Origin of the sequence: Rhodococcus sp. NPDC060086 (assembly GCF_042730275.1) — a bacterium.
Classification (GTDB): domain Bacteria; phylum Actinomycetota; class Actinomycetes; order Mycobacteriales; family Mycobacteriaceae; genus Rhodococcus.
Genome location: NZ_JBHWWZ010000023.1, coordinates 1 through 57,671, shown reverse-complemented (window position 1 = coordinate 57,671; position 57,671 = coordinate 1). Strand labels below are relative to the sequence as shown.

Here is a 57,671-nt window from a genome sequence, read left to right as displayed (position 1 = left end):
AGTGGCCGGGATGTCGAGGCTGTCGAGGCGAGCAGCCAGCCGGTGCGTACAGTCGTTCACTGCAGCCTCGATGATGCCGCCCATCACGATCTGATTCACAAGAAGCCCCGGATCGCCCCCGACCGACTGCGCACCCAGATGCTCGTGCGGCCCGGGCAGCCCTGTAGCCGACGAGACGTACAGATCGATGCCCCGCAACTTCTCCGCATTGACGTACGGGTCGTTGGTGGCCCAACCCGGCCCGTCGAGCGGACCCCACATGTTCTCGACGTCCGCGTCGCCACGACTCTCGACAACCGTGCGAACGTAGAGCTGTCCGAGCTCCGTACTCGTCTCGGCACACCCACTGTATGCGCCGACCGCCTCATACAGCTCCGGTTCTGCAATCGCGAGACTCAACACCGATGTACCCGACATCGACAGACCCGCTATCGCATTCACACCCGAGGTACCGAAGGCCGCGTCGACGATCGGCGGCAACTCCTCGGTGAGGAACGTCGTCCACTTGTTGCGGCCGAGCACCGGATCGTCGCGTATCCAGTCGGTGTAATAGGTGAAGGATCCGTCCAAGGGCGTGACGACGTTGACGTTCTTGTCGGCGAAGAACTCATCGATATCCGTCCGGGCATCCCACGTTGCCTGCCCCTCACCACCGCCCGCCCCGTTCAACAGATACAGCGTAGGTCTCGGAACGCTCACATCCGCCGGCGTGCGCACCCTCAGCGGGACGACGCGATCCATGGCCGCCGAATAGACATGTGCGACGACGGTGCGATCACCCTCGAACTCGATGTGAGACAGGATCGAAACAGGCTGCGCTGCAACTTCATTTGCCAAAAGAGCCGGGGGTATACACGTGAGCGCAACCACGGACAACGCAGCACAAGCCCGCCGAAACGAGACCACCCGACCGCCTCCCAAATCCTTGGAACCGGTCGGGCGAGCCTGGATTACGGAGTCTCGCCCGACCGGGGTGAAACCATTTCTACACCACGAAGACCCCCAATGATCACGAAACGGTCAAAGTTGCGGAACTCGAGTTGCAGACACCGACAGCACACGGGCCGGCCCCCCTGACGGAGCCGGCCCGAAGATCATGCCGTCCTACAAACCCGATGGCTACCACCACCGTCACAACCCGATGGCTACCACCACCGTCACAACCCGATGGCTGCCGCCACCGTCACAACCCGATGGCTGCCGCCACCGTCACAACCCGATGGCTGCCGCCACCGTCACAACCCGATGGCTGCCGCCATCATGGGCCACGACTTGTGCAGATCGTCCTCCCAGTAATCCCAGGAATGCGTACCGTTCCGCCATTCGAAGTGTGCGGGAATCTCCAACTCCTCGAGCCGCTCCGCGAGGCGGGCCGTGCAGTGATGCACGGCCGCTTCGATGGTCCCGCCGACAACGATCTGCCCCACGAGGCCGATCGGGTCGTAGTTGATCGACCTCGAACTCAACTGATCGTGCTCACCTGGAAGACCCGTCGCCGCCGACACATACAACTCGACCCCGCGGAGCTTCTCAGCGTTGAGGTACGGGTCGTTCTCGATCCACCCCGGCCCACCGACCGGACCCCACATGTTCTCGGGGTCGCCGCCCTTGACCCGCACCACAGCCTGGACGTATGCCTGCCCCACGGGAGTGCTCGTCTCGGCGCATCCGCTGTATGCACCGACAGCGCGGTACAACTCGGGTGCGGCAGTTGCCAGGCCGAGCACCGACGTGCCCGACATCGACAGGCCCGCGATGGCGTTGGCCCCCGTGGTCCCGAACTGCTCGTCGATGATGGACGGCACTTCCTCGGTGAGGAATGTCGTCCACTTGTTGCGGCCGAGCTCCGGGTCGTCCTGTTCCCAGTCGGTGTAGTAGCTGTAGCGTCCGCCCAGTGGAGTCACCACGTTGACGTTCTTGTCGGCGAAGAATTCGTCGACGTCGGTCTGCTCGTCCCACGTGGCAATACCCTGTCCGCCGCCGGATCCGTTGAGCAGATACAGGGTGGGCCGCGGCTCACTGGTGTCGGCAGGTGTCCGTACCCGGAGCGGCACGATGGCATCCATCGATGCCGAATACACGTGCGCGATCACCGTACGGTCGTTCTCGACCTCGATGTGCGACAGCTCCGAAGCCCGCTCTCCCACGGCCGGTGATCCGGGAACCGGGTCGGCCGATCCTCCGGCCGGTACACACACTGCTGCCACCAACCCGACCGTCACGACGCCACATGCACGCCGGAACCACATCGATCCCAAAACCCCACACCCTTCGAAAACCGTCTCGTCCCACGACGAGTCGCAACGACTCGTCCGGCGCTCCCCGACCAGCCCGGAATTACACCGTTGTTTTTACACGATCCCCACCGAAAGATCACGAAAGAGTCAAGATCTTGGTACACGGCACAACCTGTCGATGTGCAACGCAGCGAGACCCGACCCCACCGGAGTGGAATCGGGCCTCGCGTGCAGCTCTGGGTCGAGCAGTCAGGACCGGATCAGAAGTCCATGCCGCCCATGCCACCGGTCGGGTCGCCCATGGGAGCGGCGGCCTTCTCCGGCTTGTCGGCCACAACAGCCTCGGTGGTCAGGAACAGAGCCGCGATCGACGCAGCGTTCTGCAGTGCCGAGCGGGTGACCTTGACCGGGTCGTTGATGCCTGCAGCGAGGAGGTCCTCGTAGACACCGGTCGCGGCGTTGAGGCCGTGACCCGCATCGAGGTTGCGGACCTTCTCCGCGACGACGCCGGGCTCGAGGCCTGCGTTGAACGCGATCTGCTTGAGCGGCGCCTCGAGGGCAACCTTGACGATGTTGGCACCGGTGGCCTCGTCGCCCTCGAGCTTGAGGTCGTCGAGCACGGGTGCGGCCTGCAGCAGAGCCACGCCGCCACCGGCGACGATGCCCTCTTCGACGGCAGCCTTGGCGTTGCGCACGGCATCTTCGATGCGGTGCTTGCGCTCCTTGAGCTCGACCTCGGTCGCAGCGCCGGCCTTGATGACTGCAACGCCACCGGCCAGCTTGGCCAGGCGCTCCTGCAGCTTCTCGCGGTCGTAGTCGGAATCCGATGCCTCGATCTCGGCGCGAATCTGGTTGACGCGACCGGCGATGGCGTCGGGATCGCCCGCGCCCTCGACGATGGTGGTCTCATCCTTGGTGACGACGACCTTGCGAGCCTGGCCGAGAAGCTCGAGACCGGCGGTCTCGAGGGAGAGGCCGACCTCTTCGCTGACGACCTCGCCACCGGTGAGGATGGCGATGTCGGCGAGCTGGGCCTTGCGGCGGTCGCCGAAGCCCGGAGCCTTGACGGCGACGGACTTGAAGGTGCCGCGGATCTTGTTCAGGACGAGGGTGGACAGAGCCTCACCCTCGACGTCCTCGGCGATGATGACGAGCGGCTTGCCCGACTGGATGACCTTCTCCAGGAGCGGCAGCAAGTCCTTGACCGTCGAGATCTTGGAGCTGACGAGCAGGATGTACGCGTCTTCGAGGACGGCTTCCTGACGCTCGGCGTCCGTGGCGAAGTAGAGGGAGATGTAGCCCTTGTCGAAGCGCATGCCCTCGGTCAGCTCGAGCTGGAGGCCGAAGGTGTTGGACTCCTCGACGGTGATGACGCCTTCCTTGCCCACCTTGTCGATGGCCTCGGCGATCAGCTCACCGATCGCGGGATCGCCGGCGGAGATGCCTGCGGTCGCTGCGATCTGCTCCTTGGTCTCGACTTCCTTGGCGGTGTCGAGCAGCTTGGCGGTGACGGCCTCGACGGCCTTCTCGATGCCACGCTTGAGGCCGAGCGGGTTCGCGCCGGCAGCAACGTTGCGCAGACCCTCGCGCACGAGCGCCTGGGCGAGCACAGTAGCGGTCGTGGTGCCGTCGCCCGCGACGTCATCCGTCTTCTTGGCGACTTCCTTGACCAGCTCTGCGCCGATCTTCTCGTACGGGTCCTCGAGCTCGATCTCCTTGGCGATGGACACACCATCGTTGGTGATCGTGGGGGCGCCCCACTTCTTCTCGAGCACGACGTTGCGACCCTTGGGGCCCAACGTCACCTTGACAGCGTCGGCGAGGCTGTTCAGGCCCCGCTCGAGACCGCGACGGGCCTCTTCGTCGAACGCGATGATCTTGGCCATTGCGAAGTGATCCTCCGGATATCGGGGTGACACGCAGGACGACCAATGGTCGGTCGCCCCAAGTAACGCCTTCGGCCGGAATCAGTGCCCGCGACGGACGACCAGGGGTGTCGATAATTCCCGGTCTCACCGTCCCGACCTGGCACTCGTTTGTCGTGAGTGCCAACTGCATTTTTAGCACTCGAGGGTGGCGAGTGCAAGGTTACCTGCACTCACCACCCTCATCGCGGTGCAGATGGTTCCTGCACCACATCGATCAACGAGGCGTGGAGCCCACGCCCACGGCGCACCACTGCCCCGTGGCAGTGTTGAGAGCGAACGACTGAGCACCGACGCACGTCACACCGGTGGTGTCGGCCGTCGCTCCCGAACCCCAGCCGGCCACCGACAACGTGGTCGCCGGACCCTGCGCCCACGAATGGCTCAGACCGCCGCCGAGTGCGTACGCGTAGGAGCGTCCACCGTCACGGGCCGCACTGAGCGCGGTACCGAACCCGGTTGCCTGGGATTCGGCGGCACCCGCGGACTCGGCGACCGACACTGCAGTGCCACTGTCGGCTGCCGATGCCCGCGCAAAGCCCTCACCACTGGCCGTCGCACCACAGCTCGCCGTATCCGACACCAGGATCTGATTCTCGGACGGCGGCGACACACACGTCACGGGCGCGGCCGACGCCGTACCGGCACCCACCAAGGCAATCGATGCCGCGCTGACGGCAGCCGCCGCGAAGATCTGCGCAACACGACGACCGGAGAGGCCGGACCGGAGAGAACGAATGGACAAGAAGAGCTCCTCTGCGCTGGAAGAAGGAGGGAGAGAACCCTCGGGCGCAGGGTACCGGTCACACGTGTCGCAGGCGAGACCCACTTCACATCGTTCGGAGCAACTCCGGAAGATCGGCGACGGAGTCGATCACGTGGTCCGGCTTGTCGACGGCGAGCTCGAGCACGGACCGGCGAAACTTTCCGGTACGCACCAGAACTCCCGCCATCCCCAGCCGCTGTCCGGGCAGCACCTCGCCGTACAGATCGTCGCCGACCATCACCATGCGATCCGGCTCGACGCCCATGAGGTCCGCGGCCGCGAGGAAGCCCTGCATCGAGGGCTTACCCACCGCCACCACCATCTGACCGCTGAGCTCCTCGAGCCCCGGCAGATAGGCGCCCGTGTCGAGGCGCAGACCGTCGGGCCCCTGCCAGCTGGCCGCGCGGTGCATCGCGACGACCGGCACACCGTCGAGCATCAGCTCGGCAACGCGACTCAACGTCCGATGCGTGAACCCCTCCCCCGCACCGCCGAGTACCACCACGTCGGGGTCGGCGTCGTCGCGATCGATCCCGTCGAGATCGGCATCGACGTTGCCGTCGTTGAGCACCCAGCATCGGCGACCCGGATAGGTCTGCTTCAGATACTCCGCCGTGAGCGACGCGGCCGTGACGATCTCGTTCGCGTCGACGGGCATGCCGAGATCGCTGAGCGTTGCAGCGATCTCGGCACACGTCCGCGACGTCGTGTTCGTCAGGAAGGCCCGCGGCACTCCGCTCGCGCGGAGCTCCGCGAGGACGTCTGCGGCGCCGGGCACCGGCTCCCACGACGTCACGATCACGCCCTCGATGTCGAACAACACTCCAGCCACATCGCTCATACCCCCGAGCCTATCGCCCGGGGGGAAGCCGAATCGGACCGTGCCGATTCAGACGGTGCGAGCGAGCCGGTCTGCGAGCAGGTGCGTGAAGCGCGCGGGATCGTCGACCTCCCCGCCCTCGGCGATCAGGGCCATCCCGTACAGCAGCTCCGCGGTCTCGGCGAGCGCCGGATCATCCGTGCGGTCACCGTGTGCCGCGCGCAGCCCCGACACCAGCGGATGCCCGGGGTTCAGTTCGAGGATCCGCTTGGTCTGCGGCACCGGCTGACCCGACGCCTTGTACATGCGCTCGAGTGCAGGGGACATGCTGAACGTGTCGCCCACGACGCACGCCGGCGACGTCGTCAGACGCGACGACAGACGCACCTCCTTGACGTGCTCGTCGAGCGCATCCTTCATCCACGTCAGGAGATCACCGAACTCCTTCTCCTGCTCCTCTCGTCCGGCCTCGGCCGCCTTCTTCTCGTCCTCGGTGTCGAGGTCCACCTCGCCCTTCGCCACCGACCGGAAGGCCTTGCCTTCGAATTCGGGAACCGACGTCACCCACATCTCGTCGACCGCGTCGGTCAGCAGCAGGACCTCGATGCCCTTCGCCGTGAACGCCTCCATGTGCGGGGAACTTTCGAGCAGCTGCCGGGACTCGCCGGTGATGTAGTAGATCTCGTCCTGGCCGTCCTTCATGCGCTCGACATATCCGGCGAGGGTGGTCTGTTCGTCGGTGCTCGCCGTGGAATCGAACGACGAGACCGCGAGCAGAGTGTCGCGGTTGTCGGTGTCGGAGATCAGCCCTTCCTTGAGCACTCGGCCGAACTCGTTCCAGAAGGTCCGGTACTTGTCGGCGTCCTGGGATGCCATGTCCTTGACAGTGGACAGGACCTTCTTCGTGAGACGACGTCGGATGGCCCGGATCTGGCGGTCCTGCTGCAGGATCTCGCGGGAGACGTTCAGCGACAGGTCCTGCGCGTCGACGACGCCCTTGACGAAGCGCAGGTACTCGGGAATGAGGTCTTCGCAGTCGTCCATGATGAACACGCGTTTGACGTAGAGCTGGATACCCGTCTTGCGTTCGCGGGCGAACAGGTCGAACGGGGCGTGCGTCGGAATGAACAGCAGCGCCTGATATTCGAAGGTGCCCTCGGCCCGCATCGGGATGATCTCGAGCGGGTCGTCCCACGCGTGGGCGACGTGCTTGTAGAACTCGTGGTACTCGTCGTCCGACACCTCGTCGCGCGAGCGGGCCCACAGCGCCTTCTGCGAGTTGAGGGTCTTGGTCTCGAAGGTGACCTCGTCGGTGCCGTCTTCACCCTTGGTGGTCCGGGAGACCTCCATGCGGACGGGCCAGGCGATGAAGTCCGAGTACTTCTTGACGATCTCCTCGAGCTTCCACTGCGACGTGTAGTCGTAGAGGTGGTCGTCGGCGTCCTCGGGCTTGAGGTGAAGCGTCACCGAGGTTCCCTGCGGCGCGTCCTCGACGTCTTCGATCGTGTAGGTGGATTCACCGCTCGACTCCCACCGGGTTCCGGCATCCTGCCCCGGCTTGTGGGTGATGAGCGTGACCTTGTCTGCCACCATGAACGCCGAGTAGAAACCGATGCCGAACTGGCCGATCAGTTCCTCGGATGCCGCGGCGTCCTTTGCCTCGCGCAGCTTCTTGCGCATCTCAGCGGTGCCCGATCGGGCGAGGGTGCCGATCAGGTCGACGACCTCGTCGCGCGACATGCCGATGCCGTTGTCCCGGATGGTGAGGGTGCGGGCATCCTTGTCGACAACGAGCTCGATGTGCAGATCGGACGTGTCGACGTTCAGGTCCTTGTTCCGGAAAGACTCCAGGCGGAGTTTGTCCAGCGCGTCGGACGCATTGGAGATCAACTCCCGCAGGAAGGTGTCCTTGTTGGAGTAGATCGAGTGGATCATCAGATCCAGCAACTGGCGCGCCTCGGCCTGGAACTCGCGCTGTTCGACGTGTGTACTCAACTCACTGTCCCCTTCGACAAGCAGATTTCCTCCTCGAATATTAGGACGGCACGAGCCCGGGCGTGCAGAACACCCCGTGTGGGCCATCATGGATGTAAGAGGTACCTCTGCATCGACAGGAGTGCATCATGGCGATTCGTCGAGTGGTTGTGGCCGGAGCCGGGATCGTGGGGCTGTCCACCGCGTGGTTTCTGCAGGAACGGGGCCTTGCCGTCACCGTTGTCGACCGGACGGGCCCCGGAGTCGATACCGCTCATGACCGCGCGTCGTGGGGCAACGCCGGTTGGCTCGCGCCCGCCCTGACCCTGCCGCTACCGGAGCCGTCGGTATTGAGGTACGGGCTGCGATCGATGTTCACGCCCTCGTCACCGGTGTATGTGCCGCCCACACTCGACCCGAAGCTGATCCGCTTCCTCGTGGACTTCGCCCGGCACTGCACCCGACGACATCAGATGGCGTCGCTGGAAATATTTGCCCAGGCCAACAAGGTTGCGTTGCGAGCGTACGACGACCTGGCCGACGGCGGCGTCGCCGAACAGACCCGAGACGCCGATCCTTTCCTCGCGGCATTCACCGCGGAGACCGACCGCGACCACCTACTCGAGGAGTTCGATCACGTGCGGGCAACGGGAGGTGACGTCGACTTCGATGTCCTCGATGCCGACGCGGTGCACTCGCTCGAACCCCTGCTCGGTGACAAGGTGCGCGCGGGACTGCGGATCCGGGGCCAGCGATTCATCGATCCACCGCGATTCGTCGCCTCGCTCGCGGATGCGGTACGAGCACGTGGCGGTGAGATCCTCACCGGGTTCGACGTGACCGAAGTGCGCGACCCCGGTAACGGCGTGGTCGACGTGATCTCCGCGAACGGGTACGACGTGTCCGTCGATGCGGTGGTGCTCGCGACGGGTGCCCGGCTGAACACCCTGGCCCACGAGTTCGGTGTACGTACCCTGGTGCAGGCCGGTCGCGGGTACAGCTTCAGTGTGGTGCCCGACGAACTGCCGAAGAACCCCGTGTATTTCCCGGTGCAGCGAGTGGCGTGTACTCCCCTGCACGATCGGTTCCGCATCGCCGGAATGATGGAGTTCCGGAAACCCGACGCACCGCTCGATCCGCGACGGATACAGGCGATCGTCGACACGACCCGTCCGCTCCTGCGCGATATCGACTGGAACGATCGGGCCGAGGAATGGGTCGGTTCGAGGCCGTGCACGGCCGATGGACTGCCTCTGGTCGGGGCCACCCGGTCGCCGCGGGTGTTCGTCGCAGGCGGTCACGGTATGTGGGGTGTCGCGCTCGGCCCGCTGACCGGCCGGTTGCTCGCGAATTCGATGACGGGCGATGCCGATCCGCTGCTGCGGCACTTCGACCCACTTCGGTGACCGTGGTCATCCCTCGTTCGCGAGTCGCTTGTCCATGCTTTCGATCCAGGTGAGGACGGCACGTTCGTAGGCGATTCCGAACTCGACAGTGGCGGCCGAGTAGTTCGGCAGGTCGTGGTGGGCCAGGAGATCTTCGTAGCCCGCGAGTTGACGTTCGTGGGCTGCGCGATAGTGGGCGAGCATCTCCGCGAGGCGTTCCGGCGGCAGGTGCTCAGCAAACGCAACGGTGAGCAGTAACGGGTGCCGGATGTTTTCCGGTCCCGGTTCCCGGCCGATCCACTCGGTGAACGCCTCCCGGCCTGCGTCGGTGAGCGCGTAGGGCTTGCGGTCACGCGGCCCCTTCTCGCCGGGTTCGATCAGGCCGTCGCGCTCCATCGCGGCGAGTTCGCGGTACACCTGACTGGTCGTGAGCGACCAGAACTTGCCGATCCGCTCCTGCGCCGTGGTCACCAGATCCCAGCCCGTTTTCGGACCCTCGTGCAGAAAACCCAGCAGCGACGCTGCGGTCGCATTCAGTGGCCGTCCGGCCATTGCGCGCTCCCTCCCTCAACGGTCACCACGAAAAGTGTTGACATTCCACTGTGGCATATCCATCATGGACAGTACGACATTCCACAATGGAGCATCCCGCCTGGAGGACCCATGGCCACCGAGAGCCCCTATGCTTCCGACTCCGACAGACTCTCCGATTCGGAACGCGATCAGTACGTCAGTGAACTCTCGCAGCATGTCGGTACCGGTCGTCTCACGATCGAAGAGTTCGACCGGAGGGCGGCTGCCGTCTACGCCTCGCAGATCGTCGCCGAGGCGCGTGCGCAGTTTTCCGATCTTCCCCAGAGCACCCCGCCCGCACCGCCGGTCACCGCGCGCCCTTCTCGTCGTCTGCCGCTCCACCAACGGGTCGAATGGTCCGCCTGGCTCGGCGTGAGTGCGATCAACGTGCTGGTCTGGGCGCTCGTATCGCTCGGGACGACATCGATGGTCTACCCGTGGCCACTGTGGGTCATCGGACCGTGGGGGCTGGTACTCCTCGGCCGGACCGTGCTCGGAATCGAGGGCGGCGGATGCACCTCGCGCGCACACGACGCACGACGGGAGGCCATGCGCGCCCGATCGATCGCCTATCGGGAACAGCTCCGCTACTCGTCACTCGCGGCGGCTTCGCACCACCGCTGACAGGTGAGTCTGCGCAGGAGACACATCCGCGCAGTCACCGCCGCCTGTCACCCGCGTCTGCCATAGTCGGGCAACGACACCACGCGGGAGGCTGCGCCGATGTTTCTGCTCGACGATGTGCTGGTCTACAGCTCACGAGATCTGGCCGATGCCGCCCAGTGCGAGTTCTCACTGCTCAGCGGAGTCGACGCGGTGCTCGGCCGAGGGCAGCGTCCCGCGAGGGTCGCCGATCGGATGCTCGACCGCACCGCCCGTCTCGGGAACGCCCACGAGCAGCGCGTCCTCGACCGCTACCGCGACCGATTCGGCGACGGTGTCGTGCACATCCCCCGCCCCGACCACACGCGCGACGGCTACGAAGCGGCTGCGCGTGCCACGGTCGACGCCGCCCGTGCGGGTGCCGACGTGATCTACCAGGGCACCTTCTTCGACGGCCGGTTCGTGGGTTTCTGCGACTTCCTCGTCCGCACCGGGGATACGTATGCCGTCTACGACACGAAACTCGCCCGGCACGCGAGAGTCGAAGCGCTGCTGCAACTCGCCGCCTACGCCGATGCCCTCGCAGATACCGGAATCCCGGTCGCACCGCACGCCCACCTGATCCTGGGCGACAGCACGCTCGCGTCGTATCCCCTCGCCGACATCGCGCCTGTCTACACGCAACGGCGCAGGCATCTGCAGCGCTTGATCGACGGGCATCACCATGCGGAAGATCCCGTGACCTGGACCAGCGGCGGACACACCGCGTGCGGCCGCTGCGACACGTGCGAGCCTCAGGTGGCGGCGCACCGCGACCTGCTGATGGTCGCGGGAATGCGGTCGACGCAACGCGCCCGATTGATCGCAGGCGACGTCACAACGATCGACGGACTCTGTGCTCGCAAGGAGCCCGTGCCGGACATGTCGCACCGCACGTACGCGGCACTGCGGGCACAAGCGCAGGTTCAGGTGCGGCAGGAACAGACCGGCCAACCCGTCGTCGACGTCTACGAACCGGGTTCTCTTGCGGCACTGCCCGACCCGGACGACGGCGACCTCTTCTTCGACTTCGAGGGCGATCCGCTGTGGTGCGAGGACGGCGGCCCCGACTGGGGCCTCGAGTATCTGTTCGGTGTCGTCGAACAAGACACCGACGCTCCGACGTTCCGTCCTTTCTGGGCGCACACGCGCGCCGAGGAACGCCGCGCGCTGCTCGATTTCCTCGAGTACGTGGCGCAACGCCGCCGAGTGCACCCGAAGATGCATATCTACCACTACGCGCCGTACGAGAAGTCGGCGCTGTTGCGCCTGGCGGGCCGGCACGGCGTGGGCGAGGAGGAAGTCGACGGCCTACTGCGCGACGGTGTCCTGGTGGACCTGTATCCCATTGTGCGCGCATCACTTCGGTCCGGAGAGTCGTCGTACAGCATCAAGAAACTCGAGCCGCTCTACATGCCGGCGCGGCAAGGTGAGGTGGTCGATGCCGGTGCGTCGATCGTCGCGTACGCGGACTACTGCGATCTCCGCGACGCCGGGCGAAGCGAAGAGGCCTCGAAGCTGCTCGACTCGATCGCGTCGTACAACGAGGACGACTGCGTGTCGACGTTGCGGCTGCGCAACTGGCTGCTCGACCGGGCGGCGGAACACGGTGTCGCCACCACCGGCGTCACACACGAGGAAGCCGCACTCCCACTCGAACCGCACCCCGCAGAGGTCACACTGTGGGAGTTCGCGGGCCAGACTGCGCACCTGCCGGACCGCCCCCGACCACCGGGTGAGCGCACCGACGACCAGCAGGCGGCGGCGCTGATGGCGGCCTCGCTCGGCTACCACCGGCGGGAGCGGAAACCGTTCTGGTGGGCACACTTCGACCGGCTGTCGACTCCGGTGGACGAATGGGCCGACACCCGCGACACGCTCGTCGCGACCTCCGTCGCGGTCGAGGAGGACTGGCATCTGCCGCCGCGCAAGCGCAAGGCCCGGCGCCATCTGGCGGTCACGGGCGATTTCGACACCGGCAGCACAGCGCGGGCTGGCGATTCGGTGTTCCTTCTGTACGAGGCGCAGGCACCGGACGGGCTGCCCGACGGCGGTCCGCGGACGCGGGCGTGGTCGAGCGGGAAGATCCTCGAACGCCGGTCCGGCAGCGATTTCCACGACGTGCTCGTGATCGAGGAGTTGCTGCAGACCGACGAGGAGTATTCGGCTCTGCCGATGGCCGTCACGCCCGGCTCCCCGATCGGTGCGGCCGGCATCGAGAAGGCGATCGAATCTGCGGCCGACGCCATGTGCGCGTCGCTGCCTGATCTACCGGCCACGGCAGGTGTCGACATCCTGCGACGGATCCCGCCGCGCACGCGTTCCGGCGGGCTCCCCCCGGTCGGCGACGGCGGATTCCCGGACGCGATCACCGCGGCAGTCCTCGAGCTCGACGATTCGTATGTGGCCGTGCAGGGTCCGCCCGGTACCGGGAAGACGTACACGGGGTCCCGCGTCGTGGCCGCGCTCGTCCGCGAACACGGCTGGCGGGTCGGGGTGGTCGCGCAGTCGCATTCGGTGGTGGAGAACATGCTCGACGGTATCGTCGCCGCGGGGGTTCCCGGCGAAGTCGTGGTGAAGGCGAAGGCGAAGACCGTCGAGCCGGAATGGACACCCGCGAAAGACGCCAAGACCCTGACGCGGTATCTGGACGGGCTTCACGACGGATATGTCGTCGGTGGCACCGCTTGGGATTTCACGAATACGAACTGCATCACACCGGGCAGCCTGGATCTACTGGTCATCGACGAGGCGGGGCAGTTCTGCCTGTCCAATACCGTCGCGGTCGCGACGAGTGCGCGGAATCTGTTGCTCCTGGGCGATCCTCAGCAGTTGCCCCAGGTCAGTCAGGGCACGCACCCCGAACCCGCCGACGAGTCGGCGCTCGGCTGGCTCGCCGAGGGGCACGGCGCACTGCCCGCAGACCGGGGCTTCTTCCTGTCGCGCACGTGGCGGATGCATCCCGACCTGTGCGCGCGGGTGTCGGACCTGTCGTACGAGGGACGGCTGTCGTCCCAGTCCGACCGGACTACCGCGCGCGCCCTCGACGGACTCTCACCGGGTGTGCACACGGTGACGGTCGAGCATGTCGGCAACGCGACGTGCTCGGTCGAGGAGAGCGACGAGGTGGTGCGCCGAGTGCAGACGCTGCTCGGCACCGAGTGGCGCGACGGCCCCGAAGGCGCGTCGCGCCCAATCGGAGAGAAGGACGTGCTCGTCGTCGCGCCGTACAACGCGCAGGTGGCGATGATCCGGTCCCGCCTGGCAGATGTCGGACTGACCCGGGTCGATGTGGGCACGGTCGACAAGTTCCAGGGTCGTGAGGCTCCGGTGGTGTTGATCTCGATGACGGCGTCGGCGGTCGAGGACGTGCCGCGCGGGATGTCGTTCCTGTTGTCGCGCAACCGTCTCAACGTCGCACTCTCACGGGGGCAGTGGTGTGCGATCGTCGTCCGGTCGCGTGCGTTGACCGATCATCTACCGTCGACCCCCGACGAACTGGTCGACCTCGGGGCGTTCCTGCGTCTGACCCGGTGACGGCCACCACAGCATCGGATACGATCGACGCCAGTATTTTTGTGACCCCGAGTACCACGCACCGAGTAGGAGCATTCATGTCGAAGACCCTCGAAGCCACCATCGACGTCGCAGCAGACCCCGACCGGGTTTGGAGTGTCGTCTCGGATCTGCAGCGCATGGGCGAGTGGAGCCCGCAGTGCCGCAAGATGATCGTCCGCGGCGGCAGTGTCGGCCCCGGAACCTCGACGATCAACATCAACCGCAAGGGCGTCCTGGTGTGGCCCACCACGTCGAAGGTTCTCACGTTCGAGCCCGGGCGCGAGCTGCGCTTTCGCATCAACGAGAACCGCTCGATCTGGTCGTTCGCCCTCGAACCCACCGAGACGGGCACCCGGATCGTGCAACGCCGCGAGGCTCCCACCGGCACCAGCAAGGTCTCGCAGACCCTCATCAAGTACATCCTCGGAGGTCAGGAGAACTTCGACGACGACATGATCGTCGGCATGAATTCCACCCTCGCCCGGATCAAGAACGAAGCGGAGGCACGCGCAGCCGTCTGACCGCACGTCTCTATACTCACGTACTCTCGGGTGTCCTGGGGACAGCCCGTCCGGGCAACCCGACGAACGTGAGTGAAGAGGAGCCGTGGCACGTAAGCCCACACCCGCTGGAACACCACCGACCAGCGGTGCAGCACATGTCGTCGATCTGATCAAGAAGGCCGTTCCGCCGCTTCACCCCGGCGGAGTGCCGTTCGTCGTCGCACCCCTGGCAGTGGCTGTACTCGGCCGCAAGCGCAAGTGGGTCCGCCGTGCGGGCCTCGCTTCCGCCGCCGCCACCGCGACGTTCTTCCGGCACCCCCACCGGGTGCCGCCCAACCGGGTCGGTATCGCCGTCGCACCCGCCGACGGTGAGGTCGCGCTCGTCGACACGGCCGTGCCGCCCGCCGAACTCGGCCTCGGCACCGAACCGCTCCCCCGCGTGAGCATCTTCCTGTCGGTGCTCGACGTACATGTGCAGCGCAGTCCCGTCGGCGGCATCGTCCGCAAGGTCGTGCACCAGCCCGGGAAGTTCCTCTCCGCCGACCTCGCCGACGCGAGTGAGGTCAACGAACGCACGAGCATGCTGCTCGAGATACGCGACGGCACCCAGGTCGGGGTCGTGCAGATCGCCGGCCTACTGGCTCGACGCATCGTGTGCGACGCACAGGTGGGCGACACGGTTCCCATCGGCGACACGTACGGACTCATCCGCTTCGGCTCTCGCGTCGACACATATCTGCCTGCGGGGAGCACACTGCTCGTCGAACGCGGTCAGCGCACGATCGGTGCGGAGACCGTCATCGCTCAGTTGCCCTCCACGCCGGTGCTGTGACCCCCCTCAAACCGAGTGCACCCGCCGGGGACGACAGCGGAGTGTCTCGCAGTCGTCCCGTGGCGGTGCGCCTGCTGCCGAGCGTGATCACGATCCTTGCGCTGTCGGCAGGCCTGTCTGCCGTGAAGTTCGCACTCGACGGAGAACTCGGCATCGCCCTCGGCATGATCGGGGCCGCCGCGGTTCTCGACGCACTCGACGGTCGTATCGCACGCTTGCTCGACGCGACCAGCAAGATCGGTGCCGAACTCGACTCGTTGTCCGATGCCATCGCGTTCGGCGTCGCACCCGCACTCGTGCTGTACGTGACGTTGCTCGACGGCAGCGCACTGGGCTGGATCATCGCGTTGCTGTACGCAGTGAGTATCGTTCTGCGCCTGGCACGCTTCAACACCCTGCTCGAGGACGACTCCGTCCCCGCGTACGCCCGTGAATACTTCGTGGGCGTGCCGTCACCGGCGGGCGCCATCATCGCGTTGAGTCCGATTGCGGCGTACATCCAGTGGGGCGACGGCTGGTGGTCGTCGTTCCCGCTCGTCCTGGTGTGGACGCTCATCTCCGCAGGCCTGATCGTCAGCCGGATCCCCACCCTCGCCATGAAGTCCGTGTCGGTGCCACCACGTCTCGCGATCGGCCTGCTGGCGCTCGTCGCAGCCGGTGCAGCAGCGCTCGTCACCTATCCGTTCATCCTGATGCTGGTGTTGGTGGGCGCGTACCTGCTGCACATCCCATTCGCAATCCGCTCCCGGCGGTGGGTGGCGGCGCGCCCTGCGACGTGGGACATCAAGCCCTCGGAACGACGGGCGATCCGCGCCGAGTCGCGTGCGCTGCGACCCCGGCGCGCCGTCGGCCGACGCATGCTCACCGCGACGGGACGTTCCTCGGCGCGCCTCGGCCTGCGTCGCCCGCGCGGACGCTGACCACGATCTAGGCTCGTGCGGGTGACCACCCCACAACTCGCGCTGACCGTCCGGCTCAACACTTCCGCAGCAGATGCCCGCCGCGGAATCGTTCGCTTGCATCCCGAGGTGCTCACCGCCCTCGGGCTGCGCGAATGGGATGCGATCGCACTCACCGGGGCGCGGCGCACCGCGGCCGTCGCAGGACACGCACCGGCAGGCACTCCCACCGGGACGATCCTCCTCGACGACGTCACCCTCTCCAATACCGGACTGCGGGAGAACGCCACCGTGGTCGTCGCACCTGTGACCGTGTACGGCGCGCGGGGGGTGACGGTCACCGGCTCGTCCCTCGCCAGCGCGTCGATCCCCGCCGTCACCTTGCGTCAGGCGCTGCTCGGCAAGGTCGTCACCGTCGGCGACGCGGTGTCGCTGCTGCCGCGCGACCTCGGCCCCGGCACCAGCAGTGCCGACACCACGCGCGCACTGTCACGGACCTTCGGTATCGCGTGGACGACGGAGCTGCTCACCGTCTCGGCCGTCGATCCGTCCGGTCCGGTCAGTATCCAGCCGAATACCGCGGTCTCCTGGGCCACGGGGAACGCCACCGATGCTCGACCGGCTGTTGCGCCGTCGGTCACCGCACCGTTGACGGAGTACCCGCCCGAGGCCGGGACTCAGCGGCCGTCGGCGCCCCCCGTCGAAGACCTCGTCGGACTGCAGGCGCAGGTCGGCAAGCTCGCCGAATGGCTGAAGCTCGCCCTCGACGAACCGGAACTGTTGCGCACCCTCGGCGCGTCTCCCCACCTCGGCGTGATGATCACCGGGCCCGCCGGAGTCGGCAAGACCACGTTCGCGCGGGCGGTGCTCGCGAACCGCCGTGTCGTCGAGGTCGACGGCCCGAGTATCGGTGCGCTCGCCGCCGCCGATCGACTGGCGCGGATCACCGCAGCCGTCGACGCGGTCCGAGGCGGAGGCGTCCTGCTCGTCACCGATGTGGACACCGTCCTGCCCTCCGACGCGGAGCCGGTGGCAACGCTGATCCTCGAGCAACTCCGCCACGCGGTCGAGACCGACGATGTTGCCCTGGTCGCGACCTCCGCCGCACCCGACAGCGTCGATCCGCGGGTACGGACACCCGAGATCTGCGACCGTGAACTGTCGCTGCCGTTGCCCGACGGCGCCACCCGTCGCGCCCAGCTCGAGGTACTGCTGCGATCGGTGCCGTCCACCGGCCTCGACCTCGATGCGATCGCGGAGCGCACCCCCGGCTTCGTCGTCGCCGACCTCGCTGCACTGTGCCGCGAGGCCGCGCTGCGCGCCGCCTCTCGCGCGAGCCGCGCCACCGACGAACCGAAACTGACACAGGACGACCTCGTCGGCGCGCTCGAGGTGATCCGGCCGCTGTCCCGCTCCGGATCCGAGGAACTGGCGATCGGGAGCGTGAGCCTCGACGACGTGGGCGACATGGTCGAGACGAAGCAGGCACTCACCGAGGCCGTGCTGTGGCCCCTGCAGCATCCCGATTCGTTCGCACGACTGGGAGTGGACCCGCCTCGCGGGGTGCTGCTGTACGGTCCGCCCGGCTGCGGCAAGACATTTCTCGTGCGCGCGCTGGCGAGTACCGGCCGGCTGAGCGTGCACGCCGTCAAGGGCGCCGAACTGATGGACAAATGGGTCGGCGCATCGGAGAAGGCGGTGCGTGAACTGTTCCAGCGCGCGCGGGACTCCGCACCCTCGCTCGTGTTCCTCGACGAGATCGACGCCCTCGCACCACGCCGCGGCCAGAGTTCGGACTCCGGGGTGTCGGACCGTGTCGTGGCATCGTTGCTGACCGAACTCGACGGTGTCGAGCCGCTCCGCGACGTCGTGGTGGTCGGGGCGACCAACCGCCCCGACCTGATCGATCCGGCGCTGCTGCGCCCCGGGCGACTCGAGCGGCTGGTGTTCGTGCCGCCGCCGGACGCCGACGCGCGCGCCGCGATCCTGAAGACCGCCGGCCGGTCGGTGCCCTTGGACGACGACGTCGACCTCGATGCGCTCGCCGAGGATCTCGACGGGTACTCGGCGGCCGACTGTGCGGCGGTCCTGCGCGAGGCGGCGCTGGCCGCGATGCGTCGGCGGGTCGACGCGGCTGCAGTGACCTCCGAGGACGTCGCCGCTGCCCGCGAGACCGTCCGGCCGTCGCTCGATCCCGTGCAGGTCGAGCAACTGCGGGCGTACGCGGACGGACGCTGACATGTCGCCGACCTCGACGTCCGTCCGCGCCGGCGCACCGGCTGCGCTCGCCGCGGCGGCATGCGCATCCGCGGTCGCGGGATTCGTCCTGCTCGTCGGCGAATCGGCGCTCCCGAGCGGCACCCGCAGCGACTTCTCGCCGATGATCACCGCGGTCCTCGCCGTGGTGTCGGTGGTGGGCCTGCAACGGTCCGGTTCGCCGCGGACGGCGTGGTCGCTGGGAGCCGGCGCGGTACTCGTGCTCGGCTCGGTCCGATATCTCGTGCCGGAGGGGGCCTCGACCGACACCCTCACCACCGTCGGTGTGGTCACCTCCGGGACGACGGGGGTGCTGCTGGGCGCCGCGGTCGCCGGGGCATGGGCGGTATCGAACGGACCGTGGGCGCTGCTCACGGGTGCCTGGTCCGCGTTCCTCACCGCCGCCGCGGTCGGCGTGCAGGTGCCGGTCGATCCGGTGCGGTGGACGATCACCCAGTGGCTGCTGGCGATCGCATTGGTGGCCCTCGTCGCGGCGGCGCTGACCGCCACGCCCGGGGGTGGTGCACAGCGATTCGACCCGCGACTACTCGCAGTGACCGCGCTCGCTGCGGGCGTGCTGACGCTCGGTTATCGGTTGCTCGGGGAACTGGTGACCTCCGAGGCCGGGTCCGGTGGAACGCGGATGTGGTTCGTCGCGGTGGGCGCTCTCGTGGTGGTGGTGATCGGCGCCGAGGTCGTCGCCCGTGTCGTCCCCTCTGGTGACGACCGCTTCGTGCTGGCGGTCACCGGCGCGGTCGCCGCGGTATATCCGGCGATGCTCGAGTTGTTCGGCAGCGAGCAGTGGTGGCTGCCGCTGCTCGTGGTCGCTGCTGTTGCCCTCGGCGTGTGGTGTTCCCCCTACGTTCCGTACGCGGCTGCCGGCCTCGTGGTGGCGCTGGCCGTCTCGACAGCTGCGGTGCTGTGGCCGCAGTTCGCCGAGAACGTTCCCCTGCCGGTGCGCCTGGTGCTCATCGCCGCGGGAGCGGGGCTGGCGCTCGCCTCCTCGTTGCCCGGATCGGCGTCCGTCGCTGCGTTGGGGTTGTCTCTGCCGGTGCCGATGACGGCGGTGATCGGAGCAGTGTGGCTGCTTCCTGCCGACCCTCGGTGGCCGGCTCTCGCTCTCGCGGCGGTGGGTGCCGTGTGCGCCTGGCAGGTGAGATGAGTCCTGTCGTTCCCCGTGTCGCCCCCGATTCGCAACGGTGCAAAGCCTCTCGTTAGTATGGGCTCATTCCGATTTGCCCATTAACGGCGAACGGCGCGCATGTCGGGGCGTCCCGCGTTTCGGCTTCGGTGTCGGTCGCATTGTCAATTCTGCACCGGTCACCTCCGATTGCAGGCTGAATACAGGACCGTTTCACCCCGCCGCCTGGCCCGATCCCGACGGAGTGCCTTTTGCTCGCCATACTCATCGCTCACGCGGTTGCCGCGATCCTGGCACCGCCGCTGGTCAGAGTCATGGGGAGAAACGCGTTTCTGCCGTTGGCGCTCGTGCCGCTGGCGAGCCTGGGCTGGGTCATCGCAAACTGGGGTACCGAGCAGGAACTGAACATCCGGTGGGCTTCGGCAGTGTCGATGGATATCGACATGCGGTTCGATTCCCTCTCCGCCGTCATGTGCCTGCTGGTGCTCGGTATCGGTTCACTGATCCTGCTCTATTGCGCGCGCTATTTCGAAGACGACGAGCCGCGTCTGGGAATCTTCGCAGCCGAGATGGTGGCGTTCGCCGGCACCATGTTCGGGTTGGTCACCAGTGACAACATGCTGGTGCTCTACACCTTCTGGGAGTTGACGACGGTTCTGTCGTTCCTGTTGGTGGGCCACTATGCCGAACGTGCGTCGAGTCGCCGTGCCGCGACGCAGGCGCTGCTCGTGACCACGGCCGGCGGCCTCGCGATGCTCGTCGGCATCATCATCCTCGGCCAGCTCGTGGGCAGCTACAACCTGTCCGCGGTGATCGAGGCAGCACCCGCCGGCTGGCTACCGGGCGTCGCCATCGTGCTGGTACTCATCGGTGCATTGTCGAAGTCCGCGGTGGTGCCGCTGCACTTCTGGCTTCCCGGCGCGATGGCCGCCCCCACACCGGTGTCCGGCTACCTGCACGCCGCCGCGATGGTGAAGGCCGGTATCTACCTGATCGCGCGTCTGGCTCCCGCGTTCGCCGACGCAGCGCCGTGGCGACCGATCGTCATCACCCTCGGCCTCGTGTCGATGATCCTCGCCGGCTGGCGCGCGCTCCGTGCGTTCGATCTGAAACTGATTCTCGCGTTCGGCACGGTCAGCCAGCTCGGATTCCTCACCGCACTCGTCGGCATCGGCAGCCGTGAAGCAGCACTCGCCGGCCTGACAATGGTCATCGCGCACGCCATGTTCAAGGCCTGCCTGTTCATGGTGGTCGGGGTCATCGACCACTCGACGGGCACTCGCGACATCCGCAAACTCGCGCACCTCGGGTTGAAGACTCCGATCCTCGCGGTGGTGGCGGCCCTTGCCGCGGCGAGCATGGCCGGACTACCACCGTTCATCGGTTTCGTCGGCAAGGAGGCCGCGCTCGAGGCAGCACTGGTCGCCGAGGTGCTTCCGGAGTGGGCGCGCATCGCCGTCGTCGCGGGCATGGTGCTCGGCTCGATCCTCACCCTCGCCTACAGCATCCGCTTCATCTGGGGAGCTTTCGGCCGCAAGCAGCTCAAGCGCCCCAGCCCTGCGGTGCAGAGCCTTCACGCTCCAGGTCCGCTGCTGCTGTCGGCACCGTCGCTGCTCGCGGTCGGTGGTCTCGCGGCAGGATTCGCAGCACCCTGGGTCGATACACTCGTCTCGCCCTACGCCGACACGCTGCCTGCCTCCCTCGCCAAGCCCTACCACCTGGCGCTCTACCACGGATTGACGCTGCCGCTCGCCCTGACCGCAGTCGTCATCGTGGGTGGTATCAGCCTGTATCTCGCGCACCGCACGGTCGCACGACTGCGGTTCGAACATCCCCCGCTCGGCAACGCCGACCGTATCTACGACGCGACCCTGCGCGGCATGGACACCCTGTCGACGAGACTGACGAGTTTCATCCAGCGAGGTTCGCTGCCGCTGACCCAGGCCACGATTCTCGTCACCCTCGTGCTGCTTCCCACCGTGTTGATGTTCGTCTTCGGGGCGGGCAACACGCCTGCGTTCCGCGTGTGGGACACCCCGTGGCAGTTCACCGTCGCCGTGATCATGATCGGCGGCGGCATTGCCGCAACCGTGATGCGGAACCGGCTCGCCGCTGTCCTGATGGTCGGTGTCACCGGCTACGGTCTCGGCGTCCTGTTCGCACTGCAGGGCGCCCCCGACCTGGCACTGACACAGTTCCTCGTCGAGACCGTCACCCTCGTGATGTTCGTGCTGGTACTGCGAAAACTCCCGCCCGAAAGCGATCCGCAGGCCGAGATCGGCAAACGCGGACCCCGCGCGCTGCTCGGTATCGCGGTCGGTGCGGTGGTGACCGTCGTCGGAGCGTTCGCTGTCGCTGCGCGCACTGCCGAACCGATCTCGCTGCAACTCCCCGAGTTGGCATACGAACTCGGCCACGGCAAGAACGTCGTGAACGTGCTGCTCGTCGACATTCGCGCATGGGACACACTCGGCGAGATCTCGGTCCTGCTGGTCGCGGCGACCGGCGTCGCAAGCCTGGTGTTCCGCACCCGCCGGTTCGGTACCGCACCGCGAGTCTCCGACGCACCCGCCTCTCAGCTCGATGCGGCGGGGTCGAACTCCGAGATCACCTGGCTACGCGGCGGCGATCTGATCGATCCGCGCTACCGGTCGCTCGTCCTCGAGGTCACCACCCGGCTGGTGTTCCCCACGATGATGGTGCTGTCGGTCTACTTCTTCTTCGCCGGACACAACGCCCCGGGCGGCGGCTTCTCCGGTGGTCTCGTCGCCGGGCTGGCTCTCGTCCTGCGTTATCTGGCAGGTGGACGCTACGAACTCGGAGAGGCGGTTCCCATCGACGCCGGCAAGATCCTCGGACTCGGCCTGACCTTCGCCGCAGGCACCGCACTGTTCTCGCTCTTCCTCGGCGCGCCGGTGCTCTCGTCTGCGGTCCTCGAGGTGACATTGCCGTTGATCGGCGACATCAAGCTGGTCACCGCACTGTTCTTCGACCTCGGCGTGTACCTGATCGTCGTCGGACTGATCCTCGATGTGCTGCGAAGCCTCGGAGCCCGGCTCGACGCCGAGGTCGTGGGTGAGCGCCGATGACCACGAATCTCACGCTGGTCGTCATCGTCGGAGTGCTCGTCGCCTGCGGTGTGTATCTGCTGCTCGAACGCAGCATCATCAAGATGCTGCTCGGCCTACTGCTCATCGGCAACGGCGTCAACCTGCTGATCATTGCTGTCAGCGGCCCGGCCGGAGACGCCCCCGTCGTCGGGTCCGACAATGTGATCCGGGAAGAGATGGCCGATCCTCTCGCGCAGGCCATGGTGCTGACATCGATCGTGATCACGATGGGTATCGCGGCGTTCGTGCTGGCGCTGACGTACCGCTCGTACTCGATCCGTGCACGCGACGAAGTCGAGAACGACCCCGAAGACACGATGGTGTCGCGGCGGCGGACTCTCGCCGACGCGCCCGGTCGCGACCGCTCCGACGACCCGGTCACCGGTGTACCGAGCAAGAGCGGCGACGCGTTCGATGCCGAAGGCAATCCGATCCCACTCGACCAGCTCACCAACATCGAGGACCTCGAGGTCTACGAGGATCTGCACGACGGCGATTTCGACGACCCCACCGACTCCGTCTACGACGATCCACGCAACCCCGGCAGCGGAAATCCTCACCCTCGCCCCCGGCCCCTCCCGTCTCCCGTTACCGACGACGACGCTGCGGCAGACGGGGCCACCGGAAACGCAGGAAAGGCCGAGAACGACGGTAAGGAGGACGACCGATGACACTGGACACCGCCGTTCTCATCCCGCTGCCCATCCTCATCCCGCTGCTCGCTGCCGCCGTCACCCTTATTCTTGGCCGCCGCCCGCGGGCACAGCGGTTCGTCACCGTCGGTGCTCTCGTCGCGTCGCTCGTGGTCGCGGTCGCATTGCTGTATTTCGCCGATCAGGACGGCATCGAGGTCGTACAGGTCGGCGGGTGGGAAGCGCCGATCGGCATCTCCCTGGTGGCCGACCGGCTCGCCGCGCTGATGCTCGTCATCGCAGCCATCGTGTTGCTGTCCGTCATGCTGTTCGCCGTCGGTCAGGGTATCCACGACGGCAACGAACAGCAGCCGGTGTCGATCTTCCTGCCCACCTACCTCGCACTCACCGCGGGTCTGAACATCGCGTTCCTCGCGGGCGACCTGTTCAACATGTTCGTGGGATTCGAGGTACTCCTCGCCGCATCGTTCGTGTTGCTGACCTTGGGAGCAAGCGCCGATCGCGTACGCGCCGGGGTCTCGTACGTGATGGTCTCGATGGTGTCGTCGATGATCTTCCTCGCCGGTATGGCGTTCGCCTACGCCGCGACGGGGACATTGAATCTGGCGCAGATGGCGTTGCGGATGGACGACGTACCTTCGGGAACTCGGACCGCGATCTTCGGCGTGCTGCTGGTGGCGTTCGGCATCAAGGCCGCGATCTTCCCGCTGTCGTCGTGGTTGCCCGACTCCTATCCCACCGCTCCCGCCCCCGTCACCGCGGTCTTCGCCGGCCTGCTCACCAAAGTCGGTGTGTACGCGATCATCCGTGCACACACCCTGATCTTCCCGCAGGGTGAGCTCGACGACGTCCTGCTTGTCGCCGGCCTGCTGACCATGGTCGTGGGCATCCTCGGTGCCATCGCGCAGAACGACATCAAGCGTCTGCTGTCGTTCACCCTCGTCAGCCACATCGGCTACATGGTGTTCGGTATCGCGTTGTCGAACGAGACCGGGCTCGGCGGCGCGGTGTTCTATGTGGCGCACCACATTCTGGTGCAGACCACGCTGTTCCTCGTCGTCGGCCTGATCGAACGCCAGGCCGGATCGGCGTCGCTCCGCCGCCTCGGCGGCCTGGCGTTGACGAGCCCGCTGCTCGCCGTCCTGTTCCTCATTCCTGCCCTCAACCTCGGAGGCATCCCGCCGTTCTCCGGATTCATCGGCAAGGTCGCGTTGCTGCAGGCCGGCGCCGCGGACGGGTCGGTCCTCGCGTGGGTTCTCGTCGCAGGCGGCACTCTCACCAGCCTCTTGACGTTGTATGCAGTGGCTCGGGTCTGGGCCAAGGCGTTCTGGCGTGCCCGCGCCGACGCTCCCGAAGGCGACCTCGCCGATATCGGGCCGTCTGCGCTGATCGACGAGTCCGAAGCCGATATCGCATTCGAGGAGCGGGCCGATGTCGGCAAGATGCCGGCAGCAATGCTCGGTCCGACGATTGCGCTGGTGGTGATCGGTGTGGCGTTGACCGTGTTCGCCGGACCGTTGCTCGACATCAGCAACCGCGCCGCCGAGAATCTGCGCGACCGCTCGGTGTACATCGAGGCCGTGTTGGGAGAAACGCCATGATCAACCGCGGCAATGTACTACGCCTGTCCGTGATCATCTGGATGGCGTTCGTATGGGTACTTCTGTGGGGCACCTTCAGCATCGCCAACGTCCTCGGCGGGCTGATCGTCGCAGGAATCATCGCGGTACTGCTCCCGCTGCCGAAGGTGCCGGTGGAAGGGCGGGCCCACCTGCTGTCGGCCCTTCGACTCGGGGTGTACATCTTCGTCGAGTCGATCAAGTCGACGATCTCGGTCGCGTGGCTGGCGATCCGCCCGGCAGCGCCCCCGGTGACAGGGGTACTGCGATGCCGGTTGACCATCAAGTCCGATCTGGTACTCACCCTGTGGACCGACATCATGAACAACATCCCGGGCACGATGGTCCTCGAGATCGACCAGGTCAGGCGGATCATGTACGTGCACGTGCTGGATGTGAGCACCGACAAGGCCGTCGCCGACTTCTACCGCTCCGCACGATTGATCGAACGTCTTCTCATCGACACCTTCGAACGGGACTCGGAATGGCAACCCAGCCCATGGAGAAGCGGGACGGAGGAAGCGATATGACCGTGATACTCGCGGTTTCGGGTGCCCTGCTGTTCACGTCGTCCCTGCTGATCGGCTATCGAGTGCTGGCCGGACCCAGCTCGCTCGACCGCCTCGTCGGAGTCGATGCGCTACTCGCCATCGCCATCTGCGGCGTGTCGATCTGGATGGTCTACACCCGCGACACCACCCTCGCGCCCGCAGTGGTTGCGCTGGCGCTCGTCGGATTCATCGGGTCGGTCTCGGTCGCACGGTTCCGGGTGCGTGACGAAGAATGAGCAATTTCTTCGACATCGTCGGACACGTACTGATCCTCATCGGGGCGGTGATCTCGCTGACCGCGGCGATCGGCGTCGTCCGCTTCCGCGACACGCTCTCCCGCATGCACCCAGCGACGAAACCTCAGGTCATCGGGCTCCTGTTCGTCCTCGGCGGCGCGATGCTCAACCTGTGGGGCTCGTTCGACGTGTGGATGCTCGCGTTGGCCGGGATGTTCATGGTGCTCACCGCACCCGTGATCGCACACCGTGTGGGCAGCATCGCCTATCGGGAACAGCTCGGCCGCGACGGGCTTCTCGACGAGAAGGACGTTCCTCCCTACCGGGCCTAGGAGCGGGCGCACAAGCACTCAGCTCAGCCGCGCAGCTCCTCGACCAACGAATCGACGACCGCGACCAGGTCCCCACCGGAGCGCTCCGCAACACGTCGCTGACGCTGGTACGACGCCCCGCGAACCGGGATGTCCGCCACGGCGGCGAGTTCGTCGGCGCATCCGAGCCGGGCCGCGGTCGGGGTGAGCTGCTCGAGCAGATCATGCAGATCGTCGGTGACCAGGCGTTCGCGGCAGGCAGGATCGAGAATCACCTCGGCGTCGAGGCCGTAACGGGCCGCCCGCCACTTGTTCTCCTTGACGTGCCACGGCTGAAGAGTCGGCAGTTCTTCCCCCCGGTCGAGGCATTCGTCGAAGTGGACGACGAGGCAGTGGACGAACGCGACGAGCGCTCTGAGCTCGGCCATGTTGGTGATGCCGTCGAAGACCCGGACTTCCAGGGTCCCCCACCTGGGTGCGGGTCGGATGTCCCAGTGCATCCCACCGGGTTTGCTGATGACACCTGATTTGAGCTGATCTTCGATGAATCGGGTGTACTGCTCCCAGTCGGCGAAGTGGTACGGCAGTCCTGCGGTGGGCAGCTGCTGGAACATCAGCGCCCTGTTGCTGGCGTACCCGGTGTCGAGCCCCGCCCAGATCGGCGACGACGCCGACAGCGCCAGCAGGTGCGGGTACTTGACGAGCATGGCGTTGAGAATCGGAATGACCTTGTGCGGCGACGACACTCCGACATGTACGTGCACACCCCAGATGAGCATCTGGCGGCCCCACCATCGGGTGCGTTCGATCATCTCGTCGTATTCGGGTGATTGGGTGACCACCTGGTCGGTCCACTGCGCGAACGGATGGGTGCCCGCGCACATCAGGTCGACGCCGAGCGGGTCGGCGGCACGACGCAGCAGACCCAGCGATTCGGTGAGATCGTCGACGGCCTCCGCGACGGTGTCATGTACATCGGTGACCAATTCCACGGTGTTGCGCAGGAATTCCTTGGTCAGACGCGGTGTGTCGCCCGGGAGCTCACCGACCGCGTCGAACACGACCGCAGCGGTATTGGACAATTCGCGGGTCGTCTTGTCGACCAGCGCGATCTCCCATTCCACACCGAGTGTCGGGCGCGGAGAACCCGGAAATTCGACAACCACTTCTCGATCCAACCACAGGGCCCACCCGACCGAGTGCTGGTCGAGTGGGCCCTGTGAGCGAAATTACGAGCGGTGCGCTCAGCCGACCACACCGCAGGCGAGACGATCGCCGGCATTGTCCTGATGCACGACCACGGAAGTTCCTTCGTCGCCCTGGAGATCGTCGAGCGTGAACGCCGCGGTGGTGACCGTCGCGGTCGCGGAGCCGTCCTCGTGGACAACGACGGAAACCAGGTCGCCGCTCTCCGGGACAGCGGTGTGGCCGGGCACCTGCAGGTGGGCACCGGCCGACAGGAACGCGCCGGGCTCGCCGCCGGTGGGAGCCGCCGACTCCGGCTCACACACACCGAACTCGTGGACGTGCACACCGTGGTATCCGGGTTCGAGGCCTTCGACGTCGACGGTCACTTCGATGTTGCCATCGTGCTCGGCGAAGGTCACGGTGCCGGCGGACTCGCCCGCGGTGGTCTCGAGGTCTGCGGTTAGAGACTGGCCCGACGCCACCGCGCCATCGCCGGTCGATGCACTGTCCTCGGATTCGCTGCCGTGCGATTCGCCTGCCGGTGCCGACGACCCCGTCCACACCGGCGGTGTGGTACCCACGACGCTGGTGGCTTCCTCGTTGTTCGAGCACGCGCTCAGACCCACCGCGGCGATCGCGACGATCGGGGCCAGGGCACGCCAGGTCATGCGACGAGTGGAACTGGGGGCCATCAAACCGCTCCTTCGAAGTACCGAAAAGTCACCTGATCATAGCCGGGGCCGTTCACGCATCTCCCGGTGACGGCAGTGTCGTCTCCGGGGCCGTCTCCGGGGTCGTCACCCGGTCGTCTGTCGAGATCGATTTCACGGCTCCGCGACGATGACGATCACACCCGGTGCCGAGTCCGCGATTCCTTCGAAACGCGGCTGCGCAGTGACACCGAGAGCGCCTGCCACGGCCTCCGCGGTCTCCTGCTCGCCGGAGCCCGTGCCGTAATACACGGACGTCTGCGCCAGAAGGCCTTCGCTGTAGTTGCCGGTCTCGGCGATGGTGAAGCCCTCGTCTTCGAGCAGCGTCGCGGTCTGTGCGGCGAGCCCGGCGATGTTGCTGTTGTTGTAGACGCGCACATCGGCCGAGGACGCCGTTGCTCCGGAAAGCGACGAACCCGATGATGCAGCACCCGATGTTCCCAGGCTCGATGTACCGGGGCTCGATACACCAGGGCTCGGTGTACCGGCGCCCGCTGCTCCTGCGCCTGCTGCTGCACTCGGAGGCGATCCCCCGGCCGCCGGAACAGGAGGCCGGGCTGTCGCGGGTGCAGGCACGGCAGCGGAGCTGGTCTCCGAGGCGGTCTCGGTGGTGGCGGCCGCTGTCGACGCTGCGTCCTCATCCGAACCGCCGAGCGACGCGAATCCGAGCCCGGCGAAGAGGATCGCCAGAGAGATCAGCAGCATCGCAATGGCTCGTAGCGGTAATCCGGAGGATCCCCGGTTCGCGTTCTCGGCGGTTCTGCTCACGCCCTCGACCATAGTTGGCCGATCGGCCGACGCGTGCCGCGCGCTAGCGTGTCGTCTCGAATCCGAGGCGACGAGCGGCGCGCGCCTTCTGCCGACTGGAGCGCAATCGACGAAGCCGCTTGACGAGCATCGGGTCGGTGGCGAGCGCTTCCGGACGGTCGATCAGGGCATTGAGCACCTGGTAGTAGCGAGTCGCGGACAGTCCGAACAACTCCTTGATCGCGTCTTCCTTCGCGCCGGCGTACTTCCACCACTGCCGCTCGAACGCCAGGACGTCGTGCTCGCGGCGACTGAGGCCGTGCTCGCCGATATCGTTCGGGCTTCCGACATCGGCCGGGCTCCCGGTCTCGACAAGGCTGCCGTCGTCGCCCGGACGCGGCCCTTCTGCTTCGGATGGGTTCGTACCGTGCGCTGCTGCGCCGTCCATCTCACTCCTCGACTGCTTCGAATCACACCGCAATGACTCACACCGCAATGACAATCACAATGACGATGACACCTGTGTGTTTCCGCGAGTTATTCAATCACGGGGGCCCGACACAGACCGGTCCGACGAACGGATGACTCGCGCACATTATCCTGGTTCACCATGGCCATCCTTCCCATCGTCATCACCGGCGACCCCGTTCTGCACAATCCCACCGAACCGGTGACCGAAACCCCCGCGGAACTCGCGCAATTGATCGCCGACATGTACGAGACGATGGATGCCGCGAACGGCGTCGGCCTTGCGGCGAACCAGGTCGGGTACGCCAAGCGCCTGTTCGTTTACGACTGCCCCGATCGTGACGAGTCCGGCAACGTGATCCGCCGACGCGGTGCGGTGATCAACCCGGTGCTCGAGACGTCCGAGATCCCGGAGAGCATGCCCGACCCGGAGGACGACCTCGAGGGATGTCTGTCGGTTCCGGGCGAGAACTTCCCTACGGGACGCGCCGATTGGGCGAAGGTCACCGGCACCGACGAGAACGGCGACCCCGTCGAGATCGAGGGGCAGGGATTCTTCGCCCGGATGCTGCAGCACGAGGTCGGTCACCTCGACGGGTTCCTGTATGTCGATGTCCTGATCGGACGCAACGCCCGCGCCGCCAAGAAGACGATCAAGCGCGCCGGTTGGGGTGTGCCCGGCCTGACGTGGCTGCCCGGGAGCGTCGACGACCCCTTCGGGCACGACGATGACGAAGATGACGACTGACGGTCCTGCCGGCGCACCGGGCGCGGCGATCCCGCTCGGCACGCGGGTCGTCGTCCGATATCGCCTACCTGCCGGATACAGCCATCGTGTGACCGATGTCATCGGTGAACTGGTGTCGATGGAGCCGGCGGTCGCTGTGCGCACCGCGGAGAAGAAGCTCGTCCAGATCGCTCCGAATACCGTCGTGGCGCTCAAGGCGTTGTCCGCACGCCCGATCCGCACCGCCGAGATCCGCTCGCTCGAACATGCCGCGGCCGCCGGCTGGCCCGGCCTCGAACAGGCCTGGATCGACGGATGGTTCCTGCGCGCCGGTGGCGGTTTCACCGGCCGGGCCAATTCCGCGACACCTCTCGGACCGCGCGGCACCGTCGCGGACCCTGCCGATCCCGAGGTGCGGGCGCGGCTGCACGGGTGGTTCGCCGACCGGGGGCTGCCCCTGCTGTTGCTGCTTCCGGAACGACTCGCCCCGTTCCCGGCGGGTTGGGTTCCCGGCAAACAGGTCCAGGTGATGGCGGCCGATCTCGACAACGTTCCGCTACCTCCCGGCCCCGGGCCGGTGGCCATATCTCCGGAGCCCGACGCCGACTGGCTCGCGCTCTACCGCGGCGGTAACTTTCCAGATGCCGCCGGTGCTGTCCTCGGCGCGGTCGCCGCGGGCACGCTCGGTTTCGGTCGTATCGGTGCGCGCGGGACGGCACCGATCGCGATCGGTCGGGTAGCCGTCACCGATGCACCCGACGGCCGGCGTTGGGCCGGCCTCAGCGCGGTCGAGGTCTCTGCGGAACATCGCAGGCAGGGTGTGGGCACGTTGCTGAGCGGATCGCTCCTGGGGTGGGGCCGCGAACTCGGCGCCACCCACGCCTACGTCCAGATCGAGACCGGAAACACCGCCTCCCGTGAGCTGTATGCGGGGTTGGGTTTCGTCGATCACCATCGCTACGGGTACGTCACGGAACCTGTCGGTTAGGTCGCCTACAGTGGGGGCCGTGCGCCTCGCTACCTGGAATGTGAACTCCGTCCGTGCCCGTACCGATCGGATCGTCGATTGGCTGCAGCGAACCGACACCGACGTGCTCGCGATGCAGGAAACCAAGTGCAAGGACGAGCAGTTTCCGTATGCCCGCTTCGAGGAGTTGGGCTACCAGGTGGCGCATGTCGGTCTGAGTCAGTGGAACGGCGTCGCGATCCTCTCGCGTGTGGGGCTCGACGATGTGCAGATCGGCTTCGAGGATCAGCCCGGATTCTCGAAGGACCCCGAGATCTCCCCCGTCCGTGAGGCGCGCGCGATCGGCGCTACGTGTGGCGGTATCCGGGTGTGGAGCCTGTACGTGCCCAACGGCCGAGACCTCGCCGATCCCCACTACACCTACAAGCTCGATTGGCTCGCCAAACTGCGCGCCGATGCTCAGGGCTGGCTCTCCGGCACCCCCGATCTGCCGGTCGCCCTCGTCGGCGACTGGAACGTCGCACCCACCGACGAGGATGTGTGGGATCCGGCCTTCTTCGAAGGCAAGACCCACACCTCGCAGCCCGAGCGCGACGCATTCGCGGCGTTCACCGAGGCCGGGTTCGTCGATGTCGTGCGCCCGCATACACCCGGGCCCGGCGTCTACACGTACTGGGATTACACACAGCTGCGTTTCCCGAAGAAGCAGGGCATGCGCATCGACTTCGCACTCGGGTCGCCCGCTCTCGCGGCGAAGGTCACGTCTGCGTCGATCGACCGCGACGAGCGCAAGGGCAAGGGCGCGAGCGATCACGCACCGGTGATCGTCGATCTCTCCGAATAGCCCGGGCTGCGGCACCGGCCCGCGACCGGGTCAGGCGCGCCGCGCAGGTTCGATCGGCACGATCACATCGCGATAGCCGAGATTCGACGCGAGATACCGTTGCACGTACGTGCACACCGGGCGCACTCGCCAGCCCCGCCTCCGCGCGATGTCGAGCGAACCGCCGACGAGGATGCCCGCGAGACCGCGATGCCCGAAGTCTTCGACGATCACGGTGTGCAGGAAATCGACCACCGGGCGCCCCCTACCGGGAACGCCCGCCGGATGCTCGGTGTCGAAATAGCCGAGAATGCCCACGAGGTCGCCGTTGAGCCGCAGCTCGAATCGGTTCTGATCGGCATTGTCGGACACCTCCGCCGTCGACAAGTTGATCATGAACGCCTCCCCGACCTCATTCATTGTGTGACGCACGCCACTATAGAGCACCCACGCGCTGCGCTGGGATGGCACTCCCGGTAGCAGAGTGCCGACGCCGATCGCGGCTCGATTCGCGACCGGTAGGGTCACCTCCGTGCAGCTGCTTCCCCTGGCCGAGCAAGGCCACACCCCGATTCGTGTGCTCACCATCGCCGGCACGGACTCCGGCGGAGGCGCGGGCATCCAGGCCGACTCGCGCACGATGGCACTGTGTGGTGTCCACGCATGTGTCGCCGTGGCCGCGGTGACCGTGCAGAACTCGGTCGGCGTGAGCGGCTTCCACGAGATCCCGCCGGAGACCGTGGCGGCGCAGGTGCGGTGCGTCGTCGAGGACATCGGAGTGTCCGCGGCCAAGACGGGCATGCTCGCGTCGACCGAGATCATCGAAGCGGTGGCGGCGGTGTGCTCGGAGGTCGGGATCGGCCGCGACACGGACGTCCCGCTCGTCGTCGACCCCGTGTGCGCGTCGATGCACGGCGATCCCCTCCTGCATGCGAGCGCACTCGAAGCTGTCCGCTCGGCACTGATCCCACTTGCGACCGTCGTCACTCCCAATCTCGACGAGATCCGGCTCATCACCGGCATCGAGGTGATCGACGACCGCACGGCCAGACTGGCCGCCGAAGCGCTGCACGGCCTCGGTGCACAGTGGTCGATCGTCAAGGGAGGTCATCTGCGCACTTCGGAGTCGAGCACCGACCTGTTGTTCGACGGCGACCGCTTCCTCGAGTTCTCCAGCCCTCGCCTCGCCACAGGCAACGATCACGGCGGCGGCGACACGCTCGCCGCGGCGATCGCGTCGGCGCTCGCCCACGGCATGTCGGTGCCGGATGCGGTGGCGTTTGCGAAAGAATGGGTCACCAAGTGCCTCGAATGGTCGTACGACCTCGGCAAGGGGCACGGACCGGTCAACCCGCTGTGGCGGCTTCACGAACAGCCGTGACGCCTGCCGTTCGGTGATCCGCTATTCGGTGAACGCCTCGCGCGCCTGCGTGCGCTGCTCACCGCTCGGGACTCCGTCCGGGCCGTCGAGCGAGACTGCGTAGACGGCCGTGCCGTAGGCGACGGACGCTGCCGCCACCGAAAGTGCGTCGCGATCGATGTTGTCGAGCGTGTCCTCCGGCGAGTGGTAGTTCGGATCGAACGCCTCGTCCACAGTGCCTCCCCACTTGTCGGCCTGCTCGGGAGATTTTGCATCGTCGGCTCCGGTGAACGAACCACCGGCGGGAATCCCGAAGGCGACGAACGGGCCGTAGTCGGAACGACCGTCGAAGTCCGTGCCGTCCACATCGATGCCCCGGTCGGCGAAGAACCGCTCGAAGGTGCGCTCGATTCCCGCAGAACCGTCGGGTCCGGGGCCTGCGCCGTCTGCGTCGGAGTCGTCACCGTCGAAGACAAGGTATCCGGGATTCGGGGAACCGAGCATGTCGAAGTTCAGATACAGGGCGATCGCATTGCGCTCGTCGGCGGACAACGATTCGACGTACCGGCTCGAACCCACGAGCCCGACCTCCTCGGCCCCCCAGAACGCGAACCGAACGGCATTGGTGACGCCGGGTTCGCTGCCGAGCTGCAGGGCGGTCTCGAGTACCGCGGCGACACCGGTGCCGTTGTCGTTGATTCCCGGCCCCTCGATAACGCTGTCGAGGTGCGCACCGACCACGACGACGTCGTCCGACGAGCCCGTAGCGGTCTGCGCGATGACGTTACGCGAGCGCTGCGTGTCCGTCCGAGTGTCGAGCACGAGGGTCGCAGAAGGCGCCGCGGCGAGCCGCCGACCGGTATCCGCGGCGATGCCACCGACCGGAATCGTCGGCCCCTCGGCTTCGTCGAGCGCAGCACCGGCGAGCGGCCCGTCTTCGTTGTTGACGACGAGCAGAGCCGCCGCCCCCTCGTCGGCGGCGATCTGTTCCTTGACCGTGAAGGTGCAGACGCCGCGGTCGACCATCACGATCGAACCTGCGACGTCGAGCCCGTCGTAGTCGGTGGCGTCACATCCCGGGGTGTCGTCGGCGGGTACCCGGACTATGGGCGCGGTCAGCCCGTCTGGTCCGGTCGTGGGTGAGAGACCCATCGCCCGCACACCCAGCGGCTGCCCATCGGCCTCGAGGCTCTGCGCCTCGACCTGGAAGAGTGTGGCGTCGAATTCGGGTGTCTGCACCTCGAATCCGGCGTCGCGCAGCGCGCCGGCCACGTACTCGACGCTCGCGTCGTAACCTTCGGTGCCGAGCGCGCGGTTGCCGTCGTGCTCGGTGGCGATGCGTTCGAGTTCGGTGAGGTGGCCCATCACGGAGTCGATCTGCACGCTGTCGGCCAGCGCGGCGGGATCGACAGGCGGGGGGCCGGTGTCCGTGCTATCCGAGCAGCCCGCGATCACCGCTGCTGCTACCACGAACAGGGCCGCCGGCCGGCCGATCACCGCGCGCATCATCGTCCGAGCGTACTGGCCTGCCACGGTCAGGCGTCGCGATTACCCACGACCACCAGAGACGCCCCGAACACGACCGCCGTGAACGCCGCGAAATACAACAGAGAACCCCACGGACCCCAATGGAAATCGATGCCTTGTTCGATACCGAGGAAGTTGTTGATGTTCGCGAACGGCAGGAAGGGCTGGATTTCGCGGCCCACCCGACCGAACAAGGAGAACAGCGGTTCGATGAGCAGGGGCCACAACAGCAGCAATGCAATCGTGCCGGCCGATTGGCGCAGCAACGTTCCTACGCCCACGGCGAGGAACACCGACAGGAATGCATAGATCGGGATGCCGTATATCGCCTTCCACGCGTCGCCTTCGAGCACGAGATCGCGTCCGGCTTCCGAACCCGCGAGCGCCTTCGCGACATACACGGCGATCATGCCCACAGCGCCGGTGACGACTGCGCCGACCACACCGATCAGCACCGACTTCACGGTCAGTACGAGAGAACGATTGGGAGACGCGGTGAAGGTGGCGCGGATGACCCCGAAGCGGTATTCACTCGTCACCGACAATGCCGCGAGGATCATCAGAACCATGATGCCGAATCCCGTGACGCCGGTGGTGGCGATATCGGGGGTCAGGTAGAACCGGGCGGTCTCGTCGTCGAGCGACATCGAGCTTCGCGCGACGGCGCCCATCATTGCAGCGAAGCCGATACCCAGAGCGATGATGATCGCCAGGCACCAGAACGGAGACTGCACCGAGGTCAGTTTGATGCGTTCCGCGCGCAAGGTGTCCACTGCTGGTGAGGCCATCACAGGCTGCCCTTCATCACGTCGTCGAAACCGGTGCCGTGGAACTCCACGTCGCTCCCGGTCAGTTTCATGAACGCGTCCTCGAGTGAGGCGTGGCGGCTCGCCAGCTCGTGTAGGACGATCGAGCGCGCCGCGGCGAGTTCGCCGATCTCTGCGGCACCGGCGCCCGAGACGTGCAGTGCACCGTCCTGGTCGGTCACCGTGTGCCCTCGTTCGGTGAGCGCACTGCGCAGGTCGTCGAGTTGCGGGCTGCGGACGACCACGAGGGATTCCGACGCACGATCGACGAAGTCCTCGACCGAAGTGTCGGCGATGAGCTTGCCTCGCCCGATCACGATGAGGTGATCGGCGGTCTGGGCCATCTCCGACAACAGGTGACTCGACACGAGCACCGTGCGGCCTTCGGCGGCCAGTGCCTGCATGAATCGGCGGATCCACACGATGCCCTCTGGATCGAGGCCGTTGACGGGTTCGTCGAACAGCAGCACCTTCGGGTCGCCGAGCAGCGCGCCCGCCAGGCCGAGACGCTGCGACATGCCGAGCGAGAAACCGCCGGCACGTTTGCCTGCGACCTCGGCCAACCCGACCTGGCGCAGCACTTCGTCGACGCGGGTGTCTGGCAATCCGTTGGAGGCGGCCAACCATCGCAGGTGCGCGCGCGCCGATCGGTTGGGGTGCACCCACTTCGCGTCGAGCAGCGAACCGACGGTCTGCAGCGGACGGGAGAGGTCCCGATAGCGCTTACCTTCGATGAGCGCGGTACCCGATGTAGGCCGGTCCAACCCCAGGATCATGCGCATCGTCGTCGACTTGCCCGCCCCGTTGGGGCCGAGGAACCCGGTGACGATGCCCGGTGGGACAGTGAACGTCACATTGTCGACGGCAGTGGTTGAACCGAAGGTCTTGGTCAGTCCGGTCACTTCGATCATGGTTGACAGCCTGCCGGAAAACCGGCCGATGTGCAGCATCACCGCCGTGACCGGGGCGTCAGGGCTCCATAGGTGACGACGCCTGGGCCCAGAAGCGCTTGGGGATGCGTCCGGCATGCCGAGCCCGGAACCCCGCTTCGACGGCGTGCCGCATGGCCGAGGCCATCAGCGCCGGGTCCTTGGCGCGCGTGACAGCGGTGGCGAGGAGCACCGCGTCGCAGCCCAGTTCCATGGCGAGCGCGGCGTCCGAGGCGGTACCGATACCGGCATCGAGTATCACGGGAACCCCGGCGGACTCGACGATCATCTCGATGTGGTGCGGATTGGCAATTCCCAGCCCCGTCCCGATCGGCGACCCGAGCGGCATCACCGCGACACACCCGACGTCTTCGAGTCGCCGCGCGAGCACCGGATCGTCGTTGGTATACGGCAGGACGTTGAAACCGTCGTCGACGAGTTGTTCTGCAGCAGAAACCAATTCGATGGCGTCAGGCAGCAGGGTGCGTTCGTCGGCGATGACCTCGAGCTTGACCCAGTCCGTGCCGAGAGCTTCCCGACCCAGTTGCGCGGTGAGTACGGCCTCCTTCGCGCCACGGCATCCCGCGGTGTTCGGTAGCGGTGCGATTCCGAGCCTGCGCAGCAGGTCCAGGACGCCCGTGCCGGAGGTCGCGTCGACCCGGCGCATCGCCACGGTGGTCAGTTCGGTGCCCGACGCGACCAGCGCCTCCTCCAGTACGGCAAGGTTCGCGGCACCGCCCGTACCGGTGATCAACCGGGACGAGAAGGAACGTCCCGCGATGGTCAACTGCGGTAGGTCGTGCCCCGGGTCCACCGGCGTGGTTGCGTGCTCAGCCACCCTGCACCGCCGTGAGGATCTCGATCTGCGCGCCCTTACCGATCTTCTCGGCCCAGCGGCCACGCGGGAACAGCACACCGTCGACCGCGACGGCGATGCCCTTCTCCGGCAGGCCCATCTCCGCCAGGAGCTCCGTCGTGGTCGGCGCCTCGGCGAAGTACTTCTCCTCGCCGTTGACGGTGATACCAACAGAAATCTGAATCGTCATCGCACACTCTCTTTCACGAATCGTCGGGGATCTGCATGTGTCGCTTCGGGAAGCGGGTCGTCGGCGAGTTCGGCGAGCACCGCATCGACGGTGATCGCGGTGAGCAGGACTCCGTTGCGGCCGTGCCCGGTCGCGGCGATCACGCGATCCGACAACCTGCCGATCAGCGGCAGGTTGTCGGGACTCATCGGGCGCAGGCCCGCACTCGCCTCGTGTAGTTCGTACTCGCCGATCGCGGGGAACAGCATTTCGGCGTCGGCAATCAGATCGCGCACTCCCGCGACCGTGACCTCGGTGTCGCCTGCTTCGTACTGGGTCGCACCCACGACGAGACCGTCGGCGCGCGGCACCAGATACGCGGGGCGTCCGTGGACGCTGCCGCGCACGGTGTGCTGCGGAGGCGGGGTCGCGCCGGGTCGCGCGCGCAACCGCAGGATCTCACCTTTGACCGGCCGGACGGGAAGAGCGGGCCACAGCATCGCCGAGGCGGATCCGGCAGCGAGGACGACACGCTCGTCGCGCAGTTCGTCGAGGTCACCGACGGGTGCGTGGACGAAATGGACGCCCGCAGCGACGGCAGCGCGACGCAGTGCCTCGACGAGCTTCCTGTTGTCGACGGACAGTTCGGTGGGGGCGAGCAGACCGAGCCTGATCCGCGGGCCGAGCGACGGTTCGAGGTCGCGGATCTCGGCTCGCGTGAGGATCCGCATCTCGTGGCCCTGCTCCCCCACCCACGACGCGATCGTGCGCAGGTCCGCGGCGTCCGCGGCGTCCAGTGCGACGGTCAGTGACGCACTCGCGGTGAAGACATCGACACCGGTCTCCTGTTCGAGGGCACGCGCGAATTCGGGCCAGCGCTGCAGCGACGCCGCGCCGAGCGAGAGGACGTGTTCTTCCCCGGGCCACCCCTCGGACAACGGTGCGAGCATTCCGCCGGCAACCCACGATGCACCGGAACCGGGATCGGGATCGTGGACGGTGACCGTCCATCCCGCGCGGGCCGCGCGCCACGCGACGGCCAGACCGATCACTCCACCGCCGATGACCGCAACTGTCGACACGATATCCACCTCACTCCCTGCGCCGGCATGATCCGGTTCAGGTCATAACGGTCGGGGCCGGCAGGCCCCCTCTCAGCCCCGCGTTCCTCGGGACTCCCGTGTTGTCACTTTCGTAGTAGAGGCTACCGTCTTGTCCGTGACGACCTACCGGACGACCTACCGCGGCAACCATCCCGATCCCCGGGGGCGCCTCGCGACCGCACGGTTGTACCTGTGCACCGACGCCCGTCGCGATACCCGCGACCTTGCCCGGTTCATCGAGGAAGCCTTGGTCGGCGGCGTCGACATCGTCCAACTACGCGACAAGGATTCGGCGGGTGAGAAGAAATTCGGCAGGCTGGAGGCCGGTGAGGAGCTCGCCGCGCTCGAGGTGATCGCCGATGCCTGCGCACGCCACGGTGCGCTGTTCGCGGTCAACGACAGGGCGGATATCGCGCTCGCGTCCGGCGCCGACATCCTTCACCTCGGGCAGGGCGACCTGCCGGTGAAGCAGGCGCGGCGGATCCTCGGCAACGACATCGTCATCGGGCGGTCGACGGCCAGCCGCGCGCAGGCGGTCCTCGCCGACGGCGAGGAGGGCGTGGACTATTTCGCATCCGGTCCGGTGTGGGACACCCCGACGAAGCCGGGGCGCACCGCAGCGGGGCTCGAAGTGATCCGCGAGGTTCGTGCATCGCATCCGCAGCGGCCGTGGTTCGCCATCGGCGGCGTGGATCTCGAACGGCTCCCGCAGGTGCTCGAGGCGGGCGCTCAGCGCATCGCGGTGGTGCGGGCGATCACGAAGGCCGCCGACCCCCGCGGCGCTGCCGCAGCGCTGAAGGCCGCGCTGTCGGCCTGACCGTCCTACAGCCAGCCCAGCACAGTCGACGGGGATACCGCGACGGTGTCCTGCGGTAGCCGATCACGCAGACCACGATCGGCGGTGACCACGACGGTCACCGTCGGATCCAGCGCGGTGGTCACAGCGGGAGACACGGTCGCAGCGAGGCGGGCGAGTTCGTCGTCGCCGCTGCCGTCGGCGGTGTGCACGTGGGTGCGGGTGTCGTCGACGACCGCGGTGCGCGCCTGACCTTCGAGCACAGCCTCGACCCGCGACACCCACCCGAACGTTCCATCCGGAAGTTCGATGGTGCGAGGGAGCGCGGCCGCGAGGTCCGCGAGCAGGGCACCGGTCGCGCCGGGCCGGTCGCGCCACCAGCCGGTCGGCCCACTGGATCCGAGCACGTTCGCGGTGTCGAGCAGCATCCGCACCGGCCGGGTGCGCAGAGCGGACCACGCATCGGCGAATCCCGCGTGTAGCGGCATCGATTCGACGTCGGCCTCCGACACCCACCGCAATTCGGTGCTCTCCCCGTTCATGGTGGTGTCGAGTGGTGCGGGGGCGTCGGCGACGACGGTCGTGTAGGTCCAGGAGCCGGGGGTACCCGAGGTGATCCGCTCAGCGCGCACCGCGACCGCGTCGCTGTCGATTCCGGCTTCCTCGTGTGCTTCGCGTACCGCCGCGTCGACGGGGGATTCGTGGCTGTCGCGGGCACCGCCGGGCAACGCCCATGTTCCGCCCTGATGGCTCCACGCCGCGCGGAGCTGGAGCAGCACCGTGGGAGATCCGTCGTTCCCCGGCGCGCGCAGCAACAATCCCGCCGCACCGTGCAGACCCCATCGACGTCCTCCGTCGGGTCCTACGGCCCAGCCGTCTCCGTCACCACGCATAGCGTCCGCCTTCCTCGCCCTCGTCGGTCACGAGGGACACCACGTCCCATGATGTGTCGGGTTCCGGGGCTCACGAACTCCGGATGGGACTCCGACAATGCGGACGCATGCCAATACTGCCCATTCAACTTATATGCTCGCCACAATCGAGTTTCTCAGGAAGGGGTGCGACGTGAACGTGCGCGTGACCCCTCCGAGCGATTCTGTCGGAGCCTCGGCATGGGCCGCGGAGGACGCCGAGGACCCGGCGGATCGCGTCGACGGACTGCGGGAGTTCTTCCGGTCGACGCCGGCGAAGCTGATCTCGCTCGGGTTGGTGCTCGCCGTGCTGCTCGTGGTGTCGGGAGTGGTGTCGGCCCAGGTCGCGGGTAGCCGGAAAGCCACCCACGATCGGCTCCTCGCGACCACCGAGCCCCTCGCGAACGCTGCCCAGAATTTGTACAGCGCATTGTCCATAGCCGATGCGGCCGCGGTCACCGGCTTCATCTCGGGTGGGATCGAGCCCGCGGAGGTGCGCGACCGCTATCTCGCTGCGGTCGCGGAGGCATCCGGGCAACTCGTGGTCGCGGCGGCGGGCCTGGCCGCACAGGACGAACTCGGCGCCGAGAATGTCGCAGCGATCGCGCGCATGCTTCCCACGTACACGGGGCTGATCGAGACCGCTCGCGCAAACAATCGCACCGGCAATCCGGTCGGTGCCGCATACCTGGCGGAAGCATCGAATCTGATGCAGACGTCGATGTTGCCGGTGGCCCAGGAACTGCATACGCAGGGCGTGACGGCAGTGAATTCGACGCAGCGTGCCGCGGTGGCTCCTCCATGGGGTGCGATCGGTCTGCTCCTCGTCACCGCGACAGCGTTGTGCGCCGTCCACATCCTGGTGAGCCGCAAGACCCGGCGTACCTTCAATCCCGGCCTGATTCTCGCGATCGGCGCAACGGGTGTGCTGTTGTGCTGGCTCCTCGTCGCCGGGCTGGTGTCGTCGAGCGCCACCGAACGTGCCATCGAGCAGGGCGCGGCGCCGCTCTCCGATCTCACCGAAAGCCGCATCCTCGCGCAGCAGTCCCGCACCGCCGAGACACTGCTGCTTGCACGACGCGACGCCGGCGGCATCTACGTGGGGGCCTACGACGAGACGATCACGCGCCTCGGCGACCTTCTCGACGACTACACCGACGGGGGCACGGTGGAGATCGGTACCGACGCCGTGTCTCAGGCGGAAGCAGCTCGGCAGGCGTGGGTGCGTTCGCACGCACGGACCGTGGCGGCCCTCGACCGCGGCGATTACACCGCTGCCGCCGTGCTCGCCACCGGACCCGGGCCCGACGAAGCGACCGCGCAGTTTGCCCGGCTCGACGCCGCGCTGAGCGAGGGCATCGAGGAGACCCGCGAAGAACTTCGCGACAACGAGTTCCGGGCGTCGCGCACATTGTCCGGTCTCGCGCCCATGGCGTTGGCGCTGACGGTGCTGTCGCTGATCGCCGTCATCATCGGATTGTGGCCCAGGCTTCGGGAGTACCAGTGACAGCGCGGCGCAGGATCATCGGCGGGCTCGCGGCGCTGTGCGCGGTCGCGGCCGTGGCAACGGGATGTGCCACCGAGGGGCCGCCGCGAAGCTCGGAGACCGAGGTCTCGTCCATCGCGATGCCGATGCCCGAGGGTGCGCAGGTCGCGGCGTCCCCGACCGCGGTCCCGTCCTCACCGGAGTGCGGCGATCCGACCGCGAGTCTGCGCCCCACCGGGGTCGAGACCGGTCCCGCGCTCGATGCCATCCGCGCCCGCGGTCGGCTGGTCGTCGGGCTCGACACCGGCAGCAACCTGATGAGCTATCGCGATCCGGCAACCGGGCGGATCACGGGGTTCGACGTCGAGGTCGCCCGGGAGATCGCCCGCGACATCCTCGGCGACCCCGAGGCCGTGGACTTCCGGATCCTGAACTCCGCGGAACGCGAAAGGGCGCTGCAGGATTCGACTGTCGACGTGGTCGCAAAAACCATGAGTATCACGTGTGCGCGACGCGAGCACGTGGACTTCTCGACGGTGTATTTCCTGGCGCAGCAGCGGGTGCTCGTCGTCAAGGATTCCGATATTCGTAGCGCTGCCGATCTTGCGGGCCGGCGCGTGTGTATCGCGGCGGGCACGACGTCGCTCACGCGCATGCAGCAGCTGCAACCGGCGGCGTCGATCCTCACCGTGCCGTCGTGGGCCGACTGTCTCGTCGTGCTGCAGCAGCGGCAGGTCGATGCGGTGTCCACCGACGACACGATCCTCGCCGGGCTCGCCTCGCAGGATCCGTATCTCGAGCTGGTAGGCCCGTCGCTGGGGTCCGAGCCGTACGGCATCGGTATCGCACAGGACAGCGACGACCTGGTGCGCGCTGTCAACGGCACTCTCGCCCGGATCCGCACCGACGGTACGTGGACCGCGTTGTACGACCGGTATCTCACGGTTCTCGGTCCGGCGCCGGCTCCACCGACCCCGACGTACGTCGATTGAGGTAACAATGTCCGGCACCGAACCGCCCGAAGAACCCGAAGAATCCGAGTCGGGTCCTGCGACCGAGCGTTCAGCTCAGGAAACACAGCCTTCAGTTCAGGAAACACAGCCTTCGGCTCCAGCGACCCAGCGTTCGCCGCTGCCTGTCGATTCGGGTGCTGCCGCGCCGCACACCAGCACTCCGTCACAACGATCCTCGACACGTCGTTCCCGCTCCCGCGGGATCCTGCGTCGACGGGTCGCGGATCTGGTCGATGTGCCGGTGCCCTCCCCCATCGATCCTGCGTCGGCGATATTGCGTAATCCTCATGTTGCCGAGGGGAAGCGTTTCTGCTGGAAGTGCGGTACCCCGGTCGGGCGCAGCAGTCCGAAGGGCCCGGGCCCGACGTCCGGGTACTGCCCGAAGTGCGGGTCGCGGTTCGAGTTCACACCTGTGTTGCAGGCGGGCGAGCTGATCGCGGGCCAATACGAGGTGCAGGGATGCATTGCGCACGGCGGGCTCGGCTGGGTCTTCCTCGCGATCGACCGGAACGTCAGCGACAGGTGGGTGGTCCTCAAGGGACTTCTGCACACCGGCGACGCGGAAGCTCAGGCGGTGGCGGTGGCGGAGAAGCAGTTTCTCGCCGAGGTGAGCCATCCGAGCATCGTCCGGATCTACAACTTCGTCGAGCACCCGCAGCCGGACGGCACTCCGATCGGGTACATCGTCATGGAGTACGTGGGGGGTCACTCGCTCCGCGAGGTGCTCCGTACGTTTCCCGACGAGCGGATGCCCGTCGAACAGGCCATCGGCTATCTCCTCGAGACGCTGCCCGCGCTCGGCTATCTGCACGAGATCGGGTTGGTCTACAACGACCTCAAGCCCGAGAACGTCATGGTCACCGACGAGCAGCTCAAGCTCATCGATCTCGGTGCCGTCGCGGCGGTCGAGGACTACGGGTATCTGTACGGCACACCTGGTTACCAGGCGCCGGAGATCGTGCGGACCGGGCCGACGGTGGCCAGCGACATCTACACGGTCGGGCGCACTCTCGCGGTGCTCACCCTGGACATGCCCTCCGACAAGGGGCGTTACCTCGATGGACTGCCCGCGCTCGGCGAGGAACCGATCCTTGCGGAGCACGACTCGTTTCACCGACTGTTGCTGCGCGCCACCGCTCCGGACCCGAACCAGCGTTTCGCGTCGGCCGACGAGCTCGCGGGCCAGCTGATCGGGGTGCTTCGGGAGATCCTTTCGCAGAAGAGCGGCACCGAGCATCCTGGGTTGTCCCGCATGTTCAGTCCTCCGCGCACTACTTTCGGGACCGACGAGGCGGTCGCGCAGACCGACGTGTATGTCGATGGAATCGAGCGGGATTCCATGATCGAAGCGCGCGATGTGGCTGCTGCGCTTCCGGTTCCGCTGCTCGATCCGAACGATCCGAGCGCGGCCCTGCTCGCTGCCGCGGTGCACAGTGAACCGCAGCAGACCCTCGACTCGTTGCGGCACGCCCGCGAGAGCGGGATCGAACGTGTCGTCGGGAGCGCAGATGTGGCGTTTTCCCGCGAACTCACTCTCGCCGAGACGCGTGCCTATCTCGATCTCGGGGAAGCCGGACATGCCGTCGAGATCCTCCAACGCCTCGAGAACGACATCGGCTCCGACTGGCGTATCGACTGGTATGCGGGGCTTGCGTCGGTGTTGTCGGAGGAGTTCGAGGTCGGGTTCGGACGATTCGAGAAGGTGCTGGAGGCGTTGCCGGGTGAGCTGGCACCCAAGCTGGCGCTGGCCGCCACTTCCGAGCTGATTCTTCAGCATTGGGAGAGTGAGGATCCGTCGGCGTGGCGGCGATTCTGCGAGGAGTCCTATCGCACGGTGTGGCGCACCGACCACAACATCGTCAGTGCCGCATTCGGTGTGGCGCGTCAGCTGACCGCACGCGGCGCTCTCGCTTCGGCCGTCGATGTCCTCGATCAGGTACCGGTAACGTCGCGCCATCACAGTGCAGCGAACATGACGAGCACGCTGATCCTGTTGCGCGACGGCGACATCGAGTCGATCACCGAAAGCGACCTCAGGGAGGCGGCGCGGCGGGTCTCCGCACTACCGCCGGATGAGGGTCGCGCTCTTCAGATGGAGGCGCTCGTACTGAGCACCGCGCTCGAATGGGTACGCGCCGGCAACAGCAGCCGGCACGAACACACCCGCTTCCTGGACGTGCCGTTCACCGAGCGGGGGTTGCGACGCGGCACGGAGGCAGCATTGCGTCAACTTGCGAGGCAGGCGCCGGTGCGCATGCATCGCTACACGCTCGTCGACCTCGCGAACGCAATCCGGCCCCGCAGCCTTCTCTAGCGGAGCTCTAGGCGAATTCGGCGGCGGCCCGCGCGATGGCGAGTTCTTCGTTGGTGGGGATCACGAGCACCTCGACATGGGAGTTGTCCGCCGAGATGCGGCGCTCACCGCCGCCGGACGCCTCGTTGCGTTCCGGATCGACGACGATGCCGAGCCGGTCCAGGCCCGCGAGACTGTCGCGGCGGACATCGATGTTGTTCTCCCCCACCCCGCCGGTGAACACGATCGTGTCGATGCCGCCGAGGATCGCGAGGTAGGCACCGATGTACTTCTTCAATCGGTGCACGTACACGTCGTAAGCGAGTTTCGCGTCGGTGTCTCCGTCGTCGATCAGTTCGAGGAGCGCGCGGAAGTCGTTGACGCCCGACAGTCCCTTGAGGCCGGAACTGCGGTTGAGGACGCGGTCGATCTCGTCGACGTCCATACCCGCGGCACGGTTGAGGTGCATCAGGACACCGGGGTCGATGTCGCCGCTGCGGGTGCCCATCACGAGGCCCTCGAGTGGCGTCAGGCCCATCGACGTATCGAGCGGACGACCGCCCGCGATCGCCGACGCCGACGCACCGTTGCCGAGATGCAGCACCACCTGATCCAGTTCGCTGTAGTCGCGACCCAGGAAGTCGGCGGCACGGTTCGAGACGTATTCGTGTGAGGTGCCGTGGAATCCGTATCGGCGAACTCCGTTCTCCCGAGCTATGTCCCTGTCGATCGCGTAGGTAGCTGCGGCGGCCGGGAGCGAGTGGAAGAACGCGGTGTCGAACACTCCCACGTGTGGGACGTCGGGCAGCTCTTCGCGGGCCACCTCCATCCCGATGACGTTCGCCGGGTTGTGCAGGGGTGCGAGCACCGACAGGTCGGATACGGTCTGCACCACCGCATCGTCGATGAGCGTCGGCTCGTAGAATCGGTCGCCGCCGTGGACGAGCCGGTGCCCGACAGCAACGATACCGACCTCTTCGAGAGGGCGGCCGAGTCCTTCGAGCATCTCGAGGACCTTGCGCAGCGCGAATCGATGATCGGGGATCTCGCCGAGGTGTTCCTCGGTGCCCGTGGTGTGGTGGAAGATGATGCGCCCGTCGGGTTCACCGATCCGTTCGATGAGTCCGTGTGCAGGCGCCTCCGCTGTCTGCGGGTCGATCAGCTGGAACTTGATCGACGACGAGCCGGAGTTGAGGACGAGGACGGTATCGGCCGTCAGCGGGCTCGGAGTACTCACTGCACGTCTCCCTGCGTCTGGATCGCGGTGATCGCCACGGTGTTGACGATGTCCTGGATGAGCGCGCCGCGCGACAGGTCGTTGACGGGCTTGTTCAGTCCCTGGAGCACCGGGCCGACGGCGACCGCCCCGGCGCTGCGCTGCACCGCCTTGTAGGTGTTGTTGCCGGTGTTGAGGTCGGGGAAGATGAACACCGTCGCTTTGCCCGCCACAGCGGAGTCGGGAAGTTTCGTGCTGGCCACCGATGGTTCGATAGCGGCGTCGTACTGGATCGGCCCTTCCACCGGCAGGTCCGGTCGTCGTTCCCGCACGAGAGCCGTTGCGGTGCGGACTTTGTCGACGTCGGCGCCGGATCCGGATTCGCCGGTCGAATACGAGAGCATCGCGATGCGCGGTTCGATGCCGAATCGCGCGGCGGTGGTCGCCGACGAGATCGCGATGTCGGCGAGCTGGTCGGCGGTCGGGTCGGGCACCACTGCGCAGTCGCCGTAGGCGAGCACGCGGTCTGCCAGACACATCAGGAAGATGCTCGAAACCGTCGACACACCCGGTTCCGTCTTGATGATCTCGAAGGACGGCCGGATCGTGTGCGCGGTGGTGTGTGCAGCACCCGAGACCATGCCGTCCGCAATACCGAGGTGCACCATCATCGTGGCGAAATACGAGATGTCGCCCATTATTTCACGTGCCCGATCAACGGTCATGCCCTTGTGTGCCCGCAGTCGCGTGTACTCTTCGGCGAAGGTGTCGATGTGTGCGGACGTGCGAGGATCATCGATGTTCGCCGCCGAGATGTCGATGCCGAGCTCCGCCGCCCGCTGTCGCACCGCGACCTCGTCACCGAGGATGGTGAGGTCGGCGATGCGGCGCTGCAGGACTCGCCCCGCAGCGCGCAGGATCCGGTCGTCGTCGCCCTCGGGCAGCACGATGTGACGTCGCTGTTCGCGAGCTCGGTCGACGAGCTGGTATTCGAACATCTGCGGTGTCGTCACCGAAGGTCGGGGCAAACGCAGACGTTCGAGTAGTTCCGACGCATCCACATGTTGTTCCATCAGGGCGAGCGCGGTCTCGATCTTGCGCTGCGCCGACAGTGCCATGCGTCCTCGCGTGCGGTCGGCCGCCGACGCCGTATCGAAGGTCCCCAGGTCGGTGGTGAGAATGGGCAGGCTCGGCTTGAGCCCCGCAACGAGTTGCGCAATGGCGGGGTGTGGCAGCAACCCACCATTCATGATGATGCCCGCGAGCGTGGGGAATCCTTCTGCCGCATTGGCATTGACGAGCGCCAGCAGGACGTCGGTCCGGTCAGCGGGCACGATCACCACGACACCTTCGGTGAGGCGTTCGAGGATGTGCTCGGCCGTCATACCTCCGACCATGATCCGCAGCACCTCGCGCTGCAGCAGATCGGGATCACCGCTGTAGAGCTCGCCGCCGACAGCGATCTGCAGCTCGCCCATCGTCGGCGCCATCAGGATCGGGGTCTCGGGCAGCGCCCACACGGTTTCGGTGCGGGCGGCGAGCACCGCGGTGACGTCGTCGAGGCGATCCGGATCGCAGCGGTTGACGACGGTCCCGCCGAGGTGGGCATGCTGGGCCGCCAATTCGTGTGCACACACCGAGGCGATCTGGGCGATCTCGTCGGGGGTACGCCCTGCGCCGCGCAATACGAGCAGGACGGGTGCGTCGAGGTTCGCGGCGATCCGCGCGTTGAACGACAACTCGCTGGGATTCGTGATCTCGGTGTAGTCGCTGCCGACGATGACCACGGCGTCGCACTGATCGGCGACGGAATGGTACTTGGAGACGATGTCGCTGAGTGCCGATTCGGAGTCGGCGTGCACCTCGTCGTAGGTGACGCCGATGCAATCGGCGTAGTCGAGGTCGACGGTCGTGTATTCGAGGAGAAGTTCGAGGATGTAGTCCGTATCGCTGTCGGAGCGGGCGATGGGCCGGAACACTCCGACGCGTGCGGTGGAGGCGCACAGCATTTGCAGTACGCCCAGCGCAACGGCCGATTTCCCGGTGTCGCCCTCGGGGGCCGCGATGTAGATGCTCGACACTGACCCTGCGTTGGCGCTCATGGATGCCACCCTAATGCGGTCCACGTCGACGCGCGGCGCGGCCCACGGGACCGCCCGGCGCCTCCGCTCCAACCCGACGTTGTGTGCGAAATCCGCTCGAGAACCGCACACAACGTCGGTCCCGATTCTTCGCCCCTGGGGATAGCGTCGAAGTTATCCCCAGACAGCACATTCGGAGTTCCGGAGAGACCCGACACAGGGCACGCTCTTGGACATGGTCGACTTCGACGAGCCTTTCACCGGAACGGACGCGCTGGCATCGGGGGCAGTGACCAGGTACCGGCTCACCCACCACTTCACAAAGTTGCATCGAAATGTGTACATCGCTCCGGGTACGGAGGCCACTGCGCTGCTGCGCGCGAAGGCGGCGTGGCTGTGGGCCGGGTCGACCGGCGTGCTGGCGGGGCCATCCGCGGCAGCGGTGCACGGGACGCGCTGGCTCGACCCGACACTGCCCGCGGAGATCGTTCGACCCGGAAAACTGCATTCGACACCGGGCATTGTCGTGCGCAGCGTCGCAGAGATCGAGACGTGCGTCGTCGACGGCATCATCGCGACGACACCCGCCCGGACCGGATTCGATCTCGCTCGCGGCTGCGCCCTCGACCGGTGTGTCGAAGTGATCGACGCCCTCTGCAACGCGACCGGCGTGAAGGTCCAGGAGATCGAAGCCGTCGCCGCACAGCACAAGGGCGCCCGGAATCTCGCGTCGATGCGAAAGGTGCTCGAGCTCGTCGACGGAGGCGCCGCGTCACCACCCGAAACACACACCCGGCTGCTTCTCGTCCGCGCGGGCCTACCCACGCCAGAGACACAGATCGAGATCTTCGACAGCAACACGTTCGTGGCGCGCGCCGACATGGGGTGGAAACAATGGCGGGTGCTGATCGAGTACGACGGCGCACACCACTGGACGGACCGGACGCAGCGCACCCTCGACATCGACCGCTATGCACTGCTGCCGGAACTGGGATGGACCGTCATCCGCGTCGGCGCCGACCTGCTGTACCGCAGGCCGCACACCCTCCTCGAACGAGTGCACCGTGCACTGCGCCGAGCAGGCGCACGTCTATGAGCGGTCGGCATCGAGACCGGTGTTATGTTCGATTCGGTACCGGATATCGAACACAACGCCGGTTTCGACGAGCCGTAGACTCCGCTCGGTGACTCCGCTCGAACTGTTCCTCGTCGCCCTCGCCGGGCTCGGGGCCGGCGCAATCAATTCGCTCGTCGGCTCCGGCACACTCATCACGTTCCCCACGTTGATCGCCTTCGGTGTACCGCCCGTGACCGCGACGATGTCCAACGCGATCGGCCTGATTGCAGGTGGGATATCGGGAACCTGGGGATATCGGAAGGAACTGCGGGGCCAATGGCCGCGGCTACGCTGGCAGATCCCCGCATCCTTCGTCGGAGCCATCCTCGGCGCGTGGCTGTTGTTGACGCTGCCGGAAACCGTGTTCGAGACGATCGTGCCGGTGCTGCTGATCCTCGCGCTGCTGCTCGTCGTATTTCAGCCGAAGATTCAGAAGTGGGTGCTCGCGCGGGCCGGAGGCGACGCGGACGGCGCTCTCGGCCCCGTCCGGATGACAGTGCTGATCGTGGGCACCTTCGCGGTGGGCATCTACGGCGGCTACTTCACGGCGGCCCAGGGAATCCTGCTGATGGGCCTGTTCGGTGCGCTTCTGCACGACCACATCCAACGACAGAACGCGGCGAAGAACCTGCTGTCACTGATCGTCAATGTCGTCGCCGCGACGATGTACATCCTCGTAGCATTCGATCGGATCAACTGGACCATCGCGGCGCTGATCGCAGTGGGATCACTGATCGGCGGGTGGCTCGGCTCCCACTACGGCCGGCGCCTGTCGCCCGTCGCGCTGCGCACAGTGATCGTCGTGGTCGGCCTGATCGGTCTGTACCGGCTCCTCGCCTGACGTTCCGGTGAGAGACTGTGCGGGTGAGTTCGGATGACGCCCCTGCCACCGCACCGGTCTGGAACTACCTCATGGACATGGACGGCGTCCTCGTACACGAGGACGCCCTCATCCCCGGAGCCGACGCGTTCCTCGAGGAGCTCCGGACGAACGAGATTCCGTTCATGGTGCTCACCAACAATTCGATTCGCACTCCGCGCGACCTGAGGGCGCGGCTCCTGAGGACAGGCCTCGACGTGCCTGCGGAATCCATCTGGACCTCGGCCCTGGCCACCGCGACGTTCCTCGCGAATCAACGACCCGGCGGCAGTGCGTATGTCGTCGGCGAATCCGGACTCACGACCGCACTGCACGACATCGGCTACGTACTGACCGATAGCGACCCGGACTATGTGGTGCTCGGCGAGACCCGAACCTACTCGTTCGAGGCGATCACGACCGCGATCCGGCTCGTCGAACGTGGTTCCCGGTTCATCGCGACGAATCCTGACCCGACGGGTCCGTCACCCGGAGGGTCGCTCCCCGCGACCGGTTCGGTCGCCGCGCTGATCACCCGCGCCACCGGCCGCGACCCGTACTTCATCGGCAAGCCCAACGCCCTGATGATGCGATCAGCGCTCCGGGCGATCGGTGCGCACTCGGAGCACACTCTGATGATCGGCGATCGGATGGACACCGACATCGTCTGCGGCCTCGAAGCCGGGCTCCAAACATTGCTTGTACTCACCGGAATCAGCACCCACGCGTCGGTGGAACTGTATCCCTACCGTCCGACGCGGATCATCGACTCGGTCGCCGATCTGGTGGGCCGAACCGGCAATCCGTTCTGACGCGAACGTGAACGGTGTCCCGGGTCAAGCCTTTTCACTCGAGCGCTGCGTACACGAACAGCAGCGTCAGCGAATGATCTTGCCGCGACGGTACTCGTGGCCACCCCACACGCCGGACTGCTTGTCTTCGGAAGCATAGGTGCGGCAGGAATCGAGGATCGGGCAACGGGCGCACACGCGTGCGGCGTAGTCGAAGTCTTCGCTCGGGTCCGGAAACCATCGGTCGGGGTGGGCGTCACCGCGGCATGCGGCGACGTCCCAGTCGGGAGCGTCGTAGGTGGGAGCAAGCAGGTCTGCCAAAGTCATGGTCATCGGTCTGTCTCCTTCCGGGCCGTCGCGGCACAGGTGTGTCCCACGCAGGCAGCGGGGACTCGAGTCCTTCTGGATTGCACATTCTCGACGTGTGAACGGCCCGGGGTGTCACGGTGAGGCGACTGGCAACCCGGGGCGCACACACCCCGGGAATCGGGGTGTCAGCAGCTGAATCCGGTTGGTCGACCGGACTTTTCGACTTCATGGTCGAGGAGTCGGATCATCGATCGCGATCCATTCCACACATTTGGCCTGGTACGCATCCGAGTCCTCCTCTCCATGTTCTGCCCGCTGGCACCGAGGATCCAGTGTGCCACGATTCGAGGCAGGAAACTAGGAAATGTGGCCCACGTCCAATTTGCGCGCGTTGTGTGTCAGCGCAACGGCATAGGGATGCCCGCGACGACCAGCGTCACCGAATCCGACACGGACGCAACCGACGCGTTGAGTCGGCCCAGCAGATCACGGAACAACCGCCCGGACGCGGTGGCAGGCACCACCCCGCTGCCCACCTCGTTGCTCACTGCAACGACGGGAACACGACACGCCTTCCATGCGTCGAGCAGTTCGTCGATGTCGGCGTCGACGGCCGCCACGTCGCCGCCGTTCCACACGTCGTGCACGTCGAGCCGCGCGGTCAACCACGTGCCGAGACAGTCGATCAGCAGCGGCTCCGTGGCCTCGCGCAAGATCTCCGCAACATCGACGGTTTCGATCGTCGACCACGTGCCGGGCCTGCGTTCGCGGTGCAGCGCGACACGGTGCGCCCATTCGTCGTCGCCTTCGCGGACACCTCCGGTTGCGACGTACACCACCGATCCGTACGCCGCAGACAGTTCCTCGGCGTGACGCGACTTCCCCGAGCGGACCCCGCCGAGTACCAGCGTCCGCGACGCTCTCGATCCGGCTCCCACCCGCAGTACCTCCCCGTCGGTGCCCAGGCGGGCACCGCAGTTGCGCACACGTTCCCGAAGCTGTTCGATCGGCGGATTGTGGTGCCCCAGATGCACCGCGACGACATCCGTCGAGTCCACCACGGCGCCACACCCCCGCAGGGCCTCGACGGTCTCCGCGAACTCGGGTAGACCCAGATGCCCTGGTGAGAGCTCGGAACGGTCGCCGAACGTCTCCTCGAGGAACACCGCATCGAACGCGGCACCGCGCACCGTGTCGAACCAGGCCGGGGGTAGCGGCCCGGTGTCGCAGGCCCACAGGATCCGCGACCCGTCGGGTCCGGCGACGTCGTACAGCACAGCATCGCCGTCGCGGAACACCCGGTGTTGTGCTGCCAGTACCCGCACCGTGTACTCGCCGACCGGCAGTTCGTCGCCCGCCTCCACCGGCACGAACCGGACCGGATCGTCGGGCCCGGCCCACGGCCGGCACACGTCGAGGGCATCTGCCGGGCCGATCACGTCGACGACATGCCCCGCCTCGACCCACGACCGGAAGAGCAGAGCCTGCGGGCCCAGATGGTCCGGGTGTGCGTGGGTGAGGAGGATGTGGCGCACCTCCGCGAGGGTCCGGCCGAATCGCACCGCCGCGCGCGGCGCTTCCGGCCCGCAGTCGAGCATCAGCACGTCGTCGACCAATGCTGCCGTCTGGCCGCGGATCTCGCGCCTGCCCGCCGCGTCCACACACGATCCGCACCGGCAGAAGGGGCTCGGCCACCCGTCCGCAGCTCCGGTACCCAGCAGCAGTACTTCCATCACGGCTCCTGTGCTTCGACGGGTCGGGGGTGGTCGCGCAAGGGCAGCACCGCCCGGCCTGCGGGACGGTCGAGTACCTCGACGCGCGCACCGTAGATGTCGGCGATGCGCTCGACGGTGAGGACTTCCGTGGGAAGACCGTCGGCGACGATCCGCCCTCGGTCCAACAGCACGAGCCGCTCACCGTACTGGCTGGCCGACGTCAGATCGTGCATGGCCGCAATCACCGTCAACTCCCCTTCTCGTCGCATCGAGTCGACGAGATCGAGCACCTGCTGCTGATGGCCGATGTCCAGGGCGCTGGTGGGCTCGTCCAGCAACAGGACCTGCGGTTGTTGCGCGAGCGCGCGGGCCAGCACGACCCGTTGCAGTTCTCCACCCGACAGCGCGGTCGCGAGCCGCGATGCGAAGTTGTCGAGTTCGAGCCTCGTGATGACCCGCTCGACGATCTCACGGTCGCGCGGGGTTTCACTCCCGAAGCGGGGAATGTGTGGGGTGCGGCCGAGATGGATCAGCTCACGCACGGTGACGCCCTCGGGAACGATCGGTCGCTGCGGCATCAACGCGACCGCACGCGCGACGGCGCGGCGACCCGAGTGCCGAGGGGTCACCCCCGCGACCTCGACGTCCCCTGCCGCGGGCACCAACCCTGCGAGCGCGTGCAGCAGCGTGGTCTTGCCCGACCCGTTGGGACCCACGAGCGACACCCACTCCCCCGCGCCGACGACGAGTTCGACGTCGTGCAACACCTGTACGCCGCCGCGCTCCGCGCACAGGCCACGGCACATCACCTCGTTCATGCCACACCCCGGCTCCGCCGCAGCACCACGAGGAAGAACGGCGCGCCGATCGCTGCGGTCACGACACCGATCGGCAGTTCGGCCGGCGACATCACGGTGCGGGCCAGGACGTCGGCGAGCACGAGGAATGCCGCGCCGATCATCAGCGACAACGGCAACAACAGTCGGTGTCCCGGGCCGATCAGCAGCCGCACCGCGTGGGGAATGACGATGCCCACGAACCCGATCAGGCCGCTGGCCGAGACGACGGCGGCGGTGCCGAGTGTCGCGATGCACACGAGGATCAGCCGCACCCGGGCCGGGTTGATGCCGAGGCTGGAGGCTTCGACGTCGCCGACCGACATCACGTCGAGGGTGCGCCGGTGCAGCATGATCACGACGATGGAGACGATGACGTACGGCAGTACCGTCCGCACGTCGGACCAGCCGTCGGTGGACAGGCGTCCGAGCATCCACGAATACACCTGACGCAAGGTGTCGTCGTGGAGTTGCATGAAGAACGTCTGGATGGCGTTCGCGAACGCCGCGACCGCCACACCGGCGAGGATGATGATGACTTCGGTGCGGCTGCCCCCGACGGTGCGTCCGAGCGCGTAGGTCGCGCCCACCGCGAGCATCCCACCCGCGAATGCGGCGACGGGCACCCCCGCGAATCCGGCGGCGCCGCCCACCACGATTGCGAGTGTCGCGCCGAGGCCCGCACCGCTCGAGACGCCGAGGAGGTACGGGTCGGCGAGCGGATTGCGAAAAACGCCCTGGTAGGCGGCGCCGGCGATCGCGAGCATCGCTCCGACGATCACACCGAGCACAACCCGGGGCATGCGAATGTTCCACAGGATCGCCTGCTGTCGCGTGTTCAGACCCGAGTCGACGTCGACGAACGGAATCTTGTCGAGAATGTCGAGCAGCACACCGCGCGGGGTGAGCCCGGCGGGACCGACGAGGATCCCGACGAGCATCGCCGCGAGGAGAAGGATCACCGCGCCACCCAACACGAGTGCGCGGCGACGCGAGGTGATCACGGCGCAGGCTGGCCCGCGGGAACGGCGGTGACGATTGCGGCGAGTTCACGCACGAGGTCGACGACGCGCGCACCCCATCGGCTCGCGATGTCCTCGTCGAGGACGTGGACCTGCCCGTCGCGGACGGCGGTGAGCTCCGCCCAGCCGGCGCGTTCGGCGACCGTCTCGGGCGTGACACCGCAGCACTGCGAGTCGGCGAGGAAGATCAGGTCGGGGTTCTGCTCGACGATGTACTCGGAGGACAGCTGCGGGTATCCGTCGCCGCCGGTCGCGATGGAGGTCAGGCCCAGCATCGAGTAGATCTCGCCGATGTAGGTGTCGTCGGTGACGCTGTAGAACGTGTTGTCCAGTTCGTGGTAGTACCGCAGCGGTGTCTCACGCTCGGGCACGGATGCGACGATCTCGTCGATCTCGGTCTGCATCTGCGCGACGAGTTCGGCGGCGTCGGCGACGTGGCCGGTCGCGGCACCGACCTGCTCGAGCTGGGCGTAGGTGTCGTCGAGAGTGACGGCAGCGGGAAGAAGCAGGACCTCGACGCCGGCATTCCCGAGTCCGGCGACGAGGTCGCCGTTGTCGTCGGTGGCGACGACGAGATCGGGGTCGTAACCGAGAATGGCCTCGACGTTGGGGTTGTAGCCCGACAGTTCGGTGACCGGGACGCCCTCGGGGTAGTCGGACTGGTCGTCGACGGCGATCACCTGCTCGCCCGCACCGACCGCGTAGAGCATCTCGGTGGTGGTCGGACTCAGCGACACGATGGCCTGCGGCGTCCCGGACTCTGCAGGTGCAGTGCTGTCGGACGCGGCATCGTCACCGCTACTGCAGCCGACGATCACCAGGGCAAGAGCGGCGACACCGGCGGTGAGAAACCTGCGGGAAGTGAGTGGCACAGCCATCCTCCGTGGCTCGGAGGACGAAAACAGCACGGCTGCAACGACGAGTTGCGGCACGATACCGTCCTTCGTCCGAGGACCAGTATGTGTCCGCGGCGCCGGCTGACCTGGCTTACCCGGTGGAACCGGGATCACAGTTGCGGGACAGCTCCGGGTTTTCACCGGCTTCACCGAAAACGCTGCGGGCGCCCTGCCCGACTGGCAGAGCACCCGCAGCGTATCCCACAGCGTTTCCGGGTCAGGCGAGCGCCTGCGCCAGGTCTTCGAGCAGATCCTCGTGATCTTCGAGGCCCACCGACAGGCGCACGACTCCGTCGGACAGGCCGATCGCGGCGCGCCCCTCCGGTCCCATTGCCCGGTGGGTGGTGGTCGCGGGGTGGGTGATGAGTGATTTCGTGTCGCCGAGGTTGTTGGAGATGTCGACGATGCGCAACTTGTTGAGCAGTTCGAACGCACGCTTCTTGCCTTCGCCCTCGGGGGCGTCGAGTTCGAAGGTGAGGATCGTGCCGCCGCCGCTCATCTGCGACGTCGCGAGCTCGTATTGCGGGTGCGATTCGAGGTAGGGGTACTTGACCCAGCGCACCTTGTCGTTCGACTCCAGGAACCTGCCGAGACGCAACGCGGAGTCGACCGCGGCATTCAACCTGACGGGCATCGTTTCGAGGCCCTTGAGGAGCGTCCACGCGTTGAAGGGGCTCAGTGACGGACCGGTATGACGGATGAGGTTCTTGACGGGCCCGTCGATGTAGTCCTGGGGGCCGAGGATCGCGCCGCCGAGCACCCGGCCCTGACCGTCGATGTGTTTGGTGCCGGAGTACACGACGATGTCGGCGCCCAGATCGAGGCTGCGCTGCAGCAGCGGGGTGGCGAAGACGTTGTCCAACACCACCTTTGCGCCTGCTGCGTGCGCCATCTCGGAGACCTTGCGGACGTCGACGAGAGTCTGCATCGGGTTCGACGGGGTTTCGAAGAACACCGCGGTGGTGGGCACCGACAGCGCCTGCTCCCACTGATCGAGGTCTTCACCGTCGACGAACACCGTCTCCACACCCCAGCGGGGCAGGATCTCGTTGCACACCACGAAGCACGATCCGAAGAGGCTACGGGCCGCGACCAGACGATCACCCTTGCCGAGCAGCGCCGCGAGGGCCGTGAACACCGCGGACATTCCCGATGCCGTGGCGTAGCAGGCTTCGGCGCCGTCGAGCAGCCGCAACCGCTCCTCGAACATCTTCACGGTCGGGTTACCGTAGCGGGAGTAGACGAAGTGGTCGACTTCGCCGGTGAACGCCTGCTCGGCGGCCTCCGCCGACTCGTACACGAACCCGGAGTTGAGGTACAGCGCCTCGGAGGTCTCCTCGAAACCGGAGCGCATCACGCCGCCGCGCACGCCGAGTGTGGCCGGGCGAACGGAATCGGGCAGCGGCTTGCTGAACGCACCGCCCTGGGGAATTGCACTCACGACTGCCTCCACGGCAGGCCTGCGGCCCGCCAGCCCTGTCCGCCGCGATGCTTGTCGGCATCGAGCGGCCCTTCGAATCCTTCGAGAACGTTGTATGCGGGGGCCAGACCCGCGGCCGTCGCCGCTTCTGCGGCACCGATCGAGCGCTGGCCCGAGCGACACAGGAAGATCACCGGTCCGCTGCCGATCCCGGCGTCCTTCAACTCGTCGACGAAGCGCTCGTTGGGGGCACCTGCGGGGTACGACACCCATTCGACGAACAGGGTGCGGCGTTCGATGGATGCGGTGTCGGGGACACCGACGTACTTCCATTCGGCGTCGGTGCGCACATCGACGAGCACGGCATCCTGATTTTCCTGCAGCAGCTCCCAGGCATGCTGCGGCGAGATGTCACCTGCGTAGCTCACCGGAACAGCTTTTCACAGCGCACCGCGGCCCGAGTGCGCGGGATGATCGAACTCAGGCGGTACAGACGCGCCACACGTCGTTGACGAGAGCCAGCGTCCACGTCTCGGTGG

53 protein-coding genes and 2 riboswitches (1 of these 55 running past the window's edge) are annotated in these 57,671 nt (G+C 66.8%); of the genes, 25 read left to right on the top strand and 28 right to left on the bottom strand.

Going from position 1 to position 57,671, the window contains the following annotated elements:
• The 6 genes from ACFWB0_RS14855 to htpG all read right to left on the bottom strand — a co-directional run.
• A protein-coding gene (locus tag ACFWB0_RS14855) for an alpha/beta hydrolase (protein ID WP_378491246.1) crosses the window boundary here: on the bottom strand, positions 1-852 show its 5' portion. The gene continues 96 nt to the left of window position 1, outside the view; 852 of the gene's 948 nt are visible here — the first part of the coding sequence; its start codon is at positions 850-852; its stop codon lies beyond the left edge, outside the window.
• A gap of 383 nt (positions 853-1,235) precedes the next feature.
• Complete coding sequence (locus tag ACFWB0_RS14850; protein ID WP_378491245.1) at positions 1,236-2,249, bottom strand: alpha/beta hydrolase; 1,014 nt, start codon at positions 2,247-2,249, stop codon at positions 1,236-1,238.
• A 248-nt stretch (positions 2,250-2,497) separates the two neighbouring features.
• Positions 2,498-4,123 (bottom strand): chaperonin GroEL, encoded by a 1,626-nt coding sequence (gene groL, locus ACFWB0_RS14845; protein WP_378491215.1) that lies wholly within the window; start codon positions 4,121-4,123, stop codon positions 2,498-2,500.
• 256 nt (positions 4,124-4,379) lie between these two features.
• Complete coding sequence (locus ACFWB0_RS14840; RefSeq protein ID WP_378491214.1) at positions 4,380-4,907, bottom strand: DUF6764 family protein; 528 nt, start codon at positions 4,905-4,907, stop codon at positions 4,380-4,382.
• A gap of 85 nt (positions 4,908-4,992) precedes the next feature.
• Positions 4,993-5,769: an HAD-IIA family hydrolase gene (locus tag ACFWB0_RS14835; RefSeq protein WP_378491213.1), complete on the bottom strand. Its 777-nt coding sequence runs from the start codon at positions 5,767-5,769 to the stop codon at positions 4,993-4,995.
• Positions 5,770-5,817: 48 nt separating this feature from the next.
• Positions 5,818-7,743, bottom strand: coding sequence for a molecular chaperone HtpG (gene htpG, locus ACFWB0_RS14830; RefSeq protein ID WP_378491212.1), 1,926 nt, complete (start codon positions 7,741-7,743; stop codon positions 5,818-5,820).
• A 128-nt stretch (positions 7,744-7,871) separates the two neighbouring features.
• On the opposite strand from htpG, the gene ACFWB0_RS14825 reads away from it, so the two are divergent.
• The gene (locus ACFWB0_RS14825) at positions 7,872-9,128 is read left to right on the top strand and encodes an NAD(P)/FAD-dependent oxidoreductase (RefSeq protein ID WP_378491211.1); all 1,257 of its coding nucleotides are present in this window, start codon (positions 7,872-7,874) and stop codon (positions 9,126-9,128) included.
• 6 nt (positions 9,129-9,134) lie between these two features.
• Here ACFWB0_RS14825 and ACFWB0_RS14820 read toward each other — a convergent pair whose 3' ends face one another.
• Positions 9,135-9,659, bottom strand: a complete 525-nt coding sequence (locus tag ACFWB0_RS14820; RefSeq protein ID WP_378491210.1) for a PadR family transcriptional regulator — start codon at positions 9,657-9,659, stop codon at positions 9,135-9,137.
• Positions 9,660-9,770: 111 nt separating this feature from the next.
• Between ACFWB0_RS14820 and ACFWB0_RS14815 the strand changes: the two genes are divergently transcribed.
• The 13 genes from ACFWB0_RS14815 (at position 9,771) to mnhG (ending at position 26,012) form a co-directional block, all read left to right on the top strand.
• On the top strand, positions 9,771-10,304 hold the full coding sequence (locus ACFWB0_RS14815) for a DUF1707 domain-containing protein (RefSeq protein WP_378491209.1): 534 nt from the start codon (positions 9,771-9,773) through the stop codon (positions 10,302-10,304).
• Positions 10,305-10,403: 99 nt separating this feature from the next.
• On the top strand, positions 10,404-13,859 hold the full coding sequence (locus tag ACFWB0_RS14810) for a TM0106 family RecB-like putative nuclease (protein WP_378491208.1): 3,456 nt from the start codon (positions 10,404-10,406) through the stop codon (positions 13,857-13,859).
• A gap of 77 nt (positions 13,860-13,936) precedes the next feature.
• Positions 13,937-14,401, top strand: a complete 465-nt coding sequence (locus ACFWB0_RS14805; RefSeq protein WP_378491207.1) for an SRPBCC family protein — start codon at positions 13,937-13,939, stop codon at positions 14,399-14,401.
• A gap of 85 nt (positions 14,402-14,486) precedes the next feature.
• Complete coding sequence (locus ACFWB0_RS14800) at positions 14,487-15,215, top strand: phosphatidylserine decarboxylase (RefSeq protein WP_378491206.1); 729 nt, start codon at positions 14,487-14,489, stop codon at positions 15,213-15,215.
• A 41-nt stretch (positions 15,216-15,256) separates the two neighbouring features.
• A complete protein-coding gene (locus ACFWB0_RS14795) occupies positions 15,257-16,135 on the top strand; it encodes a CDP-alcohol phosphatidyltransferase family protein (RefSeq protein ID WP_378491205.1) in 879 nt (292 codons plus the stop codon).
• Between the two features lie 21 nt (positions 16,136-16,156).
• Complete coding sequence (locus ACFWB0_RS14790; protein WP_378491204.1) at positions 16,157-18,352, top strand: AAA family ATPase; 2,196 nt, start codon at positions 16,157-16,159, stop codon at positions 18,350-18,352.
• Between the two features lies 1 nt (position 18,353).
• Positions 18,354-19,532, top strand: coding sequence for a hypothetical protein (locus ACFWB0_RS14785; RefSeq protein ID WP_378491203.1), 1,179 nt, complete (start codon positions 18,354-18,356; stop codon positions 19,530-19,532).
• Positions 19,533-19,762: 230 nt separating this feature from the next.
• Positions 19,763-22,600: a Na+/H+ antiporter subunit A gene (locus ACFWB0_RS14780; protein WP_378491202.1), complete on the top strand. Its 2,838-nt coding sequence runs from the start codon at positions 19,763-19,765 to the stop codon at positions 22,598-22,600.
• Positions 22,597-23,292, top strand: a complete 696-nt coding sequence (locus ACFWB0_RS14775; RefSeq protein WP_378491201.1) for a Na(+)/H(+) antiporter subunit C — start codon at positions 22,597-22,599, stop codon at positions 23,290-23,292. Before ACFWB0_RS14780 ends, ACFWB0_RS14775 begins: the two co-directional genes overlap by 4 nt.
• A complete protein-coding gene (locus ACFWB0_RS14770) occupies positions 23,289-24,875 on the top strand; it encodes a Na+/H+ antiporter subunit D (RefSeq protein ID WP_378491200.1) in 1,587 nt (528 codons plus the stop codon). Before ACFWB0_RS14775 ends, ACFWB0_RS14770 begins: the two co-directional genes overlap by 4 nt.
• On the top strand, positions 24,875-25,423 hold the full coding sequence (locus tag ACFWB0_RS14765) for a Na+/H+ antiporter subunit E (RefSeq protein ID WP_378491244.1): 549 nt from the start codon (positions 24,875-24,877) through the stop codon (positions 25,421-25,423). The genes ACFWB0_RS14770 and ACFWB0_RS14765 overlap by 1 nt, the downstream gene beginning before the upstream one ends.
• A complete protein-coding gene (locus ACFWB0_RS14760; protein WP_378491199.1) occupies positions 25,420-25,680 on the top strand; it encodes a monovalent cation/H+ antiporter complex subunit F in 261 nt (86 codons plus the stop codon). Before ACFWB0_RS14765 ends, ACFWB0_RS14760 begins: the two co-directional genes overlap by 4 nt.
• The gene (gene mnhG / locus ACFWB0_RS14755) at positions 25,677-26,012 is read left to right on the top strand and encodes a monovalent cation/H(+) antiporter subunit G (RefSeq protein ID WP_378491198.1); all 336 of its coding nucleotides are present in this window, start codon (positions 25,677-25,679) and stop codon (positions 26,010-26,012) included. Before ACFWB0_RS14760 ends, mnhG begins: the two co-directional genes overlap by 4 nt.
• 23 nt (positions 26,013-26,035) lie before the next feature.
• On the opposite strand, the gene ACFWB0_RS14750 is transcribed toward mnhG, so the two are convergent.
• From ACFWB0_RS14750 to ACFWB0_RS14735, 4 genes are all read right to left on the bottom strand, one after another.
• Positions 26,036-27,157: a glutamate--cysteine ligase gene (locus ACFWB0_RS14750; protein ID WP_378491197.1), complete on the bottom strand. Its 1,122-nt coding sequence runs from the start codon at positions 27,155-27,157 to the stop codon at positions 26,036-26,038.
• Positions 27,158-27,235: 78 nt separating this feature from the next.
• The gene (locus tag ACFWB0_RS14745) at positions 27,236-27,871 is read right to left on the bottom strand and encodes a superoxide dismutase family protein (RefSeq protein WP_378491196.1); all 636 of its coding nucleotides are present in this window, start codon (positions 27,869-27,871) and stop codon (positions 27,236-27,238) included.
• 132 nt (positions 27,872-28,003) lie between these two features.
• Positions 28,004-28,669 carry a LytR C-terminal domain-containing protein gene (locus ACFWB0_RS14740; RefSeq protein ID WP_378491195.1) on the bottom strand — a complete coding sequence of 222 codons (666 nt, stop codon included), beginning with the start codon at positions 28,667-28,669 and terminating at the stop codon, positions 28,004-28,006.
• 31 nt (positions 28,670-28,700) lie between these two features.
• Positions 28,701-29,084, bottom strand: a complete 384-nt coding sequence (locus ACFWB0_RS14735; protein ID WP_378491194.1) for a DUF3263 domain-containing protein — start codon at positions 29,082-29,084, stop codon at positions 28,701-28,703.
• Between the two features lie 162 nt (positions 29,085-29,246).
• Between ACFWB0_RS14735 and ACFWB0_RS14730 the strand changes: the two genes are divergently transcribed.
• From ACFWB0_RS14730 to ACFWB0_RS14720, 3 genes are read left to right on the top strand one after another with little or no spacing between them, the layout of a single operon-like run.
• Complete coding sequence (locus ACFWB0_RS14730; RefSeq protein ID WP_378491193.1) at positions 29,247-29,852, top strand: peptide deformylase; 606 nt, start codon at positions 29,247-29,249, stop codon at positions 29,850-29,852.
• Positions 29,842-30,819, top strand: a complete 978-nt coding sequence (locus tag ACFWB0_RS14725; protein WP_378491192.1) for a GNAT family N-acetyltransferase — start codon at positions 29,842-29,844, stop codon at positions 30,817-30,819. Before ACFWB0_RS14730 ends, ACFWB0_RS14725 begins: the two co-directional genes overlap by 11 nt.
• A gap of 19 nt (positions 30,820-30,838) precedes the next feature.
• Positions 30,839-31,642: an exodeoxyribonuclease III gene (locus tag ACFWB0_RS14720; protein WP_378491191.1), complete on the top strand. Its 804-nt coding sequence runs from the start codon at positions 30,839-30,841 to the stop codon at positions 31,640-31,642.
• A 30-nt stretch (positions 31,643-31,672) separates the two neighbouring features.
• Here ACFWB0_RS14720 and ACFWB0_RS14715 read toward each other — a convergent pair whose 3' ends face one another.
• Positions 31,673-32,017, bottom strand: a complete 345-nt coding sequence (locus ACFWB0_RS14715) for a GNAT family N-acetyltransferase (RefSeq protein WP_378491190.1) — start codon at positions 32,015-32,017, stop codon at positions 31,673-31,675.
• Positions 32,018-32,153: 136 nt separating this feature from the next.
• Between ACFWB0_RS14715 and thiD the strand changes: the two genes are divergently transcribed.
• Positions 32,154-33,002: a bifunctional hydroxymethylpyrimidine kinase/phosphomethylpyrimidine kinase gene (gene thiD / locus ACFWB0_RS14710; RefSeq protein ID WP_378491189.1), complete on the top strand. Its 849-nt coding sequence runs from the start codon at positions 32,154-32,156 to the stop codon at positions 33,000-33,002.
• Positions 33,003-33,023: 21 nt separating this feature from the next.
• Here thiD and ACFWB0_RS14705 read toward each other — a convergent pair whose 3' ends face one another.
• The 6 genes from ACFWB0_RS14705 to thiO form a co-directional block, all read right to left on the bottom strand.
• Positions 33,024-34,490, bottom strand: coding sequence for a M20/M25/M40 family metallo-hydrolase (locus ACFWB0_RS14705; protein WP_378491188.1), 1,467 nt, complete (start codon positions 34,488-34,490; stop codon positions 33,024-33,026).
• A 26-nt stretch (positions 34,491-34,516) separates the two neighbouring features.
• Positions 34,517-35,296, bottom strand: a complete 780-nt coding sequence (locus ACFWB0_RS14700; RefSeq protein WP_378491187.1) for an ABC transporter permease — start codon at positions 35,294-35,296, stop codon at positions 34,517-34,519.
• The gene (locus tag ACFWB0_RS14695) at positions 35,296-36,225 is read right to left on the bottom strand and encodes an ABC transporter ATP-binding protein (protein ID WP_378491186.1); all 930 of its coding nucleotides are present in this window, start codon (positions 36,223-36,225) and stop codon (positions 35,296-35,298) included. The genes ACFWB0_RS14700 and ACFWB0_RS14695 overlap by 1 nt, the downstream gene beginning before the upstream one ends.
• 58 nt (positions 36,226-36,283) lie before the next feature.
• Entirely contained in the window at positions 36,284-37,081 is a 798-nt protein-coding gene (locus ACFWB0_RS14690; protein ID WP_378491185.1) for a thiazole synthase, read from the bottom strand.
• Positions 37,074-37,289 (bottom strand): sulfur carrier protein ThiS, encoded by a 216-nt coding sequence (thiS, locus tag ACFWB0_RS14685; protein WP_378491184.1) that lies wholly within the window; start codon positions 37,287-37,289, stop codon positions 37,074-37,076. The genes ACFWB0_RS14690 and thiS overlap by 8 nt, the downstream gene beginning before the upstream one ends.
• A complete protein-coding gene (gene thiO, locus ACFWB0_RS14680; protein WP_378491183.1) occupies positions 37,286-38,350 on the bottom strand; it encodes a glycine oxidase ThiO in 1,065 nt (354 codons plus the stop codon). The genes thiS and thiO overlap by 4 nt, the downstream gene beginning before the upstream one ends.
• A riboswitch (TPP riboswitch) is annotated at positions 38,346-38,460 on the bottom strand. Its footprint overlaps the gene before it by 5 nt.
• 26 nt (positions 38,461-38,486) lie before the next feature.
• Between thiO and thiE the strand changes: the two genes are divergently transcribed.
• Positions 38,487-39,188, top strand: coding sequence for a thiamine phosphate synthase (gene thiE / locus ACFWB0_RS14675; protein WP_378491182.1), 702 nt, complete (start codon positions 38,487-38,489; stop codon positions 39,186-39,188).
• Between the two features lie 5 nt (positions 39,189-39,193).
• Here thiE and ACFWB0_RS14670 read toward each other — a convergent pair whose 3' ends face one another.
• Positions 39,194-40,060 carry an NUDIX domain-containing protein gene (locus tag ACFWB0_RS14670; RefSeq protein WP_378491181.1) on the bottom strand — a complete coding sequence of 289 codons (867 nt, stop codon included), beginning with the start codon at positions 40,058-40,060 and terminating at the stop codon, positions 39,194-39,196.
• 172 nt (positions 40,061-40,232) lie between these two features.
• Here ACFWB0_RS14670 and ACFWB0_RS14665 point away from each other — a divergent pair, with 172 nt between their 5' ends.
• Genes ACFWB0_RS14665 through ACFWB0_RS14655 form a run of 3 tightly spaced genes read left to right on the top strand, consistent with a single transcriptional unit; the run spans position 40,233 to position 44,891 of the window.
• Complete coding sequence (locus ACFWB0_RS14665; RefSeq protein WP_378491180.1) at positions 40,233-41,585, top strand: hypothetical protein; 1,353 nt, start codon at positions 40,233-40,235, stop codon at positions 41,583-41,585.
• Positions 41,582-42,556 (top strand): glutamate ABC transporter substrate-binding protein, encoded by a 975-nt coding sequence (locus ACFWB0_RS14660; RefSeq protein ID WP_378491179.1) that lies wholly within the window; start codon positions 41,582-41,584, stop codon positions 42,554-42,556. The genes ACFWB0_RS14665 and ACFWB0_RS14660 overlap by 4 nt, the downstream gene beginning before the upstream one ends.
• A gap of 7 nt (positions 42,557-42,563) precedes the next feature.
• Positions 42,564-44,891 carry a tetratricopeptide repeat protein gene (locus ACFWB0_RS14655; RefSeq protein ID WP_378491178.1) on the top strand — a complete coding sequence of 776 codons (2,328 nt, stop codon included), beginning with the start codon at positions 42,564-42,566 and terminating at the stop codon, positions 44,889-44,891.
• A 7-nt stretch (positions 44,892-44,898) separates the two neighbouring features.
• Here the strand turns inward: ACFWB0_RS14655 and ACFWB0_RS14650 are convergent, their stop codons facing one another.
• Together ACFWB0_RS14650 and pta are read right to left on the bottom strand one after the other, a co-directional pair.
• On the bottom strand, positions 44,899-46,089 hold the full coding sequence (locus ACFWB0_RS14650; RefSeq protein ID WP_378491243.1) for an acetate kinase: 1,191 nt from the start codon (positions 46,087-46,089) through the stop codon (positions 44,899-44,901).
• Positions 46,090-46,103: 14 nt separating this feature from the next.
• Complete coding sequence (gene pta, locus ACFWB0_RS14645; RefSeq protein ID WP_378491177.1) at positions 46,104-48,188, bottom strand: phosphate acetyltransferase; 2,085 nt, start codon at positions 48,186-48,188, stop codon at positions 46,104-46,106.
• A 214-nt stretch (positions 48,189-48,402) separates the two neighbouring features.
• Here pta and ACFWB0_RS14640 point away from each other — a divergent pair, with 214 nt between their 5' ends.
• The 3 genes from ACFWB0_RS14640 (at position 48,403) to ACFWB0_RS14630 (ending at position 50,955) form a co-directional block, all read left to right on the top strand.
• Complete coding sequence (locus ACFWB0_RS14640; RefSeq protein WP_378491176.1) at positions 48,403-49,263, top strand: DUF559 domain-containing protein; 861 nt, start codon at positions 48,403-48,405, stop codon at positions 49,261-49,263.
• 88 nt (positions 49,264-49,351) lie between these two features.
• The gene (locus ACFWB0_RS14635; protein WP_378491175.1) at positions 49,352-50,125 is read left to right on the top strand and encodes a sulfite exporter TauE/SafE family protein; all 774 of its coding nucleotides are present in this window, start codon (positions 49,352-49,354) and stop codon (positions 50,123-50,125) included.
• 71 nt (positions 50,126-50,196) lie between these two features.
• Positions 50,197-50,955 (top strand): HAD-IIA family hydrolase, encoded by a 759-nt coding sequence (locus ACFWB0_RS14630; protein ID WP_378491242.1) that lies wholly within the window; start codon positions 50,197-50,199, stop codon positions 50,953-50,955.
• Between the two features lie 66 nt (positions 50,956-51,021).
• Here the strand turns inward: ACFWB0_RS14630 and ACFWB0_RS14625 are convergent, their stop codons facing one another.
• From ACFWB0_RS14625 to ACFWB0_RS14595, 7 genes are all read right to left on the bottom strand, one after another.
• Positions 51,022-51,267 (bottom strand): WhiB family transcriptional regulator, encoded by a 246-nt coding sequence (locus ACFWB0_RS14625; protein WP_378491174.1) that lies wholly within the window; start codon positions 51,265-51,267, stop codon positions 51,022-51,024.
• Between the two features lie 374 nt (positions 51,268-51,641).
• Positions 51,642-52,976, bottom strand: a complete 1,335-nt coding sequence (cobU, locus tag ACFWB0_RS14620; protein ID WP_378491173.1) for a bifunctional adenosylcobinamide kinase/adenosylcobinamide-phosphate guanylyltransferase — start codon at positions 52,974-52,976, stop codon at positions 51,642-51,644.
• Positions 52,976-53,776, bottom strand: a complete 801-nt coding sequence (locus tag ACFWB0_RS14615; RefSeq protein WP_378491172.1) for an ABC transporter ATP-binding protein — start codon at positions 53,774-53,776, stop codon at positions 52,976-52,978. Before ACFWB0_RS14615 ends, cobU begins: the two co-directional genes overlap by 1 nt.
• Complete coding sequence (locus ACFWB0_RS14610; protein ID WP_378491241.1) at positions 53,773-54,735, bottom strand: FecCD family ABC transporter permease; 963 nt, start codon at positions 54,733-54,735, stop codon at positions 53,773-53,775. The genes ACFWB0_RS14615 and ACFWB0_RS14610 overlap by 4 nt, the downstream gene beginning before the upstream one ends.
• 59 nt (positions 54,736-54,794) lie before the next feature.
• Positions 54,795-55,688 carry an ABC transporter substrate-binding protein gene (locus tag ACFWB0_RS14605; protein ID WP_378491171.1) on the bottom strand — a complete coding sequence of 298 codons (894 nt, stop codon included), beginning with the start codon at positions 55,686-55,688 and terminating at the stop codon, positions 54,795-54,797.
• A gap of 82 nt (positions 55,689-55,770) precedes the next feature.
• Positions 55,771-55,896: riboswitch (cobalamin riboswitch) on the bottom strand.
• 33 nt (positions 55,897-55,929) lie between these two features.
• A complete protein-coding gene (locus ACFWB0_RS14600) occupies positions 55,930-57,153 on the bottom strand; it encodes an O-succinylhomoserine sulfhydrylase (protein WP_378491170.1) in 1,224 nt (407 codons plus the stop codon).
• Complete coding sequence (locus ACFWB0_RS14595) at positions 57,150-57,560, bottom strand: rhodanese-like domain-containing protein (protein WP_378491169.1); 411 nt, start codon at positions 57,558-57,560, stop codon at positions 57,150-57,152. The genes ACFWB0_RS14600 and ACFWB0_RS14595 overlap by 4 nt, the downstream gene beginning before the upstream one ends.
• Positions 57,561-57,671: the final 111 nt, after the last annotated feature.

What these genes read in the sequence shown, in the direction of transcription:
- ACFWB0_RS14850 (WP_378491245.1), bottom strand. Translation starts at nt 2,249, where the DNA reads ATGTGGTTCCGGCGTGCATGTGGCGTCGTGACGGTCGGGTTGGTGGCA.
- groL (WP_378491215.1), bottom strand. Translation starts at nt 4,123, where the DNA reads ATGGCCAAGATCATCGCGTTCGACGAAGAGGCCCGTCGCGGTCTCGAG.
- ACFWB0_RS14835 (WP_378491213.1), bottom strand. Translation starts at nt 5,769, where the DNA reads ATGAGCGATGTGGCTGGAGTGTTGTTCGACATCGAGGGCGTGATCGTG.
- ACFWB0_RS14825 (WP_378491211.1), top strand. Translation starts at nt 7,872, where the DNA reads ATGGCGATTCGTCGAGTGGTTGTGGCCGGAGCCGGGATCGTGGGGCTG.
- ACFWB0_RS14820 (WP_378491210.1), bottom strand. Translation starts at nt 9,659, where the DNA reads ATGGCCGGACGGCCACTGAATGCGACCGCAGCGTCGCTGCTGGGTTTT.
- ACFWB0_RS14815 (WP_378491209.1), top strand. Translation starts at nt 9,771, where the DNA reads ATGGCCACCGAGAGCCCCTATGCTTCCGACTCCGACAGACTCTCCGAT.
- ACFWB0_RS14810 (WP_378491208.1), top strand. Translation starts at nt 10,404, where the DNA reads ATGTTTCTGCTCGACGATGTGCTGGTCTACAGCTCACGAGATCTGGCC.
- ACFWB0_RS14805 (WP_378491207.1), top strand. Translation starts at nt 13,937, where the DNA reads ATGTCGAAGACCCTCGAAGCCACCATCGACGTCGCAGCAGACCCCGAC.
- ACFWB0_RS14785 (WP_378491203.1), top strand. Translation starts at nt 18,354, where the DNA reads ATGTCGCCGACCTCGACGTCCGTCCGCGCCGGCGCACCGGCTGCGCTC.
- ACFWB0_RS14775 (WP_378491201.1), top strand. Translation starts at nt 22,597, where the DNA reads ATGACCACGAATCTCACGCTGGTCGTCATCGTCGGAGTGCTCGTCGCC.
- ACFWB0_RS14770 (WP_378491200.1), top strand. Translation starts at nt 23,289, where the DNA reads ATGACACTGGACACCGCCGTTCTCATCCCGCTGCCCATCCTCATCCCG.
- ACFWB0_RS14760 (WP_378491199.1), top strand. Translation starts at nt 25,420, where the DNA reads ATGACCGTGATACTCGCGGTTTCGGGTGCCCTGCTGTTCACGTCGTCC.
- mnhG (WP_378491198.1), top strand. Translation starts at nt 25,677, where the DNA reads ATGAGCAATTTCTTCGACATCGTCGGACACGTACTGATCCTCATCGGG.
- ACFWB0_RS14745 (WP_378491196.1), bottom strand. Translation starts at nt 27,871, where the DNA reads ATGGCCCCCAGTTCCACTCGTCGCATGACCTGGCGTGCCCTGGCCCCG.
- ACFWB0_RS14740 (WP_378491195.1), bottom strand. Translation starts at nt 28,669, where the DNA reads ATGGTCGAGGGCGTGAGCAGAACCGCCGAGAACGCGAACCGGGGATCC.
- ACFWB0_RS14735 (WP_378491194.1), bottom strand. Translation starts at nt 29,084, where the DNA reads ATGGACGGCGCAGCAGCGCACGGTACGAACCCATCCGAAGCAGAAGGG.
- ACFWB0_RS14730 (WP_378491193.1), top strand. Translation starts at nt 29,247, where the DNA reads ATGGCCATCCTTCCCATCGTCATCACCGGCGACCCCGTTCTGCACAAT.
- ACFWB0_RS14725 (WP_378491192.1), top strand. Translation starts at nt 29,842, where the DNA reads ATGACGACTGACGGTCCTGCCGGCGCACCGGGCGCGGCGATCCCGCTC.
- ACFWB0_RS14715 (WP_378491190.1), bottom strand. Translation starts at nt 32,017, where the DNA reads ATGATCAACTTGTCGACGGCGGAGGTGTCCGACAATGCCGATCAGAAC.
- ACFWB0_RS14705 (WP_378491188.1), bottom strand. Translation starts at nt 34,490, where the DNA reads ATGATGCGCGCGGTGATCGGCCGGCCGGCGGCCCTGTTCGTGGTAGCA.
- ACFWB0_RS14700 (WP_378491187.1), bottom strand. Translation starts at nt 35,296, where the DNA reads ATGGCCTCACCAGCAGTGGACACCTTGCGCGCGGAACGCATCAAACTG.
- ACFWB0_RS14695 (WP_378491186.1), bottom strand. Translation starts at nt 36,225, where the DNA reads ATGATCGAAGTGACCGGACTGACCAAGACCTTCGGTTCAACCACTGCC.
- thiS (WP_378491184.1), bottom strand. Translation starts at nt 37,289, where the DNA reads ATGACGATTCAGATTTCTGTTGGTATCACCGTCAACGGCGAGGAGAAG.
- ACFWB0_RS14670 (WP_378491181.1), bottom strand. Translation starts at nt 40,060, where the DNA reads ATGCGTGGTGACGGAGACGGCTGGGCCGTAGGACCCGACGGAGGACGT.
- ACFWB0_RS14655 (WP_378491178.1), top strand. Translation starts at nt 42,564, where the DNA reads ATGTCCGGCACCGAACCGCCCGAAGAACCCGAAGAATCCGAGTCGGGT.
- pta (WP_378491177.1), bottom strand. Translation starts at nt 48,188, where the DNA reads ATGAGCGCCAACGCAGGGTCAGTGTCGAGCATCTACATCGCGGCCCCC.
- ACFWB0_RS14640 (WP_378491176.1), top strand. Translation starts at nt 48,403, where the DNA reads ATGGTCGACTTCGACGAGCCTTTCACCGGAACGGACGCGCTGGCATCG.
- ACFWB0_RS14630 (WP_378491242.1), top strand. Translation starts at nt 50,197, where the DNA reads ATGGACATGGACGGCGTCCTCGTACACGAGGACGCCCTCATCCCCGGA.
- ACFWB0_RS14625 (WP_378491174.1), bottom strand. Translation starts at nt 51,267, where the DNA reads ATGACCATGACTTTGGCAGACCTGCTTGCTCCCACCTACGACGCTCCC.
- cobU (WP_378491173.1), bottom strand. Translation starts at nt 52,976, where the DNA reads ATGGAAGTACTGCTGCTGGGTACCGGAGCTGCGGACGGGTGGCCGAGC.
- ACFWB0_RS14615 (WP_378491172.1), bottom strand. Translation starts at nt 53,776, where the DNA reads ATGAACGAGGTGATGTGCCGTGGCCTGTGCGCGGAGCGCGGCGGCGTA.
- ACFWB0_RS14610 (WP_378491241.1), bottom strand. Translation starts at nt 54,735, where the DNA reads ATGCTCGTCGGGATCCTCGTCGGTCCCGCCGGGCTCACCCCGCGCGGT.